This is a genomic window from Deinococcus rubellus (assembly GCF_025244745.1).
GTDB classification, from domain to species: domain Bacteria; phylum Deinococcota; class Deinococci; order Deinococcales; family Deinococcaceae; genus Deinococcus; species Deinococcus rubellus.
Genome location: NZ_CP104213.1, coordinates 2179448 through 2232856, shown reverse-complemented (window position 1 = coordinate 2232856; position 53409 = coordinate 2179448). Strand labels below are relative to the sequence as shown.

Sequence of the window (53409 nt, the reverse complement as noted above, 5' to 3'; positions counted from 1 at the left end):
GGCGGCCCTGCGCCTGGCGATCCGGCGCGTACGCGACTTTTACCGCCAGCAGCCCGCCCACGGCTGGATCGACTACGGCGCGGGCGGCGCACTTGGCCAGCTGGTGCGGCCCTTATCGCGGGTGGGCGTGTATGTGCCGGGCGGTCTCGCGCCGCTGATCAGCACCCTGATTCATACCGCCGTGCCCGCGCAGGTGGCGGGCGTGCCGGAGATCGTCGTGACCACCCCGCCCAACCGTGAGGGCCAGATTCACCCGGCCATTCTGGTGGCGGCCCGCGAACTCGGGATCGAGCAGGTGTTCCGGGTGGGCGGCGCGCAGGCCATTGCCGCGCTGGCCTACGGCACTGCCAGCATTCCCCGCGTGGACAAGGTGGCGGGACCGGGCAATTTGTTCGTGGTGATTGCCAAGCGGCTGGTGTTCGGTCAGGTCGGCATCGAGAGTCTGCCCGGCCCCACCGAGACGCTGGTCATTGCCGACGACACCGCTTCAGCCCGCTATGTGGCCGCCGACCTGCTGGCCCAGGCCGAGCATCTGGGGGCCGAGCCGGTGCTGATCAGCCCCAGCCGCGACCTGCTGATCCGGGTACAGGCCGAACTCGGCGGCCAGATCGAGGCACTGCCGGAACCCAATCGGAGCTGGGCACGCGACAGCATCGAGAGCCGCATGAAGATCGTGCTGGCTGCCGACCTCAGCGAAGCGCTCGACCTCGCCAACCTCTATGCGCCTGAGCACCTGTGCCTGCTGACCCGCGATCCCTGGAGCCTGCTCGGCAGTGTGCGGCGGGCGGGCGGGGTCTTCGTGGGCGAGGACAGCATGGAGGCGTTGGGCGACTATGTGGCCGGTCCCAGCCACGTCATGCCGACGGGCGGCACAGCCCGTTTCATGAGTCCGGTCAACGTGCGCGACTTCCAGAACATCATCAGCGTGGTGGGCGTCAATGCCGCCGAACTCGCCCGCATCGGCCCGGCGGCAGCGCTGCTGGCCCGCGCCGAGGGCCTGGAAGCCCACGCCCGCGCCATCGAGAGCCGCCTGATGGTTCCAGATGAGTGAGTGCCCCCGACTGTTCTTAAGCTGATCCTAAGAGAAACGGATCTTGCGCTCTCATGTCAGCGGTCACAATGATGAGATGGCTTGGCCGCCTCCCTCCCGCCGCGCTGGCCGGGGCGAAGCGGTTCGCCGATGGCCCCGACTCTCAGGACGTGCCCGCCAGCGCCCAGGGCGGTTTGCACCCCCAATTTCACCCCAGAGAACCACGAAGGAGACCAGATGCCTCAACCCCAAAGCGGTATTTCAAAACGCACCCTGCTGTTGCTCGGCGGCCTGACTGCCCTGCTGGCCAGCCCCTCAGCCCGTGCCAAACTGGGCGAGCTGGTGCAGGGCACCCTCGGCAGCGCCCAGGACCTCCTTGACGACACGGTGGCTCCTGCCGCCCAGCACGCCGCCCATGCGGTGGCAGTGCGTGCCGGTGAGCTGACCGAGGAGGCCCGCAAGGTCGCCGCCCAGGCCCAGGACCACCTGCCGGACCTGATCGACAGCGTACGTGAGCAGGCCGGTCAGCGCGGCCAGCAACTCCTCGACAGCACCGCCGATCTGCGCGGTGATCTGGCCGGGCGGGCTGTGGCTGCCGCCGCCGTGGCCGCCAAGACTGCCGCCAGCGTGCAGGGTTCTCTTTCGAGCACCGTTGCCAACACCGTTTCGAATGTGCAGGACACCGTCCAGGGCCGGCTCTCGGACGCCCAGCACGTGGCCGACAAGCGCCGTAAAGTGCTGGTGTCGGAGGCCAGAGACTTGCGCGGCGACCTTGCCAGGACCGTCAGCAAGAAAGCCAAACAGGGCAAGAAGATGCACAAGCAGGTCCAGCAGGAAGCGAAAGCTGGCTGGCTGGGCTTTCTGGAGAATGCTCAGGATCAGGCAGACGACGCCCGTGATGTGGCCCAGAAGAAGCTGGGGCATGCTGGAAAGGACGCCCGTAAACAGGTTCAGGAGGTCAAGAAGCAGGTGCAGAAAAACTGGCCCTCTTTTGCCGACGAGGCCCAGGACCGGGTGCAGTCGGTGAGCGCCGAGGCCCGCCGCAAAGCCCAGGCGCAGTTCGGCAGCCTGGACAAGCGCAGCCGCAAGCAGGTAAAGGGCTACGAGAAGAAAATTGCTCGCCTGGAACAGGAACTCGCACGCACCGCCCATAAGCAGCTCAGGAAAGCCGGGCTGGGCCGCAAGCGCGGCGTCGGTGGCCTGCTGCCGGTGGCTTTGATCGTCGGCGGCGGGGTGGTGCTGGCTCGCGTGCCCGCCGCCCGCCAGGGCATTCTCGATGCGGTGGGCGCAGTCAGCCCCGAGGCGGCCGAGTGGCTCCACGACGCGGGCCGCAGTGTTCGTAACGCTATCGGCACCGCCTGGCTGGAGCGCATGGAAGACGTCAACCACGCGCCTGCCCCGCAGGCCCCTTCGCCCAAGCCCAGTCAGGCCACGGGCAGCGCAGCGGGCGCTTCGGTGGCTCCTGACGCCCCCGCCGCCACGCCCGCACCCGTTGACCCGAATGCCAAGCAGGACGCCGACGTGAAGGCCGATGCCAAGGCCGACGTCAAGAAAAACTGAAGATTGATCGGTGAGACGGGCCATCCCGCCTGATCAGTGTGTAGGGGCCGAGACGTTCGGGAAACAGAAGTTTCCTGCGTGTTTCGGCCTTTTTCGTGACCTGTACCTCTTGAAGGCGGCTTGACTGCTCCTCCCTTTGCAATCAGGGCAACCGGAGCGCGGCTACATTCCTCATATTTGCGTGTACCATAGCCCTGTGCCGAGTGTTGCCGTGGTCATCCCCGCCTTCAATGAGGCTGACACCGTCGCTCAGGTGATTCGGGCAGCGCTGGAACTGACTCCCGACGTGGTGGTGGCCTCCGACGGCAGCACCGATCAGACAGTGGAGGCTGCCCGTACGGCGGGAGCGCGGGTCATCGAGCTGCCGCACAACGCGGGCAAGGGACCGGCCCTCAAAGCTGCCCTGCAAGCCACCCAGGCCGAGTATGTGATCATGCTCGACGCCGACCTGGTGGGCCTTACCCGCGCCCACCTCGACATTCTGCTGGGGCCGGTGCTGGCCGGGCAGCTGGGCATGAGCATCGGCATCTTCGACGGCGGCGGCCTGATCACCGATCTGGGCAACAAACTCACCCCGCACCTCAGCGGCCAGCGGGCCTGCCTGCGGGCCTGGCTGCTGACCGTGCCGCATCTGGGCGAGGAACGCTGGCCCGAACCGGCCATCACGGCGGCACTCAAGGAACAGCGCGTCAAGTGGGACTATGTCGAGTTGCCCAACCTCAAGCAGGTCATGAAGGAGAAAAAGCGCGGTTTCTGGAAGGGCGCGCGCCACCGCACCCGGATGTACATCGATCTGTTCGGCTTCAAGCGGCGCAAGAAGAAGGCTGAGAAGGGCGGCTGAGCGCCGCGCTCATTTCAGCAGGTCCACGACCTGTCCGCCCGCTGTCTGGTAGCGCACCACCCCCAGGCCCGGCACGAAATAGCTGTACTGGGTGGAGGTGCCGCCGCCGCTGCTGACGTCGCTGCGGATCAGCAGGGCGTTGAAGTTTCCGGCAGACAGACTGAGTGGCTCACTGCCCATCACCCGGCTGCTGAGCTTGAGGCTGCCGCTGGTGCTCTCCCAGCGCTGGCCCAGCGTCAGCGGCGAGGACGGGTACACCGTCAGCGGGGGGTGTACCACACGACCTGCTTGCCGATCCGGACGCCGCGCAGATACACGCCGCCGCCCCGGTATTCCAGCAGGTCCTCGGACACGGTGACGCCGCCGATCTGGTGCGCTGTCGGGATCACGCTGACGCCCTTGACGGTGGTGGGCTGGCCGATCTGCTGGATTTCGCCGCTGCTGTAGCGCCAGGTGGTCGAGGGCGCGTTGGGAAAGTAGTTGCCCGCTGCCCGCCCGCTGCTCAGGAGCAGCAGGGCCAGCAGCGCAGGGAGGACGGGGCCGCGTTTCATCACCGCAGTCTAACGGGGCTGTTCTGACTTGAGATGCACAAATCCGGCCCTGGGTTGGACCCGCTGCTACTCCTGATCGCGCCCGAGTTCGGCGCTTCGCAGCGTGGCGGCCACCACCGTGCTGATCAGCGCGCCGCGCACGCCGCTGCCCTCCAGCACTTCCAGGCCCGCGATGGTGGTGCCGCCGGGGCTGGACACCTCGTCCTTGAGCATGCCCGGATGCGCCCGCTCCAGCAGCAGCCCGCCGCTGGTGCTCATGACCCGTGCGGCCAGTTCGTGCGCCAGCGCGCGCGGCAGTCCCATCCGGACACCGCCGTCGGCCAGCGCCTCAGCCAGCACCGCCATATAGCCTGGGCCGGAGCCGGTGAGGCCGGTGAAGGCGTTGAACAGGTGCTCGGGCAGATCGTAGACCTGGCCCACCGCACCGAAAATCTCGTGGGCGTAGGGCGTGTCGCCGCAGCGCTGGGCTTCCTCGGGGCCGACGATGGCGGTCTGCGACTGCCCGATGGTGGCCCCCAGGTTGGGCATCACCCGCACCACCCGCTCGGTGCGCAGCCGCCGCGCCAGGGTGCCCACACTGACGCCCGCCATGGTGCTGATGTAGCCGGTATTCGGCTGGGCCAGCCACTCACTGGCTTCCGGAAACACGCGGGGCTGCAAGCTGATCAGTACCCGCTCGGCCCCGCCGAGGTCACCCACCGGCAGCACCGGAGTGCCGAGGCGCTCGGCGATCATGTCCAGCCGCGCCGTGTTGGTGTCCATGATGCCGATTTCGTCTGGGTGCAGCAGGCCGAGCCGCGTGATGCCTTCCAGAATTGCCAGCCCCAGTTTTCCCACGCCCACGATGGCCAGTTTCATGTCCGGCAGTATAGAGGCCGCATTCTCACGGGCGCTGGCCTTGCTAGCATGGTCAGCATGCTGGTGTATGTCTTGCCCGGAACTTTGGAAACCCGTGAAACCGATCTCGACGTTCTCTGGGAGGCGGGCGCGACGGGCCTGGAGGAGCGCGCTGGGCGGCTGCGCGCCTACTTCGACTCGCCCGCCGACCTCGCGCTGGACGGCGAATGGACCGACGAGCCCGACCAGGACTGGCAGGCCGACTGGAAAAAGGGCCTGACGCCCGTGACAGCGGGCCGCTTCACCATTGCCCCCTCGTGGCTGGCCGCCGAGGTGCCGCCCACGCAGATTCCGCTGCTGATCGACCCCGGCATGGCCTTCGGCACCGGGCACCACGCGACCACCCGACTGGCGGTCGAAGCCCTTGGGCAGCTCGATCTGGTGGGCCGCCGGGTGCTGGATGTCGGCAGCGGCAGCGGCGTGCTGGCCCTGGCGGCGGCCCTGGGCGGGGCGGCGCAGGTGCTGGGCCTCGACATCGACCCGGTGACGTTGCCCGCCGCCATCGAGAATGCCCAGCTCAACGGCCTGAAGGCGGTTCCCGGCATGCCCGCCCGTTTTGAGACGTCTGGCGGCAGCCTGAGCTTTGCGGTGGGCAGTCTCGACCCCGACGATCTTGGTCATGGCAGTGCTGACGAACCCGAATACGACGTGCTGGTCGCCAACCTGTTTGCCGAGTTGCATGATCTGCTGGCCGGGGCGTACCGGGCCGTGCTGCATCCGGATTCGCAGCTGATTCTGACCGGCATCTTGCAAGACCGCCTGCCGCTGGTGCGAGGGGCCCTGGCCCGCGAGGGCTTCACCCAGGTCAGCGAAACGCTCGATGGCGAGTGGGCACTGGTCACGGCCCGCTCAAGCTGATGGCCCGGCACGTTATGGCCTGGTTCTGATGGCCCGGCACCAGCACCGCGTCAGGGTGGAGGCGCTGGCCGCGCAGATGGCCCTGAGCGCTGCCGAAGTCAAACACCTTCAGGTCATGCGGGTGCGCCCCGGCGATACGGTGCAGGTCTTCGATGGCCGGGGCGCAGCGGGCGAGGCCGAGCTGACACATCTGGACCCCTTCGCGGCCACCCTCCGCCTGCTGAGCAGAACGGAAACCTCTTCCGAGTATCCCCAGCCGGTGACGCTGGCGATTGCGCTGCTCAAGGGCGACAAGCTCAGCGACGTGGTGCGGGCCGGAACCGAGCTGGGCGTGGCCCACTTCCAATTGCTCCAGACCCGTTACGCCGACGTGCCCGACATCGGTGACAACAAGCTCACGCGCCTGCGCCGGATCGCCGAGGAAGCCGCCAAGCAGTCGCAGCGCTCGGTGGTGCCGGAGATCGCGTCGCCCGTGCCGCTCGCGCAATTCCGCTCCGAGGGGCAGCTGTTCTATGCCCACCCCGGCAGCCCGGCCCGTTTGCTGGACCACCTGACCTGGCTTTCACCGCTGACCCTCATCAGCGGCCCCGAGGGCGGATTCTCGCCGGAAGATCTGGGATGGCTGGGCCATGCGGGGGCCGTGCCTGTTACGCTCGGCCCCCGCATTTTGCGCGCCGAGACCGCGCCGCTGGCCCTGCTCGGGGCGCTGGCGGCCAGCGGGGTGTGAGCGGCCCCCGGTTTGCTACCCTGAAGCTTATGGACAAGCCCGTACTCGCCCGCCTCAACCGAGTCATGCAACTGCGCGAGGAGGTCGAAACCCTGGCGTCTGGCGGCCCCTACGCGCCCGACGCCGACTGGCTCAGCTCCGGCACCCATCTGACCCTGGTGGTTGATGTGCCGGGCTGCTTGCCCGACAGTCTGACCCTGGAAGACGACGGCGAGGCGGTGACCCTCAGCGGTGAGCGCCGTGCCCTGCCAGACGATCAGGACGCCCTGCACCGCGAACGCCGCACCGGGCGCTTCGTGCGCCGCCTGCCGTTTCCGGTGCCAGTGATGACCCAGAGCGGGGAGGCCAGCCTGGTGGCTGGGGTGCTGAGTGTGCGCTTTGAAAAAGTGCACAAGACCATTGAGTCCCACCCAAAGAGCGGGCAGCTGGAAGAACCGGAAAGCTGAGCCGCTGGGTTGTTGTGCTGGGACAGGGCTGGACAGGTTGGCCGGTATGGGCGCGGTCATGCCCGGCCCTGCTGGATTGGCCGCTCCAGGTTGATATACTGATCCCCGAGCGCTGCGGCGACTGGCGCTAAACGTGGGGGTCACCACGGGGAAGCCGCAGCTTTTATAAGCTCTTTTCTGTGATCGCGCGCCTGGGTCGGATACGGCATTGTGGCCGGTCCACGTTCAACTCAGGAGTTGCAATGACACAGAACCAGAAGGCACCCACCAGAAAGCAGGCCCTCATTTCCGTCAGCGACAAGCGCGGCGTGGTGGATTTTGCCCGCCAGCTCAGCGATCAGGGCTGGCAGATCCTCTCGACGGGCGGCACCCTGAGCGCTCTGCAAGCGGCGGGCGTGCCTGCCACCAAAGTGGCCGATGTGACCGGCTTTCCCGAAATCTTGGATGGCCGCGTTAAGACCCTGCACCCCAAAATTCACGGCGGCATTCTGGCGCGGCGCGAGTCGGGGCACCTTGCCGAACTCGCCGAGCACGACATCCAGCCGATTGATCTGGTGTGCGTCAATCTGTACCCATTCCGTGAGACGGTGGCCTCGGGCGCGGACCTGGCCACCGCCGTCGAGAACATCGACATCGGCGGCCCGGCCATGCTGCGGGCCGCCGCCAAGAACTTCGCCGCCGTGCTGGTGCTGGTCGATCCTGCCGATTATCCGCTGGCCCTGCAAGCGGAAGTCTCGCAGGCCGAGCGCCAGCGTTTGGCGGCCAAAGCCTACTTGCATACCAGCAGCTACGACGCGGCGATCACGGCGTATCTGTCTGAACCGTCTGACACTTTTCCCGCCGAAGTCACGCTGCCGCTGACCCAAATCGCCTCGCTCCGCTACGGTGAGAATCCACACCAGCCTGCCACGGTCTACCGCCTGGGTACGCAGACCGGCCCGGCGCTGGACGCCGAGGTGCTGGCCGGAAAGGCCATGAGCTTCAATAATTATGCCGATACCGACGCGGCCTGGGCCCTGGCATGCGAGTTTGAGACACCCGTCTGCGTGGCCGTCAAGCATGCCAACCCCTGCGGCGTGGCGCTGGCCGGTACCCCGCGTGAAGCCTGGGAGCGCGCCCGCGACGCCGATACCCTGAGCGTGTTCGGCGGCGTGGTGGCCCTTAACCGCCCTATTGATTTGGAGACGGCCAAGAGTACGCGTGGCACCTTTCTGGAAGTGCTGATCGCTCCCGACATCGACGCCGACGCGCTGACCTGGCTGCGCGAGAAGAAGCCGGATCTGCGGGTGCTGCGGGCCGGAAAAACCCTGGCCCCGCGTGTGGAATACCGCCCGCTCGTCGGCGGCTTCCTGGCCCAGCTCCGCGACGACCGCACCTGGGACGAGCTGTGCCCCGAGGTTGTGACCAGCAGGCAACCCAGCGAAACCGAGTGGCAGGATCTTCAGTTTGCCTGGACGGTGGCCAAGCACGCCCGCAGCAACAATGTGGTGCTGGCGCGCGGCGGCGTCACGGTGGGCGTCGGGGCCGGGGCGGTCAGCCGTATCTGGGCCGCCGAGCGGGCGGTGCAGAACGCGGGCGACAAGGCGCGCGGCTCAGTGATGGCCTCGGAAGCCTTCTTCCCCTTCGACGACGTGGTGCGCCTGGTAGGCAGCGTGGGGGTGTGCGCCATCATCCAGCCGGGTGGGGCCAAGCGCGACCCCGAAGTGATTGCGGCGGCCAACGAACTCGGCCTCAGCATGGTCCTGACCGGCTCGCGGCATTTCAAGCACTGATGCAGCTTCTCGGCAAGCCGCTGGCGGCCAGGGTCACGGCGGAGGTCCGGCAGCGGCTCTCGGCGCTCGGCTTTGCGCCGCATCTGGTCAGCGTGGTGGCCTCGGGCGACCCGGCCACCCTGATCTACGTGGAGAGCAAGCGCCGTCAGGCCGAAAAACTCGGCGTGCGCCTGAGCGTGCGCGACCTCGGTGCTGAAGTGTCTCAGGATGAATTGCATGCCGCCCTGCACCAGCTCTCGGAAGACGAAAGCGTTCAGGGTATCGTCCTGGAACTCCCGCTGGCTCCGCACCTCGACCCGGATGCGGCGCTGCGGCAGATTGTTCACCCTAGGGATATTGAGGGGCTGACCCCGGCCAACCTGGCGCTCGTTTCGGCGGGCCGCGAGGCCGAGGCGCTGCTGCCGCCCACGCCGCGCAGCGTGCGCTTTTTGCTGCGTGAGGTGCTGCAACTCTCGGGGGCGCGAATTGCCATCGTCGGGCCGGGCCGCACGGTGGGCCGCCCACTGGCCTGGATGCTCAACAACCGTGGCGCGACGGTAACGCTGTGTAACGAGTTCACCCGCGATCTGGGCGCGGTGCTGGCCCCACAGGACGCGGTGGTGGTGGCGGTGGGCCGTGCCGGGCTGCTGAGGCCCGAGCATGTGCAGCCGCACCACGTCGTCATTGACGCGGGCATCAACGTCACGGCGTCCGGCGTGGTGGGCGACGCGGCTCCCCAGGTCGGCGAAGTCGTGCGCGCCTTCACGCCCGTGCCCGGCGGCGTCGGCCCGCTCACCAGCGCATTGATGTTTCAGAATCTGGTGCGGGCGGTGCGGCTGCAAAGAGGGGAGAAAGTGGAGTGAGGTAAAGGCCGTCTGTCAGAGGAGCGAATATCTCCTGGGCGGGCAATTCGTGCAGGAAACCCAGGTGTTTTTCCAATACTTCGTGACTCACCCCGGTGGACGGCGGGCATAATCGACGGATGTCCACCCCAACCAGGCGTTTCGGCAACGACCCTTCGAGCTTGCTGCTGGCGGCTCTCTTCGTTTCCGCCGGGACCATCCATTTTCTGCGGCCCCGCATCTTCGATTCCATCGTGCCGCCGTATGTGCCGATGTCGCCGCGTGCTGCCACCCTCATCAGCGGCGCGGCAGAGCTGGCAGGCGGACTGGGCCTGCTGCACCCTGCCACCCGCCCGGCGGCCCGCTGGGGCCTGATAGCGCTGCTGCTGGCGGTCTTTCCCGCCAATCTTCAGATGGCCCTTCAGGCCGAGAAGTTCGAGCCGATTCCCACCTGGGCGCTGTGGGTGCGGCTGCCGCTTCAGCCGCTGCTGGCGTACTGGGTGTGGCGGTCCGGGCGGCGGTGAATACCCCGGCCACTGCCGAAGCTGAGCTGCGCCGCTCACTGGACAATTATTTGGAGGGCGGCAGAACAGACGGCGTCCTGGGTGACCTCATCGCTCTGGAGTGGCCGGACCTCCAGCTCGACCTGCTGCCGGACCCGCCGACGCCGCCGCAACTCGGCGCGCTGGAACATCTGGGCTACCGGCCCACGCCGGACGCCCAGCAGTGGATTCATCCGGGCGGCTGGTGCTTGCGGCTGACTGACGTGGGCCAGCTGGATTCGCTGAACCTTCAGGCCCTGACAACTTACCTGTCGGATGATCCTGTAGCCCTTGAGCGCTATCTCGGCGTGTACCGGGCACTGGGCCGCGCCGAGGCCGACGCCCAGCTGTGGCCCGAAGCGCTGGCCGCCACCTTGCAGCGCCAGGGCTTCGGGGAGGTGAGGGCACTCGTAGATCTGTTCTCGGCGCTCCCCTTTTCCTGGATGGTGGCCAGCGGCTGGGCGCTGGAACTCCACCTCGGTCAGCGGACGCGCCTGCACCACGACCTCGACGTGGTGGTGCCGCCAGCCGCCCAGCCGTACCTCCACGCGCTCCTGTCGCCCGAGTGGCGTTTGGACGCCTGCGTGAACGGCACCTACCGGGCCTGGGACGGGCAAGCCTTCGACGGCGTTCAGGTCCATGCCCGCCGCCAGGGCTGGCCGATGCTGGACCTGATGTTCGGCGGCGTGGAGGACCGGGCCAGGCGCGTCTCGCCGCTGGGGTGGCCCTTCCTCACGCCGGAAGCGGTGCTGCTGTTCAAGGCGGGCCGCCCCGGCAGCGTGCCCAGAGGTAAAGACCTCAAGGACTTCCAGTGTGTGCTACCGGGCCTGGACCATGAAGCGCGGACCTGGCTCACAGACTCGCTCCGGCAAATTCACGGTGCTCATCCCTGGCTCGGTCCGCTGGGTTGACTGGGCTCATCTGATTGGGTTGATTTGACTGGAGCCGTCCTACGCCAGTACGTCCGCGCTGAGCAGCTCCGGCAGCAGCGCCCCGGTCATCGCGGCCACCGTGTCAGCCATGCTGATTTTCTTGGGGTTCAGCACGGCGGCGCGTTTGCCCTGGCGGTGAACGTGGGTGCGGTCAGTGATCTCGAAGACGTGCGGCATGTTGTGGCTGATCAGCATGACCGGCAAACCGCTGTCGCGCATCTTGCGGATCAGGTCGAGCACCGTGTTGCCCCCCCGCGCACGTCGCCGGAATGATTGCGTTGGAGTCGCTGGTCGTGGTCAGAATGGCTCGACCCGGCCGCTACCATGTATACAATGGTCGTGACCTGCCCGGTGTTGTCGCCCTATGGCTTGTTGGTGGCCAGCCCGCCCCTCCCTGGGTGCCCTGGGCCAGAGCAACGATGTCAGCAGTGGTCCAGCGCGGTGTAGCAGGTCTGCTAACGAGTACATCTCGGTATCTTCGGTATCTGAAGTGGGAGCACGCCCGGCGGGTGGTCAAGTCCCGCTCGGTCCTGCCCCGTAACCCGGCGCGGCGCTACACTCTGCCAGTGGCCTTTCGACTGCTCCAGAACCTCCGTCACCTGCCCGCCAAGGTCGGGCGGCTGTCGCGCAGCCTCCGGGCCAGTCAGGCACGGCCTGACGACGCCTGGGCGCTGGGTCTGCTGACGCCCGCCGAAGCGCGGCTCTACCTGGGCATGGACGCCCGTGACCGTGAACATGCCTGCCGGGTCACGCGGGGCCTGCTGGCCGCCCATCCGCAGGCCAGTCCGGCGCTGAGGGCCGCCGCTCTGCTGCACGACTGCGGCAAGTCGCTGCGGCCTTACCGGGTTCACGAGCGGGTGCTGGTGGGCCTGGTGCCGGGAAGGCTTTCGCGTGCCCTGCCGTTCGGGGCGCTGTACGTGCGCGGCGCTCACCCGGCCCTGGGCGCTGAGCTGGTACGGCGCATTGGTGGTCGGGCACGGGTGGCCGAGCTGGTCGAACGTCACCACACGCCGGGCGGCGACGCCGAGGCCGCGCTGCTGCACCGCTTCGACGACCTGGAATAGTTTTGCGGCCCCTCCCAATCTTTTCTTCATTTTCGGCCTCACTTTACCCGGCTTCCCGGCAGGCCCGTTAGGCTCAGCTCATGACCAATTCTGACGCCAGCCTCCCCGCTTCGGCGGCGGCCCGTACCGAAGCGCCGTTCGCCCGCGTCGTTATCGGCATTGACTTCTCTTCAAGTTCGGCGGGTGCGCTGGAGCTGGCACGGACCCGCTTTCCGGGGGCCGAGCGGCTGCTCATTCACGTGGTGGACGCCCGCGTCGCCGCCATGCCCGACATCTCCGGCGCGGGGCTGGTGCCGATGACCTCCTCGCCCGACCTGCTCAACACCCTCACGCAGGTCGACCGTTCGCGCCTCGATCAGCTCACTGAGGTGGGGGAGTCGCAGCAACTCGTGTCGGGTGACCCGGCGGCGGCGCTGGTCGAGGCGGCCCAGGCGTGGAACGCCGATCTGGTGGTGGTGGGCAGCCACAACCAGGGAGCCGTCGAGCATTTCTTCGTCGGGTCGGTGGCCGAGCAGGTGGTCAAGCGGGCGCAGGTGCCGGTGCTGGTGGTCAAACGGGGCCGTCAGCGCTGAAGGCGGGCAGCAGGGGGTTGACAACGCGCGCCGCTGCGGCTTACAGTAAGCGGCCCTGACAAACCGCCCGCAACGGCGGTGAGCAGCACCCAGGCGGCCCCATCGTCTAGCGGTCAGGATGGTACCCTCTCACGGTATAGACACGGGTTCGAGTCCCGTTGGGGTCACCACGACAAAAGCTCCCGCCACTTTCCCTGTGAAGGTGGCGGGGATTTTTTGATCTCGGCCGACTCGGGGCGCAGATTATCCGAGGCTTTGCCTCCCGGTGAGCCGCTATGCTGCAGCCATGAACCTGGCTTCCTACATTGACCATACCCTGCTCAAGGCCACCGCCACCCCGCAGGACATCCGGCAACTCTGCGCCGAGGCCCGCGAGTACCAGTTCAAGGCCGTCTGCGTCAACCCGCAGCATATCGGGTTGTGCGTCCAGGAACTCGCGGGCAGCGGCGTGCTGATCGCCACCGTCTGCGGCTTTCCGCTGGGGGCCATTACCAGCACCCAGAAGGCCGAGGAAGCCCGTCTGAGCGTGGCTGCCGGGGCCGACGAAATCGATATGGTCATCGCCATCGGCTCAGCCCTCGCGGGCGACTGGGCCTATGTGCAGGCCGATATCGCCGCCGTGCGGGAAGCCGCAGCCGGGAAAGTGCTGAAGGTGATCATTGAAACCTGTTATCTCAACGACGGGCAAAAGGAGCGAGCCAGCGAGGCCGCCGTGCAGGCCGGGGCCGACTTTGTCAAGACCAGCACCGGCTTCGGCACGGGCGGCGCAACGCTTGACGACGTGCGGCTGATGGCCCGCGTCATCGCTGGCCGGGCGCAGATCAAGGCGGCGGGCGGGGTTCGCAGCCGCCAGGATGCCGAGGCTATGATCGCGGCGGGTGCGGCGCGGCTGGGCACCTCCGGGGGCGTGGGGTTGGTATCGGGTGAAGTCAACCAGGCGGGGTACTGAGCTTGCCTGTTCCCAGCGCATCGGGGCTGGACGTGGTGCTGGCTTCGGGAAGTCCGCGCCGCCGCGAATTGCTGGAGGGGCTGGGCGTGGCGTTCCGGGTGGAGGTCGCCGACCTCGACGAACGCAGTGACCAGTTTCATCCGCTGGAGGTGGCGCGCGATCTGGCGCTGCAAAAGGGCCGGGCGGTGGCCAAGCGTTGTCCCGGCGCGGTGGTCATCGCCTCCGACACGGTGGTGGCCCTGGGTGATTTTCAACTTGCCAAACCCGCAGACCAGGCTGAGAACGCTGCCTTCATCTCGCAGCTCAGCGGCCAGACGCACCACGTGTACACCGGGGTGGCAGTCATCTCGCCGCGTGGGGAGGACAGTGAGGTGTCCGATACCCGCGTGGTCTTCCGTGCGCTGACGCCCGGCGAGGTGGAGTGGTACGCCCAGAGCGGCGAGGGTCTCGACAAGGCGGGCGGCTACGGCATTCAGGGCCTGGGATCGGCGCTGATCGAGCGCATCGAGGGCGAGTACAGCGGCGTGGTCGGCTTTCCGCTGAGCATCGTCATCCGGCTGCTGCGGCAGCACGGCGTTGTCGTCTGCGGCGAATAGCTCTCTGCCCGACTAAATCGCAAACAAAAAAACAGCGCCCCGCAGGACGCTGTTTTACTTGACCGCTACACTCAGACGCTGATGATCTGGCGGCCCGCGTAGTAGCCGCAGCTGGGGCAGACGTGGTGCTGCAATTTCTTGTTGTGGCAGTTGGGGCACGGGACCAGATTGGGCACCACCAGGGCGTGGTGGCTGCGGCGCATATCGCGCTTGCTCTTGCTGGTCTTCTTCTTGGGGACGGGGTGTTTGGCCATGATGTTTTCTCCTGAGTCTTTGCCTGCACGTGGGGCCAGACCACCCCGGCGGCGTTTCTTGGGTTTCTCGCCTGCGCTGGTCTGTGCCGTCTAAGGTCAGACTGATCGCAAAGCAACAGCAGGGAGTATAGCACGCGGCAGGGAACCGGGATACCGGATCAAAAAGTGGGTCAACTGCCAGTGAATCATGTAACGGCCATCTGACGCCGCATCACCTCTGCGAAACGAGTTAGGTCGGCTTCCTCGCCACTCAGCGCCGTCCGCCCATGTTCTTCGGCGGCCCCTTCTTGACTCCGGCGAAGCGGTTTTTCTCGGCGCGTCTGGCGATGCGGACCTGGGACGCCTGGGCCGCCGTGGGCTTCTGGCCAGGCTTGAGCGGGCGCGGCGGGGGCGGCCCGACCAGGGTGTCGAGCGTCATCAGTTTGAAAAAGGGAATGTAGACCACCGTGATCAGGAGCAGCGTGCCCCACCAGGTCCGCAGGTACGCGCCCAGTCCCACGGCGTAGAGCAGTGCCTGCAAAATCGTCACCACTGCCACGAACAGCAGGGTGCGGGCCAGAATCTTGAAGAGTTTATTGCGGGTAAAGCCGGGGTCAGGGTCGGCAGTGGTGAGCCAGGTCCAGGGATTCATAGGGGGTGCTCCTGTGGGGGGGCCGCGAGCTGGGTGGCGAAGGCGGTGAGTTCGGACCAGTCGCTGACTTCGGGGGCGAGTTCGAGCAGCAGGGTGGGTTTGCGGGCACTGGCCGCAAGGCGCGTCAGGGCGCTGAAGGTGGCCGCGTCGCGCGCCGGAGCCAGATAAAGCAGGCCGCGCACGGCTCCCTTGCCTTCCAGCAGATTCTGCGCGCCCCAGAGGTCGCGCTCGCCAGGTGGCAGCGGCTTGCCGAAGGGGGTGGTGGCCCGCTGGCCGCGCTCCTCGACCTGCTCTCGCGGCAACTGATCGGCCCAGACGGGATGCGTCGCCAGGTCGTCCAGTCTGGCCCGCAGCGGCCCCATCAGGAAGGCGTCGCGCAGCAGGCTGTCGGGACCGATGACGGCCACCGTCTGCTTGGACGGAGCGCTGAGCGGCGGCATGCTTTCCCTCGGGGGCTGGGCCAGCAGTTTGACCTTGCTCAGCGCCAGCCGCACCTGTCCGGCGTTGTGGGTGAGTTGCTGGCCGAGTTCGAGCGCCGCGCCGGGCAACCCGGGGCCGCCGTCCGGCACGGCCCGCAGGGTCGGCAGCCCACTGATGCGGCGCGGCAGCAACTCGGCCAGGTCGCTGGCCCAGGCGTCCTGAGATACCGCCCGCGTGCTCGGCAGTAGCACCAGATCGACATTGCCGAGTTCGAGCAGGCGGCCCAGCACCAGTTGCACCTGGACCGGCACGTCCGGCAGGCTCTGGCGGCCCAGTTCGTAGGCGTCTTCGGCGGGCAGGGCAGGCGTCACGACCTCGGCCCCCAGTTCGTTGAGAAATGTGTTCCAGTAGCGCATCTGGCGTGCGCCCAGAACGTCGAGCAAACCAACTTTCATGCTTCACAGTCTAGCGGCAAGCTGCCCCGCCTTGCCTGCGGGCCACCCAAAGCGGGACAATGCCGGAATGCCCCTGATCACAGTGCAAGGTTACGGCGAGATTCAGGCCCACGACAACGAACGGCTGGTGCTGGCCCTGGAGCGCGGCGGCGTGGACATTCTTCACCGCTGCGGCGGCGTGGCCCGCTGCACCACCTGCCGGGTCGAGTTCAGCGCTGGCGAGCCTTCCCGGATGACGCAGGCAGAGCACGACAAGCTCACGGAAAAGGGCCTGAGCGGCGTGCGGCTCTCATGCCAGATCGAATGCCAGCACGACATGTCTCTGACGCCCGTGCAGACGGTGGCGAACAGCGGACTGGAAGCGGGCAAGGCCCCGGCGGAGATGATCGAACCGACCCCGGTCTGGACCGAGGCGAGCTGAGGACCGCATCTTCATGCACTTTCCTTGCATGTTCATACGCTAGGCCGCTACACTGGCGACCTTATGCCGACTTCTCCCGCTGAGCTGCTGACGCCCGACACCCTGCCGTCCCCGGTGATGGCGGGGCGCGACTTTCTGTCCAATCTCGATATGATCAGCGGCGAGCTTCGCAGCGTGCTGGACACCGCTGCCTCGATGAAGCGCGGCGAGTGGCGCAATGTCAAGCCGCTCTCGGGCCTGTCGCTGGCATTGGTGTTCGAGAAGGCCAGCCTGCGGACCCGCACCACCTTCGACGTGGGGATGTATCAGCTCGGCGGCCACGCCATTACCTTATCCAATCAGGAAATCGGGCTGGGCCAGCGCGAGCGCGTCAGTGACGTGGCCCGCAACCTGGAGCGCTGGGTGGACGGCGTGATGGGCCGGGTCTATTTGCAGCAGACCCTGCATGAACTTGCGGACCATGCGAGTATTCCGGTGATCAACGGGCTCTCCGACATGCTCCATCCGGTGCAGCTGCTGGCCGACTACCAGACCATCGAGGAGGAACTCGGCACGGCCAGGGGCAAGCGGGTGGTGTACATCGGCGACGGCAACAACCTCGCCAACAGTCACATCCACATGGGCATCCTGACCGGCTCGGACGTGACCATCGTGACCCCGGTGGGCTACGAACCCAACGCGGGCGTGCTGATGGACGCCGTCAAGCAGGGCACCCAGATCACCCTGACCCACGATCTGAGCGCCATTGACGGCGCAGACGTGTTGTATACCGACGTCTGGATCTCGATGGGCCAGGAAGCCGAGGCCGACATCCGCCGCCGCGCCTTTCAGGGCTATCAGGTTACGCCGCAGATGCTCGACCGCCTGGCACCGCACGGCATTTTCTTGCACTGCCTCCCCGCCCACTACGGCGAGGAAACGGTGCCGGAAGCCACCGAGCACGCCAAGAGCCGGGTGTTCGATCAGGCCGAGAACCGCCTGCACGCGCAGAAGGCGCTGCTCTATCACCTGCTGGGCAGCGTGAAGCCGAGATGGTGAGGGGTGGTGAGGGCGTCAGCTGAGGTCATGGGGCAGGCCCGGATGGACAAGGCCAGAGGATCAGCCGCTCGCCGCGTTTTGCCGTCGGAGATCAGAGCCGCGCTGGACGTGCAGGGAGGTGCGATGTGAGCCGGATGATTGATGCCCTCCTGCCAACCCTCTACACTCCGCGTCTGACGGTCCGGCCCCTGACGCTGGCCGACGCGCCCGCGTTCACGGCGTACCACAACGACCCTGAACTCGCGCTGTACCAAAGCTGGGACATGCCGTACCCACTGGAGCAGGCCAAGGCACACGCCCGCGAGATGCAAGCGGCCCCATCACTGCGGGAGGACTGGAGCACCCTGATGCTGAGTGCTGACGGTCTCACGTTGGGCAACCTCAGTCTGCGCCTGACCGGGCACCGCACCGCCGAAATCGGATTCACCCTGGCCCGCGCCCACTGGGGCAAAGGGTACGCCGCCGAGGGGCTGAGCGCCCTGCTGGACTGGCTGTTCACGCAGGCTGACCTGCACCGCGTTCACGCCAGCCTCGACCCGCGCAATGCCCGCAGCGAGGCGCTGCTGAAGCGGGCCGGCCTGCGCTCCGAAGGGTGCAGCGTGCAGGCCTACTGGCACCGGGGCGAGTGGTCGGACGACGCCCACTACGCGCTGCTGCAAAGCGAATGGCAGGAGAAGCATGACACCTAAAATTTTTATCGATGGCGAGGCAGGTACCACTGGCCTGCAAATCCGCGCCCGCTTGCAGGGCCGAGACGACCTGGAACTGCTGAGCATCGCCCCCGAGCGCCGCAAAGATCCCCAGGCGCGCCGCGAGCTGCTCAACGCCGCCGACGTGGCCATCTTGTGCCTGCACGACGATCTGGCCCGCGAGGCGGTGGGCCTGATCGAGAATCCCCGGACGCGGGTGCTCGACGCCTCCAGCGCCCACCGGGTCACGGAAGGCTGGATCTACGGCTTTCCCGAACTCGTCGCTGCCCAGGCGCAGGCCATCCGGGATGCCCGATTCGTCAGCAATCCGGGCTGCTACGCCACCGGGGCCATCGCCTTACTGCGCCCGCTGACTGACGCTGGCTTGCTGACGCACGACGCACGGCTCAGCCTCCAGGGCTTTTCCGGCTACAGCGGCGGCGGGCGGGCACTGGTCGACGCACACGAACAGCCGGGGGCCGGGCCGCACCCGATGGCCGGGCCGTTCCGGAGTTACGGCCTCAACCTCAGCCACAAGCACCGCCCGGAAATGGCCGAGTACGGCGGCCTGAATGCCGAGCCGCTGTTCACGCCGCATGTGGGCGGCTGGCGGCAGGGCATGCTGGTGCAACTGCCGCTGCATCTGGGGGCGCTGGGTGTCACGGCGGACCAGCTGCGCGAGGCCCTGGCGCAGCATTATGCCGGGCAGCGCTTCGTCTCGGTGATGCCGGAAGCGGGCAACCCGCCCATCCTCGACCCCGAGGCACTCAACGACACCAACCGCCTCGAACTCTTCGTGTACGCCAACGATCAGGGTCAGGCGCTGCTGGTGTCGCGGCTCGACAATCTGGGCAAGGGAGCCAGCGGTGCGGCGGCGCAAAACCTGGACGTGATGCTGGGCCTGGACGGAACCGGGCGTGACTACACGGTGGTGGCTGGCGGGATACCCGGTTGACCGACCAAGCAGATGGGCTAGACTGCGCTCAGCTTCACAATTCAGCCCAGCAGTTCAGGAGGCCGACATGGCAGGCAAATTCGTAATCAAGCGCTCCGGCAAGGATCAGGACGGCTTCATGTTCAATTTGCACGCCAGCAACGGTCAGGTCGTGCTGACCAGCGAGCGCTACGAGGCCAAAGCCAGCGCCCTGAACGGCATCGAATCGGTCAAGACCAACGCGCCTGACCCGGCACGCTTCGAGTTGCGCCAGGGCAGCAAGGAGCCGTATTTCGTGCTAAAGGCGGGCAACGGGCAGGTTATCGGCATGGGCGAGCACTACTCGTCCGACAGCGCGGCGCGTGAGGGCATGGCGGCAGTGACGCGGGCCGCCGAGGGTGCGGCCACCGACGACCAGAGCTGAGGGCTGAGTTTCCCTACCTGACGCCGATCTGCTGGCCCAGCGCTGTCAGTGTGGCCGCCACCGCGTCCCAGATGAAGTGCTCCAGCTCATGGGCGGCCCGTTCACCGTCCAGCACCAGAAATCTCTCCGGCTCGGCAGCGGCGATATTCAGAAAGCCCTGGCGCACCCGGCGGTGAAAACTGAGGTCGGCGCGCTCCAGGCGGTCCGGCTGACCCCGCGCCGCTGCCCGCTGAAGGCCCAGCTCCGGATCGAGGTCGAGCAGCACCGTGATGTGGGGCCGCAGCCCTCCAGTGGCTTCCCAGGTCACCTCTCCGACGAAGCGGGGGTCGAGGCCGCGCCCCGCGCCCTGGTAGGCGGCGCTGCTGTCAGCGTAGCGGTCACAGATGACCACCTCGCCCGCCTGCAGGGCTGGGCGGATCACATCCCGCACCAGTTGGGCGCGGCTGGCGCTGTAGAGCAGAAACTCCGAGAGTGGATGAATCTCGAGGTCGTGGTCGAGCAGCACCGAGCGCACCTGCGCGCCCAGCGGGGTGCCGCCCGGCTCGCGGGTCAGCGTGTGGTTCACTCCCGCTGCTGTGAGCCGAGTTGCCAACCGCTCGATCTGGGTGGACTTGCCGGAGCCTTCCGGTCCCTCGAAGGTGATGAAAAGGCTCATACAAGCCTTTCGGTGCAGGCTGTGAGGAGCAGCAGGGGAACGGCTGGGGTTTCTGGGTGTGCCCACAGCGCTGGTCTGCCCAGTCGGCTCCCAGCGCTGTGTCCACTCACCACTCTTGTCACAGCCCCGTCGGGTGGTGCAGGAACTGCCAGGGAATGCCGAACTCGTCCTCGACGCGCGCGGCCAGTGCCCGCACGCCGAACACTTCGGTTTCATAGTGACCGGCGTAGATCACGTTCACGCCGTACTCGAAGCCGTCATGGAAGTGCTTGTGTTCGGGTTCGCCGGTCAGCACGGTATCCAGGCCCATGGCGGCGGCCTCGGGAATGCTGGACGCCCCGCCGCCGCTCAGGATGCCCAGACGATGCACCTGCGGGTTGCCGCCCCCGTGAACCAGGCAGATTTCGCCGGTCAGCTTCTGGACGCGGTCGGCAAAGTCTTGCAGGCTCTGGACGAATGGCAGCTCCCCAGCGAGGCCAATCTTGCCCCCGGCCCACTCGCCGAATGGCTCCAGGTTCTGCAAGGTCAGGGCGTTGGCGATCATGGCGTTGTTGCCGACTTCCGGGTGCGCATCGAGCGGGATGTGGGCGGCGTAGAGGTTGAGATTCGCGCTCAGGGCGATCTGAAGGCGGCGGGCGTGGGGCCCGGTGACGGCCAGCGGCTGGCCCCAGAACAGGCCGTGATGCACCAGCAGCAGATCGGCCCCACTGTCGGCAGCGTCTTGCAGGGTGCGGGCGCTGGTGTCCACGCTGGCGGCGATGCGGCGAATCGTCTCCGTTCCCTCGATCTGCAACCCGTTCAGGCTGGGGTCTTTGAAAGCGCTGATCTGGAGGTAGTCGTTGAGCCAGGCCACCAGCACGTCGCGGCTGATCTCGCGCGGCTGTGTGGTGGAATCCTGCGTGGTGGAGTCGGGGGTGGTGTGTTCGGGGAGGGTCATGCCGGGCATTCTAGAGCGGTGGGCGCACGCGCTTGGTCGCCCAGGGCGCTTTAAAGCATCGGTCATGAACGTTGCAAGACTTCCGTGACCGAGTGGAGCGAGTAAAAGACGCGGTAAAGCAGTTGAGAGCGGGCAGGTGACCCTGAGGGCGTCCGTTGTACCCAAGGCGATGGAATTGGCGGAGGGCTTTTCCACGCTGATGACTATGGACAACTGCGCTAGGGACGCTCGATGATTTCCAGCCGGTTGCCCCACGGATCGCTGAGAAAGGCCCGCCGCAGGGGAGAGAGCAGCGTGTCGGGTGTTGTGGGAACGCCGTGCTCGGCGGCCCGTGCCAGAAAGGCGTCGAGGTCGGTGCAGCGCAGCGCCGGATGGCCGATATCGAGCGGCGCGAACGGCTCGCAGACGGCGATATGCAGTTGCCGTCCGTCGGGCAGGCCGAACCAAAGGCCGCCGCGTTCGGTGACCACCGGCGGGTGCGCCAGTTCCGGGAGGCCCAAAAAGGTGCCGAAGAAGGCGCGGGCCTGCGGCTGATAGCCTTGCGGAGCCTGGATGGTCATGTGGTCGAAGCTGCTAAGCAGGGTCATGGCCTGAGCATAGACCGTGAAACGAAATCAGGCTTCAATGACTTCCAGCCGGTTGCCCCAGGGGTCTTGCAGAAACACCCGGCGCAGCGGAGCCAGTTCAAAATCGGCCTTCACCGAGACCTGGAACTTGGCCGCCCGCTGCACGAAGGCGTTCAGATCGCCGCAGCGCAGGGCCGGGTGGCCTTTTTGGCGCGGCACAAAGTCACCAGTAACGCCGATATGAAGCTGCCGACCATCCGGCAGGCTGAACCAGACGCCGCCGCGCGCGGCCAACACCGGGGGTTTGTCCAGCTCGGGGAGGTCCAGAAAATCGCCGAAGAAAGCTCGGGCGGCGACCTCACAGTCGGCTGGCGCTTCGATCTGGATGTGGTCGAGGCCGGTGATCAATGCCATGCCTTGAGCATAAGCGCTGAAAAACTGTTGTCTCTGGCAGAGGAACAGACCTTGGTTTACTCGCCCCTCAGCGCCGCCACGATCTGCTCGCCGTACGCCTCGATGCGCTTCTCGCCCAGACCCGGCAGACCGCGCAGCCCGTCCAGACTCTGCGGCTGCCGCTCGGCCAGCACGTCCAGGGTGGCATTCGGGAAAACCAGGAAAGCGCTGACGCCCTTGGCTTTGGCGAGCTGACGGCGCAACTCGCGCAAGCGTTCGGTCACGTCCGGGTCGGCGCGGCTCTCTGAACCGGCAAACAGACGGCCTTCTGGAAAGTCGGCGGATGGCTCGGCGGTTTGTAACTCTCGGGCGGGCTTGCGGCTGAGCAGATTCAGCAGGGCGCTGTTTTCCCGCGCGCCGCGCTCCTGCGACTCGGGCACCCCGTTTCTCAGTCCATCTGCCCTCAACACCTCCAGAAACGCCTCGCCGTACTGCGAGAGCTTGCGGGTGCCGACGCCGCTGATGGTCCCCAGCACCGCCAGCGAATCGGGCTTTCGCTCGGCCATCTCGCGCAGGGTGGCGTCGTGGAAGATGACGTAGGGCGGCACTTCCTGTTCGCGGGAAAGTTTGAGCCGCAGGGCACGCAACGCCTCGAACAGTCCTCCGGCGGCCCCAGCAGGCGCGGCGCTGCGTTCGCGGCGGCCTTTCTTGCTCGTCTGCGGCGTCAGCATATCCTCGCGCAGCCACAGGGTTTGTTCGCCTTTCAGTAAGGGCCGCGCCTTGGCCGAGGCGATCAGCGAGCCGTGCCCGGCGGCGTCGGTAGTCAGGTAGCCCAGGGCGACGAGTTGCCGCACGATGTTGCGCCAGCTCCGTTCCGGCACGTCCTTGCCCACGCCGAAGGTCGGCAACTGATGGTGCCCCAGCCCGCGCACCCGTTCGGTGGCGTTGCCCAGCAGCACATCGGTCAGGTGCGCTGCGCCGAAGCGGTTGCCGGTGCGGATCGCCGCCGAGAGTGCCATCTGCGCCTCTCTGGTGGCGTCGAAGGTGCGCGGCGGATTCAGGCAGGTGTCGCAGTTGCCGCACGGCTGAGGCAAGTCCTCACCGAAATACCCCAGCAGCACCTGGCGGCGGCACGAGGCGGTCTCGCAGTAGGCCAGCAGGGCGTCAAGCTTGGCGGCCTCCACCCGCTTGACGTTCTCCGGCGCTTCGCTCTGGGCCAGCATCCGGCGCACGTTTACCACGTCGGCCAGGCCGTAGGTCAGCCAGGCGGTGCTGGGCAGGCTGTCGCGCCCGGCCCGGCCAGTTTCCTGGTAGTAACCTTCCATGCTCTTGGGCAAATCCAGGTGGGCCACGAAGCGCACGTTGGGCTTGTCGATGCCCATGCCGAAGGCCACCGTCGCCACCACGATCACCCCTTCCTCGCGGATGAAACGCTCCTGGGCCGAGTCGCGCTCACGAACCGGGAGTCCGGCGTGGTAGGGGAGAGCCGTGAGGCCCTGAGCGGTCAGCCACTCGGCGGTGTCCTCCACACTTTTGCGCGACAGGCAGTAGACGATGCCCGCCTCGCCGGGGTGTTCGGCCCGGATGAAGTCGAGCAGTTCGGACTTGGGGCCCGCCTTGCCCGCGCCCTTTTGCTGAATGCGGTACTGGATGTTGGGCCGGTCAAAGCTGCTGACGAAGAGGTGGGCATCTTCCAACTCCAGCACCCGCACGATGTCGGCGCGGGTACGCTCATCGGCGGTGGCGGTCAGGGCCAGGCGGGGCACATCAGGAAAGCGCTGGGGCAGCACGCCGAGGCCCTGATACTCGGGTCGGAAATCGTGGCCCCACTGACTGACGCAGTGCGCCTCGTCCACGGCGAAGAGGGCGACCTTGCTGCGGTCCAGGAGGTCGAGCATGCGCGGCATCAGCAGGCGCTCCGGCGCGACGTAGAGCAGGTCCAACTCGCCTGCCATCAGCGCGGCTTCCACCTCGCGCACGCCGCCGGAACTCAGGGTGCTGTTGAGGAAGGCCGCCCGCACGCCGCTGACGCGCAGGGCATCCACCTGGTCTTTCATCAGCGCGATCAGCGGGCTGACGACCACGCCCACGCCGCTTCTCAGCAAGCTGGGAAGTTGGTAACACAGGCTCTTGCCGCCGCCGGTGGGCATCAGCACCAGCGCGCTCTCCCCCGCCGCTGCCGCCCGCACGATCTCGGCCTGCACGCCCCGGAACTGGTCGTAGCCCCAGACCGATTTGAGGACGGCGAGGGCCTGGGCGTCGGGGAGGCAGCGGCAATCATGGCCCGATGATAGCGCTTACGCTGGCAGCGTAATGGGAGTGGCCCGAAGGGGATTGCCTCACGGCACTCGGTTTCGCTCAAGTCAGCTGTGGGCGGCCTGAATCCGGATGAGCTGTCCCGCCGCTGCCTCCGCTGCCAGGTCGCGCTCGAACATCGGGTGACCCAGGCGGTGTCCCTGCCCCAGATCAGCGCCTAGCGCCACCGCCACCGCCAGATCGGCTCCAGTTTCCAGTCCCTCGGCCACCACCTGGACGCCGAGTTGGTGGGCGTAGCGAATCAGGGCGTCCACCAACTCGGCGCGGGGGTCGGCCAATGTGAGGCCCAGCAGCAGACTCTTGTCGAGTTTGACGAGGTCGGGGCGCAGCGACTCCAGGTAGATCAGGCTGCTGTGTCCGGCCCCCAGATCGTCGAGCGCCACCCGCATACCCTCGCGGCGGTAGCGGTCGAGCACCTTTTGCAGCACCTCCAGATCGGGAAACGCCTCGGTCTCGACCACCTCGAAAATCAGCCGCGCCGGGTCTATGCCGTTTTCCAGACCAGCCGCAAAGGTGCTGCCCAGGCACACCTCCGGATCGTAGACCACGCCCGGCATGAAGTTGATCAGCAGGTGGCCGCCACCTTCGGTCAGCGCCGCGCCCTGGTGAATGGCGAGCTGGCGGGCGAGGCGGTCAAACAGGTGCAGGCCGCCGTGCGCCAGGGCCGCCGAGAGCAGTTCGCCCGCACCGATCAGCCGCTCACCGAGTTGGGCACGGACCAGCGCTTCGTGGCCGAACACCGCGCCGCTGCCCAGGTCGAACACCGGCTGAAAAGCCATGTGCAGCGTACCGAGGGATTCGGGAAACCAGGCCGTCTCGCTGAGGGTCACCCGCAACGCCAGCGGCATGACGTCCCAGTAAGCGGGCTGCTGATCGATCAGCGGCATCACCTGCACCTGCGCCAGCTCGCCGGGCTTGAGTGCGTCGGCGAGGGCCGAGAGCTGAGCGGCGAGTTGACATGCCCCGCCGCTCAGCCGCCAGCCGGGACCACCAGTATACGGCTTGGCCCCCACGCACAGCCGGGCCAGCCGACGGGTCACGTGGCTGGACGAACTGAACACGATCATTTCCTCGGCTACCGGGCCAGTCTGGAGCCGCTGGCAATCGCAGGTAAACGGTTCCATGCTCTCACTGTAAAGGACTTCTGCCACAGAGTCACAACAAATTTGTATGAATGATGTTTATAAAAACTTAAGCTCGAAGAATCGCCAGATATGAAAGCCCATGAAGGAGGCCAGGCTCATGTGGGCCTGGCCTCCTTCATGGGAACGACTTGAAAACGTTTTAGACGAACGCGCTCAGCCCGGTGACGGCGCGGCCCACCACCAGGGTATTGATCTCGTTGGTGCCCTCGTAGCTGTAGATCGCCTCGGTGTCGGCGAAGTGCTTGGCGACACCGTTTTCGAGCAGAATGCCGTTGCCACCGAAGGTCTCGCGGGCAAAGGCCACCGTCTCGCGGCAGCGGGCCGCCGTGAACACCTTGGCGAGTGCGGCGTGTTCGTCTTTCATGATGCCGTGGTCGGCCATGTACGAGAGGCGCAGGCACAGGGTGAACATGCTGGTCACGTTGCCGAGCATGTGAACGAGGTGGTTCTGAATCAGCTGGAACTCGCCGATGCGCTTGCCGAACTGCTTTCGGTCCTGGGCGTACTTGACGGCCAGCTCGTAGGCTCCCATCGCGCAGCCCACCCCCTGCCAGGCCACGCCCGCGCGGGTCAGGCGAAGCACGTCGGCAGTGGTGCGCCAGCCCTTGACTTCCTGAAGGCGGTCACTGTCGGGCACGCGGCAGTCCGTCAGGGTAATCAGGCCGTTTTCCACGATGCGTAGGGCGATCTTGCCCTGAATCTTCTCGACCGCGTAGCCCGGCGTTCCGGCCCGCACGATAAAGCCGCGCACTTCACTGCTGTCCTCGTCGCGTGCCCAGATGACCGTGAAGTCTGAGAAGGTGGAGTTGCCGATCCACTTCTTCTGGCCGTTGAGCACCCAGGCGTCGCCGTCACGGCGGCAGGTGGTCCTCATCCCCTGGCTGACCTGCGAGCCGCCTTCCGGTTCAGTCAGGCCGAACGCGCCGATGGCCTTCAGGTCGAGCATCTTGGGGAGCCACTCGGCCTTTTGCTCCGCGCTGCCGCCGAGGGCCACGCTGGCAAAGGCCAACCCTGCGTGCACGCCGAAGAAGACGGCGGTGGAAACGTCTACCTTGCAGGCTTCCAGGGTGATCAGGCCTTCCATGACGGTGGCGTCGGCCTTGCGGGTGCCGTCCTCGTTCCAGACCTTTCTCAGCAGATCGAGCGGGCGCAGGGCGTCGATGATCTGGCGCGGAAATTCGTCGCGGTTCCAGTACTCGTTCATGATCGGGGCAACCTCGGCGTGCATAAACGCCTTGACCTGCCCGGCCACCTCGCGCTGCTCGTCTGTCAGCGTGTCCATCAGCCCGAAAAAGTCGCCGTCGGGTGCGGGCAGCTCGCGCGGCTTGCGCTCTTTGGTCTGGCCCACACCCAGCGCTTTGCTGAGCTGCTTGAGCTGCGACTCGTCCATATTGGCTGCCGCATTGAGCAGTCCGGCCAGATCCACCTTGCCTGCCAGCGCGCCGAGCTTGGTCAGGTCGAGCTGCGAGAGAAGCTGGGTCAGGTCGGCGCTGCCCGGCGGGGTGCGTTCTGCTGATTTGGTCATGTTTCCCATTGTGCCGCAGTTAGAATTTTTAGACTGAGTTCAGGAATACTGGCGGTGTTGAGCGATGCTTTATCTGCTTGCATTGTGCTGCTTTCCCTGCTTCCTTTCCCGGTGTTGACGTCCTCTGGCTTTACCATGAGGCCATGACTGCGCCGCGCCCCGTATCGCTGCTGCGCCCGACCGAGCCGCTCGCCAGCAAGCCCGCCGGGTATCTGGGGCTGGCGACCTACAGCAGTCTCTCGCGCTACTGGACTTATCTGAACGGCGCGGCCAGAAGCGGGCGCGAGATCAGCGTGGTGCGCGGCGAAAGCCAGGCCATCTGTCGCCGCCGCATCGCTGGCCACACGCTGGAAGGCGCGGGGCTGCTGCTCGATCAGGCGAAAGTGCTCATTGCCCTGGAAGACGGCCTCTCGCCGCATCCGGCCCTGCTCGCTCTGCTGGGTGGTGACGGCACCCCACTGCGCGAAACGCTCAACGCCGCTTACCTTCTGCGCCTGAATTTCGTGCTGGCCTTCACCCGGCAGCGCGACCTGATCGTGCGCCCGGAATTCAAGTTCATGCCGAAGGTGGGCGAGGCGGCCCCGCTGCCCCTGGACGTGACGCTGCCCGCGCGCCGAATGGGCCGTGACGAGGTGAGATTTCTGCTGGAGCGGGCCTGCGGGCTGTAGTGCCATACAAGCCAGGCAAAAGTTCAGCGCGTTGCAATTGGCACGCTATTCTGCTAAAGTCGTAATTAGCAATCCATATTCGTATCCAGATTGAAAGCCGTCCGCCGAGATTCGTCGGGCGTTGGCCCTTTCGTTTCTCAAGTTCTCACCGTAAGGAGCAGCCCCATGACCGACGTGATGACCGCCCCCACCCTCAGCCCGGCCAGCAGCGGCTACGCACCCGTCAACGGACTCCAGCTCTACTACGAGATTCACGGTGAGGCGCAGGGCGACACACCGCCGCTGATCCTCCTGCACGGCGGCTTCGGCACGACGGGGATGTTTGCCGGGGTGCTGCCCAGGCTGGCCCAGAATCGGCAGGTCATCGCCGTGGATTTGCAGGCACACGGACGCACCGCCGACATTGACCGCCCACTGAGCTTCGAAGCGCTGGCGGGCGACCTGGCCGCGCTGGCCGGGTATCTGAAGCTCGTGCAGGTGGACGTGATGGGCTACTCATTTGGTGGCGGCGCGGCGCTGCAAACGGCCATCTGTCACCCCGAAGTCGTGCGCAGGCTGGTGGTCGTGTCGTTCCCGGTCAACAGCGACGCCTGGTATCCCGAGGTGCGGGCAGGCATGGCCCAGATGGGACCGCAGGCTGCCGAGGGCATGAAGTCGTCTCCGATGTACGCCGCCTACGCCCAGGTCGCGCCCAGGGTTGAGGACTGGCCGGTGCTGGTGACCAAACTGGGCCAGATGATGGGCCTGGACTACGACTGGACCGCCCAGGCAGCGGCTCTCGAGATGCCGGTCTGCATCGTGGTGGGCGACGCCGATCTGTTCGGCCCCCAGCACGCCGCCGAATGGTTCGGCTTACTTGGCGGCGGCCAGAAAGATCCCGGCTGGGACGGGGCCGCGCTGCCCGCTACGCGCCTCGCCGTCCTGCCGGGCACGACCCATTACGACATCTTCGTGTCGCCGCTGCTGGCCGTTGTGGTCACGCCATTTCTGGACGCCTGAAGAAGGCACAGATGCCTAAAGCCTCCGAAGGAATTCGGCAGGGCTATGACACCAACATCAAAGCCAAAACGGGTGTCGGCATCGCCGATTGGCTGAAAGCGGAACACGGGTTGGGTCATGCGTGCGCCACACTGCTGACTCACGATGGGCTGCACCGCGAGGCCGAACACAGCATCCTGATTGCCTGACTCTGACCTACTTGTCCTGGGTGTTGTCAGTCCTGGCCGAGTTTCGGCGTGCCCGCCTGACCCTCGGGATCGGTGGTGGTCCCGCTGGGCGTCATACCGTCCTTGAGGCTGCCGTAGGTGACCGACTTTTCGGGAATGCTGCCCACTCCGGGAGCAGGTGCCGCTGTCTGCGGCGTGTCATGAGACTCGACCTGCGTTCCCTTATCCGAAGTGTCGTCCCAGTACTCATCGGATTTCTCTTCGGGAACGGTCTGGGGCGCAAAGTTCTCTTCCATCTGCGCTTCGACCTGACGGCCTTCGGCGTTGGCGTTCGGCTTTCCTTCTCCCATAGCTTTTATCCTCCTGTGACTGTTTGCATTCCTGGTTGTGGTTCTGCTGCTCAGCCTAACCCAGCCCTTCTCAGCGCACACTTCAGCGGCTTGAGTGTTGCTTCACGTCAGTCGCAGAACAGCGCTCCTTATCTGTCCCTTTGCTGGGAACATTTTTCAAGTCAAGGCCCACTGAGTGCAGAAGGGCCAGAGGCTTGAGTGTTACTTTGTCGGTAAACGGGTCTGGGTGCCCTGGGCCTCCCTTCCCATGCCCAGGCCGTATATCATGGCTCCATACGATTGTCCGTCGAGTACCGCTGAGTCGGGCAACTTCCGGCAGATGGCTGGAAGCAGGGGAGGCAGCAATGGCACAGAATTTATTCGGCGCACGCGACGTTTTGAGTGAGAACGCCAGCGGCAAGGTCTACTACTACCGACTCGACAAGCTCAAGGAGCGCGGCTTCAATGTCGACAAGCTGCCTTTCTCGGTCAAAGTGCTGCTCGAAAGCGTGCTGCGAGAAGCCAACGACTATGACGTGCGTCAAGAAGACGTGCTGAACGTCGCGGGTTGGAAGCCGGTCAACGAAGAAATTGAAATTCCCTTCAAGCCTGCCCGCGTGATTTTGCAGGACTTTACCGGCGTGCCTGCGGTGGTCGATTTGGCCGCCATGCGGACCGCGATGGTGGCCCTGGGCGGCGATCCCAAGAAGATCAACCCGCTGATTCCGGTGGACTTGGTGATTGACCACTCGGTGCAGGTCGACGAGTACGGCACCGATCTGGCCCTGCTGCACAACATGGCGCTGGAATTCGAGCGCAACAACGAGCGTTACGAGTTTCTGCGCTGGGGCCAGCAGGCCTTCGACAATTTTGGCGTGGTGCCGCCCGCTTCGGGCATTGTTCACCAGGTCAACCTTGAGTACCTCGCCAAGGGCGTGCACAGCCGCCCCGAAGACGACGGCATCGTGGTCTATCCGGATTCGCTGGTCGGCACCGATTCGCACACCACCATGATCAACGGCCTGGGCATCGTGGGCTGGGGGGTCGGCGGCATCGAGGCCGAAGCAGTGATGCTGGGCCAGCCGATTTATATGCTGATGCCGGAAGTGGTCGGCTTCAAGGTGACCGGCAAGCCCGCCGAGGGCGTCACTGCCACCGACACCGCCTTGACCGTCACCGAGATGCTGCGCAAGGCGGGCGTGGTCGGCAAGTTCGTGGAGTTCTACGGCGCGGGCCTGAGCAACATGACCCTGCCGGACCGCGCCACCATCGCCAACATGGCTCCCGAGTACGGCGCGACGATGGGCTTTTTCCCGGTGGACGACGAAGCGCTGCGCTACCTGCGCCGCACCGGACGCCTGCCCGACGAAGTCGAACTTGTCGAGAAGTACTGCAAGGCCCAGGGTCTGTTTCGCACCGACGAAACGCCCGACCCGGTGTTTACCAGCACCATCGAACTTGACCTCGGCACGGTGGTTCCGAGCCTCTCCGGCCCCAAGCGCCCGCAAGACCGGGTGGCCCTGACTGACATGCAGCCGGTCTTTGGCGAGGCGCTCCTGGCTCCCATCAAGCAGCGCGGCTTCGAGCTCCCCGCCGACACCCTGGGCGCGAAAGGCACCATCACCGGCACGGGTTATCAGATCGGGCACGGCTCGGTGGTGCTGGCGGCGATTACCAGTTGCACCAACACGTCCAACCCCAGTGTGCTGATCGCGGCGGGTCTGGTTGCCAAGAAGGCTGTGGAACTGGGCCTGGACAGCAAGCCCTGGGTCAAGACGTCGCTGGCCCCCGGGTCGCGCGTCGTGACCGAGTACCTGGAAGCGGCGGGCCTGCAAACCTACCTCGACCAGATCGGCTTCAACACCGTAGGTTACGGTTGCACCACCTGCATCGGCAACTCCGGCCCGCTGCCGGAAGCCACCGTGGACGCCATCAAGGAAGGCAATCTGGTGGCGGCCTCAGTGCTGTCGGGCAACCGCAACTTCGAGGGCCGCATCAACCCCGATATCCGTGCCAACTACCTCGCCTCGCCGCCGCTGGTGGTGGCCTATGCGCTGGCCGGAACGGTGGATATCGACCTCGCCAAAGGTGTGATCGGCACCAGCAAGGACGGCTATCCGGTCTACCTCAAGGACCTCTGGCCCAGCAACGCCGAGATTCAGGAAGTCATGGACGCGGCCATCAACGCCGAGATGTTCAAGAAGATTTATGACGGCATCGAACAGAGCAACGCCCAGTGGAACGCCATTCCGGTGTCGGGCGGCGACCTCTACAACTGGAACGAGGACAGCACCTACATCCAGAACCCGCCGTTCTTCGAGAATCTGGCCGACGGCGTGAAGGAAGTCAGCGATATTGCCAGCGCCCGCGTGCTGGTGAAGGTGTCGGACTCCGTGACCACCGACCACATCAGCCCCGCCGGGAGCTTCGGCGCGTCGTCGCCCGCTGGCAGGTACCTGATCGAGAACGGCGTGCCGCAGAAGGATTTCAACTCCTACGGCTCACGGCGCGGCAACGACCGCATCATGACGCGCGGTACCTTTGCCAACATCCGCCTCAAGAACCAGCTCGCGCCTGGCACGGAAGGCGGATTCACTACCAACTTCCTGAACGGCGAAGTGACCAGCATTTACGACGCCTCGGTGGCCTACAAGGCGGCGGGCGTGCCACTGGTGGTGCTGGCGGGCAAGGACTACGGCATGGGCAGCAGCCGCGACTGGGCCGCCAAGGGCACCTTCCTGCTGGGCGTCAAGGCCGTGATTGCCGAGAGCTTTGAGCGCATTCACCGCAGCAACCTCGTCGGCATGGGCGTGCTACCCCTGATGTACAAGAACGGCCAGACCGCCGACTCGCTGGGCATCACGGGTGAGGAGAGCTTCCACTTCCACCTGCCCGCGACCCTCAAGCCCCGCGAGGACGTGACCGTGACCGTCACCGATTTGAAGGGCCAGAGCCGTGACATTGTGGTGCAGTGCCGGATCGATACGCCCGTTGAAGTGGACTACTACAAAAACGGCGGCATCCTGCAAACCGTGCTGCGGAGCATCTTGAAGAAAGGCGAGACCGCGCAAGCGTAAGCGCTGAGGAGTGAGAAGGAGAAAGCCCCTGCCGAAGTGGTGGGGGCTTTCTATGTATGATAAATTTTTTTTGAAAAAAGTTGGAGAAAGCAAGATGCTATTTTCAGGAGAAAAATATGAAAAAAGATATTTTTGTGTCAGATGAGATCAGTATAGTTGATTTAATTGATGACAAAGCTCCTATCATCAGATGGGAAGAAAAGCAGAAAGAAATTATTACAAGTGTCGTCGATTATAATCTAGATACGCTTGATACATTGATAAGAAAGCAAACGATAGATCTGAAACCCAAATATCAGAGGCGATTTAGATGGGATGATCTAAGAAAATCTAAATTGGTAGAGTCTCTCTTGATGAATGTTCCTATTCCTCCTATATTTCTAAACGAAGATTCATACGGAAAATATAGCGTTATTCTCAGCAGCTGACACTTCGGTGAAAATGGCGTCTAGGACGCAAAACAGCAGCATGCAGGGCGGTATCTCGGTCTGTGACAATCCGAACGACCGCCCTGCTTCATGCTGACACGCTCACTGCTTATCTCAAACTCAAGCTCCCCCACCGTCGAATCGACGCGCTCCGCAGAGTGTCCGAAGTGCTGTTCGGCATCATTCAGGCCGAGTCCACCGTTCACCGAAAGATCGCCCTGAACATCCCACGTGCCGGTTCACCAGAATCCAAAACCCGAACTGTGGCACGGGTATTTCATGACGCTCAGCTCACTCCACAGGACGTCTTGGACGTCCTGCTCCCCTGACTCCCCGCAGGGAAACTCACGTTCGTGATGGACCGGACCAATTGGCATTACGGAAAGACGCCGCTCAACATCCTGGTCCTCGGTGTCGCGCTGGGTGGAGTCGTGCTCCCTCTGATGTGGAAGGTGCTCCCTCATCAGGGCAATAGCCATACCGGCGCACGGATCCTCCTGGTCTCAAAATTGCTCCAAGTGCTTCCTGCGAAGCGGTGGGCGGTGCTTATCGCCGATCGCGAGTTCATCGGAGAGGATTGGTGCAGTTTCTTGCGCTGGAAGAAACTGCGGATGTGCCTACGGATCAAGGAGAATACCCGCATCGACGACGAGTGAGCCCGCGATCAGTTCGCAGGACTGAAACCGGGTGAGGTGCGCTCCCTGTATGAGCGGACCTGGGTGTACGGCGGGTGGATGAACGTGGTCGCCACCCTCTCTCCTACGGGAGAGAGGGTGATTGTCATCTCGGATTTACCCGTCTGGAACGTACTTCAGACCTACCGGAAGCGTTGGGGGATCGAGTGTTCATTCTCCGCGATGAAGACGCGAGGTCTGAATCTGGAAGCGACCCATATGACCGCACCGGACCGGATTTCCAGGCTGTTCGGACTGCTGTGCATCGTCCTGGCCTGGACCTTACGGATTGGAGAAGATGAGCAGGCCGCTGACCCGCCGAAAAGAGATAACCGGGGACGACTCCCTAAAAGTCAAGTCAGGATCGGCCTGAGGGTGCTGAGCGACGCAATTCGTTGGGGGATGGATGCGTTCTGGACACATCTTTTACTGCTCAAAACGCCTTTCCTCCCTCCCAGTGCAGGAAAATCTTGAAGTGTCAGCTGCTGAGGGAAGGACGTCCAGCACGGCTTCCTGCCTCAAAATGAGGGTGTGTCAAAGGAAAATGACCGTGCTGGACAGCTTTATTCTGCCATGCTCACTGTCGGTTCCCGCAAGCAGCATCGGGACAACCTGCAAGTCGTCCTGAGCTGTTTTCTAGAGGCGTTAGGCCTCTCTCGTTTTCATGCGTCCACCGCCAAGTCGCCGGGGCCATCAGCCGGTTTCTCAACCACCAGCCCTGGAGCTTGCGAACCCTCCTGCGGGTGATGCGTCAGCACGCTTTGAGGACGTTTCAGGCGTACCTGGGTGGACGCCGGGGGCGTCCACCGCTCATCGAGATCATCGTGGATACCACCTCCGTCGCTAAAGAAGGCGTGTTTGCCGAACTGGACGGTTGGATTCACACCCTGAACGGCGTGCGTGGCCTCCACGTCGTGATGCTGTACGTCTGCTGTGGTGATCTCCGCTTGCCCTGGGGCCTGAAGATCTGGCGTGGTAAAGCCACGCCCTCCCCTTCAGATTTGGCTTTGCGACTGGTTCGACAACTCCCCCCGGAAGTGCGGTCACGGGCGAGACAGGTGCATCTGCTCGCGGACGCCGGGTTTTGCAGCGCCGCTTTCATGTCCGGCGTCCGGGCGTCGGGACTGGCGTTCACCGTGGGTGTCCGGGCGGATCGGCCGACCATGGACGGTCAGCCTCTGAAGGACATCACCGGGCAACAGCGCCGGGTCGAATTGAAGGGTCTCCCCGGCGTGCCTCTGTGGCTGTACTGGGTCTGGCTTCCCGCCAAGCAGGGTGAGCGGCAGGAACAGCGCTTTCTCGTGTCTTCCCGCTCAAGGACACCCAGAACAGCGAAACAAACCGGACGGCGGAGATGGAAAATCGAGGCCCTGTTCAAAACGCTGAAAAGTTGCTTTGCCTTTGGGAAGTTCGGTCAGAAAACCAAGCAGGGGGTCTTGCGATACCTGTGCCTGAGTTTGGCTTGCTTCTTGCTCTGCCACTTCGAGCACCTGGATCAAACCGGATCAGGCCAAGCGGGTTCCGCTTGGCCTGACTGGGGCGCGCTTGCTCGCCAGGTCCGCCAGAAGTTCGTCGGCTGGGTGCAGCTTTTCGAGCTGGAGAGGGCACAGCAACAAATTTTGGCCGTCTGGGACGAGAAGCAGCGCTGCGCCGCGTAAACTGAAAGATGTCAGTAAACCCAGCCTTCGGGCGTGCGGCGGTGAATGACGGAGACGCGGCTGCGGGCGTCCACCAGCAAGTAAGCCTGCAACGAATCGAGACTGAGGTAATGCTCAGCTTTGTAAGACTCGTCTATCTTGTGTGTTCCTTTGCTCAGTACCTCTACAATGAGGCAAGGCTGAGTCATATATAACGCATCTGGATTCAGCGGGGCGCGGTTGACTGCAATATCGGGATAATAATATTTTATACCCCTGCTCGTCTTAATTCTTACTTTCATATAACTCGGATAGACAAAGCAGCCTTTGGCTCGTGCCGATAGGTAGAGAGCGAAATGAATGTTGCTACAAATCAGATTATGGGCGTTCGTCGCTCCTGCCTGTGCATATACGAAACCGTCCACACACTCCCGCTTGACCGAACTGATCTCCTCAATGCGGAGGTAGTCTTCCTCGCTCAGCGTGCGGAAGGCTGGGTCAGGCATGGCTCCATGATAGGCCACCCGGTGCCTCAAGCCCGCCTTCAGTCCTGGCCTGCACACCAGGGCGGCGCGCACGTCGGCTTGACTTCCCGCAGGGCGGCTCGCAGACTGGTGGCAAGCATCAGGGCAGGGCAGGAGGACCGGTAATGACTGCGTCTCAAATGATGGATAGGCGTTTCCTTTCGCTCAGCCGCGTGCTGGCCTGGGCCGCCCTCAGCGCCCAGATCGTGTTTGTGCTGAGCTGGCTGCTGGCTGTGCTCTGGCAGGGGCCGCGATATAGCGTGCTGGCCCATTCCATCAGCGACATGTACGCCGTGACCGCGCCGCACGGGGCCGTACTGGTGGTGGTGCTGACCCTCTGCGGCGCGGCGGTGGTGCTGTTCGCAGCCTTCTCGCTGTGGCCTGCCCTCAAATCGGCGGGCTGGAGCGCGGCGCTCGGCTGCACCCTGCTGGTCCTCTCGATCTTCGGCCTGGGCGATCTGCTCAGCCCCTTCGAGCGCCTGGCCTGCCGCCTGGCCGATGCCGGATGCGGCGACGCCGCGCAGGTTGCCAATCTGGGCGGCACACTCGATTCGGCCCTCAGTACCGTTGGCGCAATGCTGTTTGTTGCCGCTGGCTTTTTTCTCGCCCCGGCCATGAAGAAGCTGCCGCAGTGGCGACAGTGGGCCAACGCTGTGCAGGGACTGACCATCGCCTTTCTGGTGTTTTTCGTGGCGACGGGGCTGCTCAATGCTTCGGGCTGGGGCGGCCTGTTTGAACGCCTGCTGGCGTTGGCGGGTGCGGTGGCCATTGCGCTGCTGGCTTACGGCGTGCTGCGGCAGCCGCACAGTGCGCTCTGAGCTTACTGTCGCAGACTGGTGAGCCCAACCTGGATTAGCAGACCGGACCACTCATCCCAGGTTCAGCAGTTCGCGCAGCTTGCCGAAGGCGGCGTCGGTGGCGACGATGTCCAGCACGTCGTTTTCTTCGAGCTTGAGGTCGGGGGTGGCACTCAGAATCGCCTCCCCGCGCTCCAGGCCGACGACCTGCGCTCCGGCGGGCAGACTCAGCACGTTGATTCTGGCTCCCAGCCATGAAGGCGGCGCAGCGACCCGGTAGAGCGCTTCCTCGCTGCTCTCCGGCGGCGCGGCGCTGAGGATGGTGGTGGTGGGCGTGATGAGCTGCATCTCGGCGGTGCGGCGGTCCTTGAGCTGTCCGTCCACGTAGCCGAACTGCCCACTGAGGGCGTGGGCCAGGCCCGAGGAGATGAGCGCGGCGGGCAAGAGGGCGTCACCACCCCAGGTCGCGGCCAGCAGGGTGGCGGCCAGCGGGATGTTGAGCGTCACCGTGAGGTACGCGCTCGCGCCCACCAGTGCGCACACCGCCGGGTCGAGCAGGGTGGGAAGAGTGGTGTTCAGCCCCACTCCGATCAGTGCTCCAGTGGCGATAGACGGCAGTACCCCGCCCCCGAAGCCCAGCCGCACGCCGAGCGCCAGCAGCACCCATTTCCAGCCGCCATAGCCCAGCGCTTCATTGCCCAGAAAGCCCGACAGCGAGAGTTGTGCCCAGCCTGCCCCGCCGCCCAGCACTGCCGGAGTCAGGTACAGCGCGGCGGCGGCCACCGCCAGCCCGAACAGCCCGGCCCAGACCAGGCGCGCCCCGCCGCTCAGCCACGCCGAGGGCCACAGGCGCGAGAGCCACACCCCCACCCAGGCCACCAGCGTCGTCGCCAGCGCGATCAGGCCGTAGAGTGGCAGTTGCAAAGCGCTGGGAGCCTGCAAGCTGGGCACGTCGAACAGCGGGGCCGCGCCGAAGGTCAGGCCGTAGACTGCGTAGGCGCTGACCGCCGCCAGCACGCAGGGCATCAGCACCTCGAACTCGAACTCGAAGCGCCTGTAGAGCACTTCGGCCATCAGCACGGCGGCGGCCAGTGGCGCGTGCAGCACCAGCCCCAGTGCGGCGGCCACGCTCGCCAGGGTCAGGGTTCGGTCCTCGGCCACGCTGAGGCGGCCAAAGCGGGCCAGCAGCCGGGCCGAGAAGCCGCCCAGCGCTGTGAAGCTGGCGTCGCGGCCCACCGGCAGGCCCACCCCGTAGCCGAGCAGATTGGCCCCCAGCAGCCGCAGCTGGGTACTCAGCCGGGTGCCGCCCCGGCGGTGGTAGGCGCTCACCGCTTCCGAGAGCGGGTCCGAGGGACTGTGGCGGGTCAGCCAGGCGGCCAGCACCGCCACCAGTGGCAGGGCCAGCAGACCGTAGGGCGCGGCGTCTCCGAAGGCCATCAGCAGGCCGCCCTCGCCGGGAGTACCGGGCGGGCTGTAGCCGACCATTCGCGCGCCCCAGTCGAGCACCAGCCCCAGCACCAGCCGCAGCAGCGTGCCCAGCACCCCCACCAGTCCGCCCGCCACCAGGCTGTAGAGCACCAGTCGCCCGGTCTCGATGCGGCTGCGAACGGTGCGGGTCAGCGGCGCAGCCAGTGGGCGGCCCCAGGCGCGGCCCAGGGACTGCCGGACGGGCCGCGCTGCTGCGGAATCGGGAGGAGACTTGGCAGGTCGGCTCGGCAGGCGAAGCGGGGAACGCGGGGACACGCCGCGCAGTCTAGCGCCTGGCTGTTTGGCGGTTGAGCAGGGAGCGCCCGCGTGGGCCGGGCCGCAGAAGGAGCGGGAATGAAAACGCCCGCACAGGTGGCGGGCAGAATCTGAAACTCAGAATTTGATCTACTGTGCCAACTGTCTACTGCCCCAACTGCCGGATGGCGTACTCGCCCATCAAGCGGGGAATGTTGACCCCGGTGGTGCTGACCGAGTTCTTGAATTCCATGGTGTGGTTGATCTCGATGACCAGCAGGCCCCGCGCTGGGTCTTCCACCAGATCAATCGCCACGATCTCGCCCTCGACCGCCTTGGCCGCCCGCAGGGCCAACTCGGTGATTTCCGGGGTCAGCTCGCACTTGCTGGCCTTCGCGCCGCGCGCCGTGTTGGTGATCCAGTGTTCACTGGTGCGGTAGATCGCTCCGATGCACTCGCCGCCCACCACGAAGGCGCGGATATCGCGCTCGGGCTTCTGAATGAGTTCCTGAACATAAAAGATCTGGTGTTGTGGGCCTCCCAGCACGTCCTTATGCTCGATCACGGCTTCGGCGGCGTCGCGGTCATTGAGCTTGCTGACCATCCGCCCCCAGCTGCCCACCGTGGGCTTCATGACCACCGGGTAGCCGATGCGCTCGATCAGTGCCAGGGCGCTCTCGGGCGTGAAGGCCACACCGGTTTTCGGCGTCGGCAACCCGGCCCGGCTCATGGCGGCGTTGGTCGCCAGCTTGTCGCCGCACAACTCGATCACGTGGCTGGGGTTGATGACCCGCACGCCCAAACCTTCGAGCGCCCGCGTCACGGCGTGGCCGCGCGACTGCGAGACGCAGCGTTCCAGCGCCACCTTCCACGGCACCTGATCGCCCGCGTTCTTGCCGTCGGGGAAGGTCACGCTCAGTTGCGGCGTGAACACCTTGTCGTAGGGCACGCCGAGGCCGTCGAGCGCTTCGAAGAGCATCTTCTCGTCGGGGCGCACGCGGTCATAAAGAACAGCAAGTTCGGCCATAGCTGTGCTGAGAAAACGAGGCCAGGGCGGCGGGTGGCTGCCCTGGCCTCAGTCCTCACTCTCCCCAGTCCTCGGCTTCTTGCGGAGCCGGGGCCAGGCGCGGGGGGTCGAGGCTGACGACTTCCAGCTCTGCGCCGGTGTCTTCGTCAATGACCAGTTCGCCGAGTTCGGGGTTGTCGAGTTCGATGATCGCGCCGCTCTCGGGGCTTTCGAATTTGATGGTTGCCATAGTTTCCTCCTGAACCCAGTGGGTCCCTTTGCGCTTGATAGGTTACAACGGCTTTTGCTTTTCAAACGGAATTGCCTAGACCGCAACCCGAAACGGGTAAGCTCAGGTTCCGAGTTGGTCTTCCGGCTGTTCCTCAAACGAAAGCTCCACCCCGGCCTGGCAGTGTGGGCAGCGCACCAGGCTGGTTTCCTGGCCGCTCCCGTCCTGCACGGTGGGAGCGGCGGCCAGCATCTCCTCGGTTACGTCGAATTCCTGGTGGCAGTTGGGACAGGTCGTCAGAATGCCCAGCAGTTCGACCTCGAAATCCTGGCCCTCGTTGCGGACCACTTCCATCTCGGCATTGCAGTTCTCGCAGACGATGGCGTCACCGACTTCGAGTTCGCTTCGGTCCTCGCCGGTGAGTTCCAGCACCTCCCCGCAAACGGGGCAGTCAATTTCCAGAATAGCCATAGGTTCAGTTTACCTTGCCCTCACGCCTGATCTGGAGTGGGCGGCTCGCCGGGAAAGCGCTGGTGCTTTTTGTAGAACGCCAGAATGCTGCCTTCCTTGAGCGCCTCGGTCAGAAAGGCGGGCGGCGGGGTCAGCTGAAAGGTGTCTGCGCTGCGTGTGAGTCTACCGGTCTCAATATCGAGCGTCACCTCGTCACCGTCGTTGAGAGAACCGAGCAGATCGGCCTCGAAGGCGGGAATGCCGAGGTTGAGCAGGTTGCGGTAATGGATGCGGGCGAAGCTCGGCGCGATGATGCCGCCCACCCCCAGTTTCTTGAGGGCCGCCGGGGCGTACTCGCGGCTGCTGCCCAGGCCCCAGTTGCGGCCTCCGATCAGCACGTCGCCGGGCCGCACCTCGGCGGCGAACTCTGGGCGGATGTAGTGAAAGGCGTAGGTCTGAAACAGGTCCTCACCGGCCATGAATGGAGCGAACTTGCCGGGCAGGATGTCGTCGGTGTTGACGCTGTCGCCGAATTTCCAGATACGGGGCATGCGGCCAGTCTGCCACGTCCGGCGGTATCAGGGCTTTTCCCAGTCGATGACGCGGCGGTGACGGGCAAAAAACAGAAACTGCGAGGCCAGCAGCAGGCTGTTGAGCAGTACGGCCGAAAGAATACGCTCCATCAGGCCGTAGAACTTGTCCAGCGGCGTGAAGTTGCCGTCCGGCGTGACCAGCACGAAAATCAGCAGGGTCGAAATCAGCACGACCAGGGTGGTGTTGAGCGCATATTTGTTGGTGTCGTAAAAGCCTTTCAGGGCGCTGCCGTGCCGCACCTGCACCCGCCCGCTGGTCAGATCGGCCCGCACGCCGCCGACGCTGATGGCCAGCGACACCCGTACGCCCGGCCCGAAATCGAAGGCCGACTCGCGCAGCATCGCTTCGGTGAGCTGTTCGGCGAGGCGCTGAACTTCAGTGAGATACGTGGCGAAGACCCGCACCGTCACGAACTGTCTGTCGTCCGTGAGATTGACCAGCGCAGGCAGGGCCAAGTCCGCCTGCGGCCAGCGGGCATAGACGAGCGCGCCGCGCCGCACCTGCGCCTGGTCTTCGGTCTTGACGAGCGCGACGGCCCGCTCCACATCTGCACCGGGTTCTGAGCCGGGCAGCCACCGCACCTGCCAGCCCCGGAAGACCCGCTCCCACAGCGCCGGGTCGTGCGGATTGTGGCCAGGCGTCAGCGGCACGGTGCAGATGGTGCGAAGCGAGGTGGGCGCGGGCACCGCTCAGCCCTGGGCGAAGGCCGCTGGCCCGCCCGGCGAGGTCACGAAGCGGAGATCTGCGCTGAAAGGGCCTGCGCCAGGCTGTTCAGAGGCGTGCGCCGGAATCGACCAGGCCCGACTGCACGAAAGGGCGCAGCAGTTCCAGGGTGGCGCGCGGCGAGAGATCGCTCTGGGCCACCAGATCGCCCAGCGGCAGCTTGCCCACCTGATTGAGGGTGCGAAACTGCGAGCGGGTCACCGGCTGCTGTTCGGACCAGCGCGGTGTGAAGGTCAGCGGGCGGTCCCAGTAGGGAAAGAAGCGCAGCAACTCGCGCCAGTCGTCGCTGCTGACGCTGAGATGCCTCAGCAGCGATGTGCGCCGCATCTCGACAGTGCGCTTGGGCGCAGGCTGCGCCGGGTCGAAGGTGAACTCGCCGCCGTTGACCGAGGCCAGCAGATCGAGGGCATCGTCGCCTTCACGGGTGAGCGCTTCGGCGTGAACGACCTCGCCGCCCTGCAACCACAGATCGCCGCCGCGCGGATGCGAGACGTGTACCCTACCGCTCGCCGCGCCGTTGGTCAGCATCTGGAGCACGTTCAGAAGTGGAAATTCAGTCAGGTCGCCCCGCAACATATATTGAGCAGTGTAGCGTGTCTGACCTTCTCTGTTGCCAGTACACGCCGGACCGGACCGGAGGTCATCCGGACGCGGATTGAATCGTTGTTAGAAAAGGATTCAATCTGACCGACAGGAGTAGAACTAAACGGAACCCGTTTCAGCGACATCTCGCCCGGGTGGGTGTTGGTCTGCTCGAACCCAAAAAAGGAGCGGACGCCGTGTCCACTCCTGAAAGTCAAATCGAAAGCTGTTACTCGATGCTGGCCCGCCATCTCCACTCGGAGGCGCGCTTCATCACGTGGGCCAGGCCGCCGGTGATGGCGAGCTTCTGGTTCCAGGGCAACTTCATCCAGCCGACGGCCATGATGCCGCCCAGGCTGACGAACTCGCCCAGGGTGCTGGGCACGTAGGCATGCAGCGGCTGACCGCGCACCATCCGCATCAGGTTGTCGCCGGTCAGGCGGCCCTGCTGCCCGGCGTGCTGGGCAGTGGTGGGCACCGGCTTGTCCTGCTGATTGAGCGCCAGGCTCATGTCGCCGACCACGAACACGTCGGGGTACTCGGGAATCCGCAGGTCGTTGTCCACCACGATGCGTCCGCCGGGGCCCTTCTTGATGTTCTGGGCCTTGACGATGTCGCGCGCCTGAATGCCGCCGGTCCAGATGATCTTGCCCGCGGCGATGACGCGCTGCTGGCCGTCGGCGGTCTGCACCGTGACGCTGTCGGCAGTGGCCTGCATCAAGCGGTTGCCGGTCAGAATCTCGATGCCGTAGTCACGCAGCACCTTCTCGGCCTTGACGCGCAGGGCAGCGTCGATGACCGGCAGGATGGCCGGGCCCGCTTCGACCAGGTAAATCTTGAACGGGGCGATGCCGCGCGCTTTGCTCAGCGACTCGTTGCGCTGCGCCAGCTCGGTGACGAGTTCTACGCCAGTCAGGCCTGCGCCGCCCACCACGATGTCGCGGTTGCCGCTGTAGCCCGCGTCGTAGGTGCGGTTGACGTAATCGAAGATCTGATCGGCGTCCTTGAGTTCCTTGAGTTCGGCGGCGTTCTCGGCCAGCCCCGGAATGCGGTAGAAGTTGGTCACCGATCCCAGGCCCACGATCAGGGTGTCGTAGTGGTAGGTGGGGCCGTCTTTGGTCTTGACCTCTTTGGTATCGAGGTTGACCTCGCTGATGACGGCCAGATCGAGCTTGACTCCGGTGCCGCGCAGCAGCGGCGCGAGCGGCACCGTCACCTTGGTGTTGTGGGCCGCCGCCTCATGCAGACGGGTCTCGAAGGTGTGGTAGGGGTTTTGTTCGACCAGAGTGACGTCGAGGTCAGGGTGGGGCTTGAGCTTGGTCGCCACCGCGAGGCCCGCGTAACCAGCGCCGAGAATGATGGTTTTCATGTCCTTTCTCCTGTGAACGAATTCACGAGCTTGACCCACCCCGCTTCGGTTTGTGGGTTTCGCTGCACGTCCTGCGGCCACGCTTGACCGTCAGGCAACAGTGTTCAGTGTACACCAATGGCCGGTCTGGACTGCGAGAAAAGGTGAACTTCACGGGTGACGCCATCCCGTCACTGCGGCGCGTGAGAGGGGCCAGTGCCACAGGCGCGCCTTCAGCAGATCCACAAAGATAAAGCCGGGCCGCACGGCCATGGAAGACGGTGCGGCCCGGCTGGATCAGGGCTGGTTGACAGGATTCAGTCGAGGACAACCAGGCGCACGTCCACGTTGCCCTGGGTCGCCACGCTGTAGGGACAGACGCTGTGGGCCGCCTTGACGACTTCCTCGGCGGTGGCACGGTCCATGCCGGGAATCCTGACGCGCAGTTCCACGTCGAGCTTGAAGGCCAGGCCGGACTTTTGCAGGCCCACCTCGGCGGTGACCTCGCTCTGGGCGGTGTCCACCTTCATGCGCCGCCCGACCACGCCCATCGCGCCCTGAAAGCAGGCCGCGTAGCCCGCCGCGAAGAGCTGCTCGGGGTTGGTGCCGCTGCCGCCCTCGCCGCCCATTTCTTTGGGCACACTCAGGTCGAGCTTCAGGTGGCCGTCGCTGCTGCTGATGTGTCCGGCCCGCCCGCCCTCGGCGGTGGCGGCGGCGGTGTAGATGTTGGCGGGGTTGGGGGCGGTCTGATCTGAAGTCGTCATGAGGTTCATCATGCCTCAAACTGGGCGGCCTGGGTTGCATCTGTTCCCGGATTGGCTCCGAGTGATGACTCCCCGCCCTAAAGGGCGAGGCTTCTCTGGTCAGCAAGCGCCGGAGATTGCACGCTCTCGCAGAAGGCAGCATCCCTGCCCCGATTCAGGATATTCAAAGCGGCATGGACATCGCGGTGCATGTCCAGTCCGCAGTTGGCACACAGGTAGGCATGGCCGATTTTAATTTTCTGGCGATGCCCACACTGGTGACAGTCCTGACTCGTATATTTCGGGTCAACCCCGAGAACTCTCCGACCAGCGTTCGCAGCTTTGAGGGAGAGGATGTTGATGAAGCTGGCCCAACCCGCGTCCAGTACACCTTTGGCGGTACGGGAACGGGCCAGCCCGATGATGTTGAGGTCTTCGTGAAACACGGTGTCGTGGCGATTCACCAGAGTGCGGGCCGTCTTGTGGTGGAAGTCCCGGCGACGATTGGCGACCCGGCGATGCTCAGCAGCGACCTGACGCTTCAGCGCCTTGTGGCGGCGGCTGCCCCGCTTCCTCTTGCTGGCGGCCCGCTGAAGCAGGCCAATTTTGCGCTCCGACTTCTTGAAGTGACGGGGAGCCGGAACGAACTCGCCGTCCGACGTGATGAGGAAGTTTGGATTCGTGCCGAGGTCAATCCCAATCACGTCACCCGTCGCGGGGAGGGGTGCAGCTTCGACCTCGCAGGCAAACACGATGAACCACTTGTCACCCTCCCGCTTGACGGTGGCCGTCTTGACCTGCCCTTCAAGCGGACGGTGGAACGTGCAGCGCACGTTCCCAATCTTGGAGAGGTCGACCTTCCCAGAATCTTCCAGGGGCATCGCCCCCGTCTTACCCGCTTGCGGGTAAGTAAAGGAGTCGTAGTGGTTGCGCCCTTTGAACCTCGGATACCCGGCAGTCTGTTTTGCCTTGACCCGCCGAAAGAATCCCTTGAAGGATTTGTCCAGCCGCTCTATGACGTCCTGCAACACCTGGGAGTGGATTCCCTTGTACTCCGGCAGGTCGGCCTTGATTTCAGTCAGGGCGCGTTTCTGTTCGTAGTAGCGGACCGAGACGCCGCTTTTCTTGTAGGCTCCCCTGCGTTCCTCAAGGGCCGCGTTGTACAACTGGCGGCACAGGTACAGCGTGGTATCCAACGCCTTCTCCTGCGTGACGTTCGGGAAAAGCCTATATTTCATGGCCTTAAACCCCATCGTCTTCCACCTGCCCTTTGCGCTGCCCTTCGATGTACCGCTGAATCACCTCGGCGGAGATGTTGCCCGCCGACCCGACGTAGTAGGCATTCGTCCACAGGTGGCCGCGCCGCTTCAGCTCGGGGAACTCCTGAAGGAGAAGCCGAGCTGAGACGCCCTTCAGAATCTTGGCGATGTCGGACGGTGCCCATTTCGGCGGGCAGGACACGAACACATGCACGTGGTCCGGCATGACCTCCATGCCCCGGATGAGCCAATCCCGTTCAGCGCAGGTAGCCGTGAAAATCTCCATCAGGCGGTCACGGGACGGGCCGAAGAACGAACGACGGCGGTACTTCGGCGTGAACACCAGATGGTAGTTCAAATTGAAGTGTGCATGTCGTGTTGAACGCTCTTCGGCCATATGCACATGGTAGCAGATAAACCACTAGATTTCTAGCCCGTGTGGTGCTTTAGCTTTGCGGCACCTGCGGTGCCGAGGGCTTATATCCCCGTCCTTCAGGGCGGGGATATAAGCCCTTTTCTCTAAACGGGATCGGCGACGCTCGGCTATGGCCGGGGTCGGAATCGTCGGTGGGTCGCCCATGCTGACCGCTGCTGTCTGGCTGCATTTTGTCGTCCGAAACGGGCGTCCAGGCGTCTGTCTGCCCGGTTTCTGGTGTGGGCTGCACCTTGAAACGCGGATCATCCCGGTTCTGGTCCGGCATGATGATCTCCTCGGAAGTCGCTGGCTTCACCATGTTCTATCCAGGCGGCGGCGTTGAGAGGGGAGTGAAGTCGCCCTGGCTTTTGCCAGAAGCATTTGGCCTGCCCTGACTTGTGGCCCCAGGCCCAGGGGCGGCCCTTCGCCTTTCTTGATTCGTCGACGTGTCCCTACAATGGGTGGGTGAGCATCGTCATCCTCGACTTCGGCAGCCAGTACACCCGCCTGATCGCCCGGCGCTTCCGTGAACTCGGCACCTACAGCGTCATTTTGCCCGGCAACGCGCCGCTGGAGCGTATTGAGCAGGAAAATCCGGTGGGCCTGGTGCTGTCGGGCGGCCCCAGCAGCGTTTACGACGAGAACGCGCCGCGCCCTGCCGATGGTGTGCTTGACCTCAGCATGCCGATTCTGGGTGTCTGTTACGGGATGCAGTTCCTCGCACATCAGGCGGGCGGCGAGGTCAGGCGGGCGGGCAAGCGCGAGTACGGCAAGGCCGATCTGACGCGCTACGGCGGGCAACTCTTTGAGGGCATTCAGGGCGAGTTCGTGGCCTGGATGAGTCACTCCGACAGTGTGACCCAGCTCCCGCAGGGCTACGAGGTGGTGGCCGAGACCGAAGACACGCCCGTCACCGCCATTGAAAACCCCGTGACCCGGCGCTACGGCGTTCAGTTTCACCCGGAAGTGGTTCACACGCCCAAAGGCGGCCAACTGCTCGCCAATTTCCTGACCATCTGCGGGGCGGCCCGCGACTGGACAGCGGCGCACATCGTCGAGGAACTGATAGACGAGGTGAAGGCGCAAGTCGGCGACGGGCGGGTGCTGCTCGCCATTTCCGGCGGGGTGGACAGCTCCACGCTGGGCCTGCTGCTGGCCCGCGCCATTGGCGACAGGCTGACGGCGGTGTTCATCGATCACGGCCTGCTGCGCCTCGGCGAGCGTGAGCAGGTCGAAGCGGCGCTGACGCCGCTGGGCGTGCATCTGGTCACGGTGGACGCCACTCAGGAGTTTCTGGGTGCTCTGACGGGTGTATCCGACCCCGAGCAGAAGCGCAAGATCATCGGACGCGAGTTCATCCGGGCCTTTGAGCGCGAGGCCCGCGAGTACGGCCCCTTTGATTTTCTGGCGCAGGGCACGCTTTATCCAGACGTGATCGAGTCGGCGGGTGGCCTGAGCAGCGACAAGTCTGGCGCGGCCAACATCAAGAGCCACCACAACGTCGGCGGCCTGCCGGACGATCTGGCCTTCAAGCTGGTGGAGCCGTTCCGCACCCTCTTCAAAGACGAGGTGCGCGAGATTGCCGCCCTGCTGGGCCTGCCCGACCCCGTGCGGATGCGTCACCCCTTTCCCGGCCCCGGCCTGGGCATCCGCATTCTGGGTGAGGTGACGCCCGAGAAGCTGGACATTCTCAAGCGGGTGGACGACATCTTCATTTCGGGCCTGCGCGAGTTCGGCCTCTACGACACCTGCTCACAGGCGCTGGCCGTGCTGACACCCATTCAGAGCGTCGGCGTGATGGGCGACGAGCGGACGTACAGCTACACGGTGGCGCTGCGGGCTGTCACTACAGGCGACTTCATGACTGCCGAATGGGCGCGGTTGCCGTATGACTTCCTCGGCACCATGAGCAGCCGCATCGTCAATCAGGTGCATGAGGTGAACCGGGTGGTCTACGACATCACCGGCAAGCCGCCTGCGACGATTGAGTGGGAGTGAACTAACAGCCAACCACTTGATTCAGTAGCTGGTGAGTGAAAAGTTGTCTACCTGTTAGTTTCAGAAAGCCCGTCCAGCACGGCGTTTTGCCGAAACCAACATACACGGATGCCTGAGTCTACGCCCGTTAGCTACTGAGCCACGCTATTTGGAGCAACTGGCTGAGGTTGGCCTGCTGAATGCCAGCGGCAGTGGTCACTTGTTCCTCATCCAGATAAAAAGCCAGTATGACCAGGCGGTCCGCGTCAGGAATGGGAGAGTGCTTGGCACCGTAAGCCTTGATCTCCACCCCGCTCATGAACACTTCCGTACACCTCCACTGCCGCTTTGACCCTGGCTTCCCCCCACTCCGGCGTGATAAAACGCTGCTATGGAAAGCGTTGTGGCACTCTTTAGCGAACCTGCCCAGGCCAAGACGGCATTGCAGAATCTGGCAGCGCGCGGCTTTGACCGTGACAATCTGGGTTTCAGTATCAATGACCCCGTGGCCGAGAATGATATCGCCCAGGACACCGGCATCTCGCCGGAGCAGGGTGCACCGGCAGGCGTCAGCGGTGTGCTGCGCGGCATGGGGCTGGGCATCATGGCGGGTCTGGCCATTGCCCTACCCGTCTGGGCGCTGATCTGGCTGATTCCTGAAACCCGCATCTACTCGATGGGCGGTCTCTACACCGCGCTGTTCGGTGTGCTGGGCGGCGGCGGCATGGGCGGCATCTTCGGGGCGCTGGCCGGAACCGATCACGGCGACTACGTCAAATTGCTGCGCCAGTTCGGCATTCCTGCTGCCGACGCTGAGGCCTACGACGCGGGCATCCGCTCTGGGCACGTGCTGGTGGTGGCCCGTAGCGAGCGCGGCAACAAGTCCGACGAGGCCCTGAGCATCCTCAAGCGCAGCGGCGCAGTCGATCTCTCGCAGGTGCGCGGCGGCGGCGCACTCGCCAGTCAGCGCGGCACCACCGACCAAACCGTCTGATAACTGAAGAGGGAAGAGTCGGGCCACCTGCCAGGCGCAGTGGCCCGCTTTTTTGTCATCTGTAAAGCCCTGATGAACGCTTCCCTTGAGCACCGCTGCCTGCCCTATGGGTGCGTATACTTCTGAACGAATGACAATGGATACGCCTGTAGCTGTGCCGGGAGGCTGGCGCACTTTCCTGACTCTGTGGGCGTCGCAGTCGCTCAGTTTGCTGGCCACCAACGTGGCCTGGTTTGCCATCACCATCTACTTCACCACGGTGGTCTACGCTGCCGACTCGCAGCGGGCGCAACTGGCGTTGATGGTCGGTGCACTGGGCCTGCTGACCTCGCTGCCGCAGATCGTCCTCGCGCCGTTTGCCGGGTCGTTCACAGACCGCTACAGCCGCCGCGCTATCATGCTGAGCTGCGACGCCCTGAGCGCCGTGGTGTCGCTGCTGATTACCCTGATGATCTGGAGCGGTTCGCTGAACGTGCCACTGCTGCTGCTCGGCGTCGTGCTGGGCCGGGTGGCGGCGGTATTTCACGAGAGCGCTTTCGAGGCCAGCTACGCCATGCTGCTGCCCGACCACCAGCTTGCCCGCGCCAGCGGCATGATGCAGACCACCTACAGTGCTGGGGCCATCGCTGCGCCCGCGCTGGCTGCGCTGATCATCGCCCTGCCGCAGCACCTCAGTGGCGGGCTGTGGAACCTGACCAACGGCACCGCCCTGGTGATGGCACTCGATACCCTGAGTTTCGTGGTGGCTGCATTGGTGCTGCTTATGCTGGTGATTCCCAGTCCCCAGGAGCGGCCCGAACCCGGCGCAAAAACTGACTTCTGGGCTGATTTCAAGCTGGGCTGGCACTATGTGGGCTGTCGCCGCCCGCTGCTGCTGCTGCTGCTCACCCTGACTGCCGTCAATTTCGCCACGGCGGGTGTCAATCTCTACGAGACCCTGCTGGCCCGCTTCACGCTCGACGCCGACATCGTGCAGCGCGGCATGAGTTTCGAGACAGGCTACGCCCTGATGACCACCGTCACCGGCGTCGGCACGCTGTTGGGCGGGCTGATTATCAGCACCTGGGGCGGCCTCAAGCGGCGGCGCATCTACGGCCTGCTGGGGCCCCTGCTCATTCAGGCGCTGGCCGTCATGGTGATGGGCCTATCGCGTTCTTTGCCGCTGACCTGCGCTGCGTTGCTGATCTTCGGTCTGGCCTTTCCGGTTGCCGGGGCGCACTCGGCGGCCATCTGGATGTCACAGGTGCCGCGCGAGTTTCAGGGCCGGGTGTTCAGCGTTCGGATGGTGGTGGGCAGATCGTCCATTCCCATCAGCATGGTGATGTTCAGCCTGCTCTCGGCCCGCTTTGCTCCAGGGCCGGTGGTGGCGGTGCTGGGCGCGGGGGCCGTCGTGGTCACGCTGTGGGCGCTGCTCAGCCCGCAGGTGCGCCGGGTGGAGGACAAGGCGCACCTCGATGAGCTGGCCGCGCGGGTAAGCTGATGGCGCAGCGGTCGGCGCTTGATTTGCTCGCCGTCGCCCCGTAAACTGCCTATGCCTGTATTGATTGGTAGGGGCGGTTAGCTCAGCGGTAGAGCTTTCGCTTTACACGCGACGGGTCGGGGGTTCGAATCCCTCACCGCCCACCACAAGAAAATACCCGCCCAGTGCGGGTTTTTTCGTTTCTGCTAGAGTTGAAAATAAGCTTAGAATGCCCATTCGGCGTAACCCGTGCGTAACCGCTTCTTTCAGCATGTCGCTCAGGTTCAGCGCCCAGGCTTCGCACTCACCGACGTACACCGTACGGTACTGGCGCAATGGAAAGGCCACTGACGAGTGACCGAGCTGCTTGCTGACTACCTCTACCGGAATGCCGCGCCGCAGACTCAGCGAAGCATAGGTGTGATGCAGGTCGTGAGCCGGCAGCGTCCGCACGCCTGCCGCCTCGCAGATCAGCAGCAGGACATGCTGCTGGGTCTGGCGCTCACGGTGCGCGGTCAGGAGCTGCATGGTTTTCGGGGAGAGATGCACAGTGCGCTTGTTGTTGGCGGTCTTGGGCCGAAGATGATCACGCGCCCATCATCATCGACCACCATCTCACTGACGCTGTGGGTGCTGGACTTCCAGTTGATGTCCTGCCAGCGCAGGCTGAAAAGTTCGCCGCATCGTATCCCGGTGCTGAGCGCGAAGACGAACCACTCGCCCCGGTGGTCGGCTTGCACTGATGCTAGCAATAGCGCAGCTTCCTCCGGCGTGAAGTTCGCCAACTCGCCTTCTTCGCGCCGCTTGGGTGGGTTGGGCCGGACCAGCTCGGCCACGTTGCGCGTGACGGGTTCCAACTGGAACGCCTCGCCGAGCGCGGTTAGCAGGAACTGGTGAAGCTGACACTGGCTGGACGCTCCGAGGCCGGAGGCGTTCAGGTGGTAGAACACCAAGAGTTCAGTGTCCCGGAAGAGAAGGTGGTCGCCGCAGCGCAGGCGCTTCCTGATAAGGCACGCGGTAAGCCTGCACGCGTCTACGGTTGCCGCCCATACATGCTGCTGACGATCAACGAGGCTGAGCCTCACGAATCGCTGGTCTTGGACATGCGACCATACCCTGGGCCAACGTGGTGGAAGACGAGCGGCATTATCAGGAGAAGACGAAAAGCAAATCGGAGTGAGCCAGAAGGAGAAAGCCCCAGCTTAAGTGCCGGGGCTTGTTGCTTGATAGCGTTTACCTCTTGGATTTCTTTGCGGCGGCTTTCGGTGCGGCCTTGCGCCCGGCACGGCTGCTGCCTAAGTGCTGGCCCTTCTCAAAGCTGGCCTGCATTTTCTGACGCGTTTCAGCGGCCAATGCCTTGAAATCCACCAGGCCTGCGCTGATGTTCTCGACACTGGTCTTGATCTTGCCGCCAGTGCGGTTCGCAGCGAGGCTCCGGTTCACCTCTTCAAACCAGGTGTCGAACTCAGGGCTGGCCTCAAAGATCATCTCGCGCACGTTGCGGCTGTACGTCTCGTCGCTGTTCCGGCGGCTGAACTCTTTGGGCAGCTGAAACCGCTCGGTATTCATATAGGCCGCTTCGAACTGTCCCTCTCTTACCGCCTCCTTGAAGGCTTTGACGAAGCTATCACTGCGCTGTGGATTGGCGAGTTTGGCGACCTGCTCACTGAGTTTCGTATAAGACATAAGAGAGAACATAGCAAGTAGACACTTCAGATCGCAAGTTCAAAAGACTGGCTTCAGGAAGCATAAATTTAAGAGATCGCTTCTGAGTTCAGCTTGACCCCATCTTACGAGGGGTTGGCCAGTTTGGGAGGAAGAATGCGTCACTTCCCTTGCGACGAACACGATCACGGGTACAGATCAAAACCCTTAGCGTCCAGAAGCTGTTCCAAGCGTTTTTTTGCTGCATGAATATCGTCCATGCGTGCAGCCTCGAAATAAAGTTTGATGGGCCGTCCTGACCGAACCTTTGCGGTTTCCCAGGTCACATCCGAAAGGCTTTCCTCGGCTCGAAGTTCCTTAAGTGCGGCGTTCACGGCTTTTTCTGGAATACCAGCGTGGATGGCCATATCGTCTTTGATCACACCCGAGCTTACCAGCGTGTGTAGGTCATCAAAGCGATCTGAACCCCGCTCTCCTCGAGCCTCTCTGGGTGTCAAGCCGGACGCGACTCTTGAAGCATGGCCTCTGATGCCGATCAAATCCTCTTGGACATTCGGGCGCAGGTCGTAGGCGGTGCAAATGTCAGGGTGCTTTCTGGCCTGGTTAGTCGCCCACAGCAGACCTCAAAGCCAGTGGGCAGGCCATCGAGGCCCAGAGCGAGACGCTCCTGGGCATGTGCTCGAACACCACCGACGCACTAAAGATTCTCGGCGGCGAGGCGGGCGATTACATCATTCAGAAGCCAGGCCTGAAAGACCTGCTGGCTCAGGTGAACGTCAACCTGGGGAAAGTCGAGGAAGCCTTTTCTCGACTTTGGCCGTTGAGAGGGGAGCAGCGTGCCAGGCATCCAACTCATCTACAGCGTCCCGCCTGAGCGCGGGCTTTTGTCTGCCATATCGCTACGACTATCGGCCACCCGACCCACATCCCAACCCCCAGGCCACGCGGGGGCTGGGATGTGCTGCGCTCGGATGCTCTTATGTAAGGAAATTCACGCTATACTGCGTTTAACGTTAAACTCTTCACCCTCTAGAGCACTGTATGCGGATCTTGATGTGATGCGGACGTAAGGAACTTCACGCCATATTGCGTCCAACGTTAGATTTTTCGCCCCTGGAGGATTCTATGCAGATCGTACCGAAGTTCATGCACCGCCTGGTGTCTTCCCGTCGCTCAGCGCCTCAGCCGCCAAAGCCAGAGCCGCAGGTGCCGCCGAAGCCAGAGCTACAAGTGCTGCCGGAGGCAGAGCCTAAGGTGCCACCGGAGGCAGACCATACGGTGGACTTCGATGATCTGCTCCGAGCGCTGGGCTGCGATCTTTAGCGCCTGACCGGGCACACAACTCACTTCAACCACAGGCCGCCTTCGGGCGGTTTTTTCATTGCTGCGCTTAGGTGTCAGGGGCGCGGCTTTACTTGATTCATGCCGGAGGCGCTTTGAAACCACTTATTCTGATTCCCATTGCAGCGCTGCTCGCGCCCGCCGTGATGCTCAACCAGTAGCCCGCACCCTGCGCCCTCATCCTCTTGCCCGATCAGGTGGGCGGTGTGGTTTACCACATGCGGCTGATCGTCTCTCCCAGCTGCCCGGCCATCACCGTGTTGCGTGTTCGCAAATCCAGCACCCTGAACGTTAAGAGCAAGGGTACGCCGTACCAGCCGATCAAGCTGCTCGCGGGCGCGTGGGAGATCGGCAAAACCCGCAATACCGTGCCCACCGCCGAACTGTGGACAAGCCTTACATGGCGCTGGGAGCAATTCGACCCGGAGCGCTACAGCAACGTCACGGGTGAGCTGGTGATCGTGGGCCATGGGTGACCCCGCCGTGGATTTGCAACAACTCAACGCCACACTTCAGACCCTTCAGAAAGCCGTGATGACTCCCCGCCCTAAAGGGCGAGGCTTCTCTGGTCAGCAAGCGCCGGAGATTGCACGCTCTCGCAGAAGGCAGCATCCCTGCCCCGATTCAGGATATTCAAAGCG

General features: G+C 64.5%; 63 protein-coding genes, 2 tRNA genes, 1 pseudogene and 1 riboswitch (2 of these 67 only partly in view). Of the genes and pseudogenes, 34 read left to right on the top strand and 32 right to left on the bottom strand.

From position 1 onward, the window contains the following. The 3 genes from hisD to N0D28_RS11490 form a co-directional block, all read left to right on the top strand. Positions 1-1051, top strand: partial view of a histidinol dehydrogenase gene (gene hisD, locus N0D28_RS11500; protein WP_260559657.1) — the 3' portion only. It extends 269 nt beyond the left edge of the window; the window shows 1051 of its 1320 coding nt (coding positions 270-1320); its start codon lies beyond the left edge, outside the window; it ends in the stop codon at positions 1049-1051. Between the two features lie 216 nt (positions 1052-1267). After that, positions 1268-2590, top strand: coding sequence for a hypothetical protein (locus tag N0D28_RS11495; protein ID WP_260559656.1), 1323 nt, complete (start codon positions 1268-1270; stop codon positions 2588-2590). A gap of 196 nt (positions 2591-2786) precedes the next feature. Beyond that, positions 2787-3431 carry a glycosyltransferase family 2 protein gene (locus N0D28_RS11490; protein ID WP_260559655.1) on the top strand — a complete coding sequence of 215 codons (645 nt, stop codon included), beginning with the start codon at positions 2787-2789 and terminating at the stop codon, positions 3429-3431. Between the two features lie 9 nt (positions 3432-3440). Here N0D28_RS11490 and N0D28_RS11485 read toward each other — a convergent pair whose 3' ends face one another. From N0D28_RS11485 to proC, 3 genes are all read right to left on the bottom strand, one after another. Further along, a complete protein-coding gene (locus tag N0D28_RS11485; RefSeq protein WP_260559654.1) occupies positions 3441-3710 on the bottom strand; it encodes a hypothetical protein in 270 nt (89 codons plus the stop codon). Next, a complete protein-coding gene (locus N0D28_RS11480) occupies positions 3692-3982 on the bottom strand; it encodes a hypothetical protein (protein ID WP_260559653.1) in 291 nt (96 codons plus the stop codon). The genes N0D28_RS11485 and N0D28_RS11480 overlap by 19 nt, the downstream gene beginning before the upstream one ends. Before the next feature lie 66 nt (positions 3983-4048). Further along, positions 4049-4840: a pyrroline-5-carboxylate reductase gene (proC, locus tag N0D28_RS11475; RefSeq protein WP_260559652.1), complete on the bottom strand. Its 792-nt coding sequence runs from the start codon at positions 4838-4840 to the stop codon at positions 4049-4051. A 57-nt stretch (positions 4841-4897) separates the two neighbouring features. On the opposite strand from proC, the gene N0D28_RS11470 reads away from it, so the two are divergent. The 7 genes from N0D28_RS11470 (at position 4898) to N0D28_RS11440 (ending at position 10956) form a co-directional block, all read left to right on the top strand. Then, positions 4898-5737: a 50S ribosomal protein L11 methyltransferase gene (locus tag N0D28_RS11470; protein WP_260559651.1), complete on the top strand. Its 840-nt coding sequence runs from the start codon at positions 4898-4900 to the stop codon at positions 5735-5737. A 28-nt stretch (positions 5738-5765) separates the two neighbouring features. Continuing rightward, a complete protein-coding gene (locus N0D28_RS11465) occupies positions 5766-6464 on the top strand; it encodes a 16S rRNA (uracil(1498)-N(3))-methyltransferase (protein WP_260559650.1) in 699 nt (232 codons plus the stop codon). A 29-nt stretch (positions 6465-6493) separates the two neighbouring features. Further along, complete coding sequence (locus N0D28_RS11460) at positions 6494-6910, top strand: Hsp20/alpha crystallin family protein (protein WP_260559649.1); 417 nt, start codon at positions 6494-6496, stop codon at positions 6908-6910. Between the two features lie 107 nt (positions 6911-7017). After that, positions 7018-7114, top strand: a riboswitch (ZMP/ZTP riboswitch). 38 nt (positions 7115-7152) lie between these two features. Next, complete coding sequence (purH, locus tag N0D28_RS11455) at positions 7153-8682, top strand: bifunctional phosphoribosylaminoimidazolecarboxamide formyltransferase/IMP cyclohydrolase (RefSeq protein WP_260559648.1); 1530 nt, start codon at positions 7153-7155, stop codon at positions 8680-8682. After that, positions 8682-9524 (top strand): bifunctional 5,10-methylenetetrahydrofolate dehydrogenase/5,10-methenyltetrahydrofolate cyclohydrolase, encoded by an 843-nt coding sequence (locus N0D28_RS11450; RefSeq protein WP_260559647.1) that lies wholly within the window; start codon positions 8682-8684, stop codon positions 9522-9524. The genes purH and N0D28_RS11450 overlap by 1 nt, the downstream gene beginning before the upstream one ends. A 119-nt stretch (positions 9525-9643) precedes the next feature. Then, positions 9644-10027: a DoxX family protein gene (locus N0D28_RS11445; RefSeq protein WP_260559646.1), complete on the top strand. Its 384-nt coding sequence runs from the start codon at positions 9644-9646 to the stop codon at positions 10025-10027. Beyond that, positions 10024-10956, top strand: coding sequence for a nucleotidyltransferase domain-containing protein (locus N0D28_RS11440; RefSeq protein ID WP_260559645.1), 933 nt, complete (start codon positions 10024-10026; stop codon positions 10954-10956). The genes N0D28_RS11445 and N0D28_RS11440 overlap by 4 nt, the downstream gene beginning before the upstream one ends. Positions 10957-10995: 39 nt before the next feature. Here the strand turns inward: N0D28_RS11440 and N0D28_RS11435 are convergent, their stop codons facing one another. Continuing rightward, complete coding sequence (locus N0D28_RS11435) at positions 10996-11217, bottom strand: P-loop NTPase family protein (RefSeq protein WP_260559644.1); 222 nt, start codon at positions 11215-11217, stop codon at positions 10996-10998. A gap of 326 nt (positions 11218-11543) precedes the next feature. On the opposite strand from N0D28_RS11435, the gene N0D28_RS11430 reads away from it, so the two are divergent. The 5 genes from N0D28_RS11430 to N0D28_RS11410 all read left to right on the top strand — a co-directional run bounded on the left by N0D28_RS11430 (position 11544) and on the right by N0D28_RS11410 (position 14158). Further along, positions 11544-12041, top strand: a complete 498-nt coding sequence (locus N0D28_RS11430) for an HD domain-containing protein (RefSeq protein ID WP_260559643.1) — start codon at positions 11544-11546, stop codon at positions 12039-12041. A gap of 80 nt (positions 12042-12121) precedes the next feature. Beyond that, positions 12122-12613: a universal stress protein gene (locus N0D28_RS11425; RefSeq protein WP_260559642.1), complete on the top strand. Its 492-nt coding sequence runs from the start codon at positions 12122-12124 to the stop codon at positions 12611-12613. A 95-nt stretch (positions 12614-12708) separates the two neighbouring features. Then, positions 12709-12783, top strand: a tRNA-Glu gene (locus tag N0D28_RS11420). A 116-nt stretch (positions 12784-12899) separates the two neighbouring features. Continuing rightward, positions 12900-13562: a deoxyribose-phosphate aldolase gene (gene deoC / locus N0D28_RS11415; protein ID WP_260559641.1), complete on the top strand. Its 663-nt coding sequence runs from the start codon at positions 12900-12902 to the stop codon at positions 13560-13562. 2 nt (positions 13563-13564) lie between these two features. Beyond that, positions 13565-14158: a Maf family nucleotide pyrophosphatase gene (locus N0D28_RS11410; RefSeq protein WP_260559640.1), complete on the top strand. Its 594-nt coding sequence runs from the start codon at positions 13565-13567 to the stop codon at positions 14156-14158. 71 nt (positions 14159-14229) lie between these two features. On the opposite strand, the gene rpmF is transcribed toward N0D28_RS11410, so the two are convergent. The 3 genes from rpmF to N0D28_RS11395 all read right to left on the bottom strand — a co-directional run bounded on the left by rpmF (position 14230) and on the right by N0D28_RS11395 (position 15918). Further along, the gene (rpmF, locus tag N0D28_RS11405; RefSeq protein ID WP_161882763.1) at positions 14230-14412 is read right to left on the bottom strand and encodes a 50S ribosomal protein L32; all 183 of its coding nucleotides are present in this window, start codon (positions 14410-14412) and stop codon (positions 14230-14232) included. A gap of 250 nt (positions 14413-14662) precedes the next feature. Continuing rightward, entirely contained in the window at positions 14663-15043 is a 381-nt protein-coding gene (locus N0D28_RS11400) for a hypothetical protein (protein WP_260559639.1), read from the bottom strand. Then, positions 15040-15918, bottom strand: coding sequence for a hypothetical protein (locus N0D28_RS11395; RefSeq protein ID WP_260559638.1), 879 nt, complete (start codon positions 15916-15918; stop codon positions 15040-15042). Before N0D28_RS11395 ends, N0D28_RS11400 begins: the two co-directional genes overlap by 4 nt. A gap of 67 nt (positions 15919-15985) precedes the next feature. On the opposite strand from N0D28_RS11395, the gene N0D28_RS11390 reads away from it, so the two are divergent. The 5 genes from N0D28_RS11390 (at position 15986) to N0D28_RS11370 (ending at position 19424) form a co-directional block, all read left to right on the top strand. Continuing rightward, positions 15986-16339, top strand: coding sequence for a 2Fe-2S iron-sulfur cluster-binding protein (locus N0D28_RS11390; protein WP_260559637.1), 354 nt, complete (start codon positions 15986-15988; stop codon positions 16337-16339). A gap of 63 nt (positions 16340-16402) precedes the next feature. Continuing rightward, on the top strand, positions 16403-17377 hold the full coding sequence (gene argF / locus N0D28_RS11385) for an ornithine carbamoyltransferase (protein WP_260559636.1): 975 nt from the start codon (positions 16403-16405) through the stop codon (positions 17375-17377). A gap of 134 nt (positions 17378-17511) precedes the next feature. Beyond that, positions 17512-18066 (top strand): GNAT family N-acetyltransferase, encoded by a 555-nt coding sequence (locus N0D28_RS11380; protein ID WP_260559635.1) that lies wholly within the window; start codon positions 17512-17514, stop codon positions 18064-18066. Continuing rightward, on the top strand, positions 18056-19021 hold the full coding sequence (argC, locus tag N0D28_RS11375; RefSeq protein WP_260559634.1) for an N-acetyl-gamma-glutamyl-phosphate reductase: 966 nt from the start codon (positions 18056-18058) through the stop codon (positions 19019-19021). Before N0D28_RS11380 ends, argC begins: the two co-directional genes overlap by 11 nt. A gap of 67 nt (positions 19022-19088) precedes the next feature. After that, positions 19089-19424 carry a YegP family protein gene (locus N0D28_RS11370; RefSeq protein ID WP_260559633.1) on the top strand — a complete coding sequence of 112 codons (336 nt, stop codon included), beginning with the start codon at positions 19089-19091 and terminating at the stop codon, positions 19422-19424. A gap of 13 nt (positions 19425-19437) precedes the next feature. Here the strand turns inward: N0D28_RS11370 and tmk are convergent, their stop codons facing one another. The 7 genes from tmk to N0D28_RS11335 all read right to left on the bottom strand — a co-directional run bounded on the left by tmk (position 19438) and on the right by N0D28_RS11335 (position 26961). Continuing rightward, entirely contained in the window at positions 19438-20079 is a 642-nt protein-coding gene (gene tmk, locus N0D28_RS11365) for a dTMP kinase (protein WP_260559632.1), read from the bottom strand. A 118-nt stretch (positions 20080-20197) separates the two neighbouring features. Then, positions 20198-21016: a Nif3-like dinuclear metal center hexameric protein gene (locus N0D28_RS11360; protein WP_260559631.1), complete on the bottom strand. Its 819-nt coding sequence runs from the start codon at positions 21014-21016 to the stop codon at positions 20198-20200. Between the two features lie 218 nt (positions 21017-21234). Continuing rightward, entirely contained in the window at positions 21235-21603 is a 369-nt protein-coding gene (locus tag N0D28_RS11355; protein ID WP_260559630.1) for a VOC family protein, read from the bottom strand. 27 nt (positions 21604-21630) lie between these two features. Beyond that, positions 21631-21996 (bottom strand): VOC family protein, encoded by a 366-nt coding sequence (locus tag N0D28_RS11350; RefSeq protein WP_260559629.1) that lies wholly within the window; start codon positions 21994-21996, stop codon positions 21631-21633. 56 nt (positions 21997-22052) lie between these two features. Next, positions 22053-24179, bottom strand: a complete 2127-nt coding sequence (recQ, locus tag N0D28_RS11345; protein ID WP_260559628.1) for a DNA helicase RecQ — start codon at positions 24177-24179, stop codon at positions 22053-22055. A gap of 159 nt (positions 24180-24338) precedes the next feature. Next, entirely contained in the window at positions 24339-25415 is a 1077-nt protein-coding gene (locus N0D28_RS11340; RefSeq protein WP_260559627.1) for an EAL domain-containing protein, read from the bottom strand. Positions 25416-25575: 160 nt separating this feature from the next. Beyond that, positions 25576-26961, bottom strand: coding sequence for an acyl-CoA dehydrogenase family protein (locus tag N0D28_RS11335; protein WP_260559626.1), 1386 nt, complete (start codon positions 26959-26961; stop codon positions 25576-25578). 143 nt (positions 26962-27104) lie between these two features. Here N0D28_RS11335 and N0D28_RS11330 point away from each other — a divergent pair, with 143 nt between their 5' ends. The 3 genes from N0D28_RS11330 to N0D28_RS11320 all read left to right on the top strand — a co-directional run bounded on the left by N0D28_RS11330 (position 27105) and on the right by N0D28_RS11320 (position 28816). Further along, a complete protein-coding gene (locus tag N0D28_RS11330; RefSeq protein ID WP_260559625.1) occupies positions 27105-27629 on the top strand; it encodes a hypothetical protein in 525 nt (174 codons plus the stop codon). A 165-nt stretch (positions 27630-27794) separates the two neighbouring features. Further along, the gene (locus tag N0D28_RS11325) at positions 27795-28628 is read left to right on the top strand and encodes an alpha/beta fold hydrolase (RefSeq protein ID WP_260559624.1); all 834 of its coding nucleotides are present in this window, start codon (positions 27795-27797) and stop codon (positions 28626-28628) included. 11 nt (positions 28629-28639) lie between these two features. Beyond that, the gene (locus N0D28_RS11320; protein WP_260559623.1) at positions 28640-28816 is read left to right on the top strand and encodes a DUF4287 domain-containing protein; all 177 of its coding nucleotides are present in this window, start codon (positions 28640-28642) and stop codon (positions 28814-28816) included. Between the two features lie 26 nt (positions 28817-28842). Here the strand turns inward: N0D28_RS11320 and N0D28_RS11315 are convergent, their stop codons facing one another. Beyond that, positions 28843-29145 (bottom strand): hypothetical protein, encoded by a 303-nt coding sequence (locus N0D28_RS11315; RefSeq protein WP_260559622.1) that lies wholly within the window; start codon positions 29143-29145, stop codon positions 28843-28845. Between the two features lie 344 nt (positions 29146-29489). On the opposite strand from N0D28_RS11315, the gene acnA reads away from it, so the two are divergent. From acnA to N0D28_RS11295, 4 genes and pseudogenes are all read left to right on the top strand, one after another. Continuing rightward, positions 29490-32201 carry an aconitate hydratase AcnA gene (acnA, locus tag N0D28_RS11310; protein ID WP_260559621.1) on the top strand — a complete coding sequence of 904 codons (2712 nt, stop codon included), beginning with the start codon at positions 29490-29492 and terminating at the stop codon, positions 32199-32201. Positions 32202-32317: 116 nt separating this feature from the next. Continuing rightward, positions 32318-32629 (top strand): DUF262 domain-containing protein, encoded by a 312-nt coding sequence (locus N0D28_RS11305; RefSeq protein ID WP_260559620.1) that lies wholly within the window; start codon positions 32318-32320, stop codon positions 32627-32629. A gap of 62 nt (positions 32630-32691) precedes the next feature. Then, positions 32692-33777: pseudogene (locus N0D28_RS11300) on the top strand (IS4 family transposase). 251 nt (positions 33778-34028) lie between these two features. After that, positions 34029-34961: a transposase gene (locus N0D28_RS11295; protein WP_260559619.1), complete on the top strand. Its 933-nt coding sequence runs from the start codon at positions 34029-34031 to the stop codon at positions 34959-34961. Between the two features lie 11 nt (positions 34962-34972). Here N0D28_RS11295 and N0D28_RS11290 read toward each other — a convergent pair whose 3' ends face one another. Continuing rightward, positions 34973-35446 carry a Uma2 family endonuclease gene (locus N0D28_RS11290; protein ID WP_260559618.1) on the bottom strand — a complete coding sequence of 158 codons (474 nt, stop codon included), beginning with the start codon at positions 35444-35446 and terminating at the stop codon, positions 34973-34975. 143 nt (positions 35447-35589) lie between these two features. Between N0D28_RS11290 and N0D28_RS11285 the strand changes: the two genes are divergently transcribed. Continuing rightward, positions 35590-36282 carry a DUF998 domain-containing protein gene (locus N0D28_RS11285; protein WP_260559617.1) on the top strand — a complete coding sequence of 231 codons (693 nt, stop codon included), beginning with the start codon at positions 35590-35592 and terminating at the stop codon, positions 36280-36282. Positions 36283-36333: 51 nt separating this feature from the next. On the opposite strand, the gene N0D28_RS11280 is transcribed toward N0D28_RS11285, so the two are convergent. From N0D28_RS11280 to N0D28_RS11225, 12 genes are all read right to left on the bottom strand, one after another. Continuing rightward, complete coding sequence (locus tag N0D28_RS11280) at positions 36334-38004, bottom strand: chloride channel protein (RefSeq protein ID WP_260559616.1); 1671 nt, start codon at positions 38002-38004, stop codon at positions 36334-36336. Between the two features lie 145 nt (positions 38005-38149). Next, positions 38150-39010 carry a lysine biosynthesis protein LysX gene (lysX, locus tag N0D28_RS11275; protein WP_260559615.1) on the bottom strand — a complete coding sequence of 287 codons (861 nt, stop codon included), beginning with the start codon at positions 39008-39010 and terminating at the stop codon, positions 38150-38152. Between the two features lie 55 nt (positions 39011-39065). Next, positions 39066-39239 carry a lysine biosynthesis protein LysW gene (lysW, locus tag N0D28_RS11270; RefSeq protein ID WP_260559614.1) on the bottom strand — a complete coding sequence of 58 codons (174 nt, stop codon included), beginning with the start codon at positions 39237-39239 and terminating at the stop codon, positions 39066-39068. A gap of 102 nt (positions 39240-39341) precedes the next feature. Then, complete coding sequence (locus N0D28_RS11265; protein WP_260559613.1) at positions 39342-39689, bottom strand: zinc ribbon domain-containing protein; 348 nt, start codon at positions 39687-39689, stop codon at positions 39342-39344. Positions 39690-39709: 20 nt separating this feature from the next. Beyond that, complete coding sequence (locus N0D28_RS11260; RefSeq protein ID WP_260559612.1) at positions 39710-40219, bottom strand: LeuD/DmdB family oxidoreductase small subunit; 510 nt, start codon at positions 40217-40219, stop codon at positions 39710-39712. Between the two features lie 27 nt (positions 40220-40246). Next, positions 40247-40948 (bottom strand): hypothetical protein, encoded by a 702-nt coding sequence (locus tag N0D28_RS11255; protein ID WP_260559611.1) that lies wholly within the window; start codon positions 40946-40948, stop codon positions 40247-40249. 85 nt (positions 40949-41033) lie between these two features. Further along, on the bottom strand, positions 41034-41561 hold the full coding sequence (locus N0D28_RS11250; RefSeq protein ID WP_260559610.1) for a DUF4388 domain-containing protein: 528 nt from the start codon (positions 41559-41561) through the stop codon (positions 41034-41036). Between the two features lie 235 nt (positions 41562-41796). Further along, positions 41797-42936, bottom strand: coding sequence for an NAD(P)/FAD-dependent oxidoreductase (locus N0D28_RS11245; RefSeq protein WP_260559609.1), 1140 nt, complete (start codon positions 42934-42936; stop codon positions 41797-41799). 296 nt (positions 42937-43232) lie between these two features. Continuing rightward, positions 43233-43679 (bottom strand): organic hydroperoxide resistance protein, encoded by a 447-nt coding sequence (locus N0D28_RS11240; RefSeq protein ID WP_260559608.1) that lies wholly within the window; start codon positions 43677-43679, stop codon positions 43233-43235. Positions 43680-43756: 77 nt separating this feature from the next. Further along, entirely contained in the window at positions 43757-44896 is a 1140-nt protein-coding gene (locus tag N0D28_RS11235) for an RNA-guided endonuclease InsQ/TnpB family protein (RefSeq protein ID WP_260559607.1), read from the bottom strand. Positions 44897-44900: 4 nt separating this feature from the next. After that, on the bottom strand, positions 44901-45320 hold the full coding sequence (tnpA, locus tag N0D28_RS11230; protein ID WP_446681959.1) for an IS200/IS605 family transposase: 420 nt from the start codon (positions 45318-45320) through the stop codon (positions 44901-44903). Between the two features lie 43 nt (positions 45321-45363). Continuing rightward, positions 45364-45651 (bottom strand): hypothetical protein, encoded by a 288-nt coding sequence (locus N0D28_RS11225; protein ID WP_260559606.1) that lies wholly within the window; start codon positions 45649-45651, stop codon positions 45364-45366. 146 nt (positions 45652-45797) lie between these two features. Here N0D28_RS11225 and guaA point away from each other — a divergent pair, with 146 nt between their 5' ends. The 4 genes from guaA (at position 45798) to N0D28_RS11205 (ending at position 49929) form a co-directional block, all read left to right on the top strand. Beyond that, positions 45798-47330, top strand: a complete 1533-nt coding sequence (gene guaA / locus N0D28_RS11220) for a glutamine-hydrolyzing GMP synthase (RefSeq protein WP_260559605.1) — start codon at positions 45798-45800, stop codon at positions 47328-47330. 370 nt (positions 47331-47700) lie between these two features. Further along, positions 47701-48303 carry a hypothetical protein gene (locus tag N0D28_RS11215; protein ID WP_260559604.1) on the top strand — a complete coding sequence of 201 codons (603 nt, stop codon included), beginning with the start codon at positions 47701-47703 and terminating at the stop codon, positions 48301-48303. Between the two features lie 130 nt (positions 48304-48433). Beyond that, the gene (locus tag N0D28_RS11210; RefSeq protein ID WP_260559603.1) at positions 48434-49783 is read left to right on the top strand and encodes an MFS transporter; all 1350 of its coding nucleotides are present in this window, start codon (positions 48434-48436) and stop codon (positions 49781-49783) included. 71 nt (positions 49784-49854) lie between these two features. Continuing rightward, a tRNA-Val gene (locus N0D28_RS11205) sits at positions 49855-49929 on the top strand. Between the two features lie 348 nt (positions 49930-50277). On the opposite strand, the gene N0D28_RS11200 is transcribed toward N0D28_RS11205, so the two are convergent. The 3 genes from N0D28_RS11200 to N0D28_RS11190 form a co-directional block, all read right to left on the bottom strand. After that, a complete protein-coding gene (locus tag N0D28_RS11200) occupies positions 50278-50715 on the bottom strand; it encodes a site-specific integrase (protein WP_260559602.1) in 438 nt (145 codons plus the stop codon). Positions 50716-50995: 280 nt separating this feature from the next. Beyond that, the gene (locus N0D28_RS11195; protein WP_260559601.1) at positions 50996-51448 is read right to left on the bottom strand and encodes a hypothetical protein; all 453 of its coding nucleotides are present in this window, start codon (positions 51446-51448) and stop codon (positions 50996-50998) included. A 164-nt stretch (positions 51449-51612) separates the two neighbouring features. Next, positions 51613-51849 (bottom strand): hypothetical protein, encoded by a 237-nt coding sequence (locus tag N0D28_RS11190; RefSeq protein WP_260559600.1) that lies wholly within the window; start codon positions 51847-51849, stop codon positions 51613-51615. Positions 51850-52100: 251 nt separating this feature from the next. Between N0D28_RS11190 and N0D28_RS11185 the strand changes: the two genes are divergently transcribed. Both N0D28_RS11185 and N0D28_RS11180 read left to right on the top strand, forming a co-directional pair. Then, complete coding sequence (locus tag N0D28_RS11185) at positions 52101-52301, top strand: hypothetical protein (RefSeq protein WP_260559599.1); 201 nt, start codon at positions 52101-52103, stop codon at positions 52299-52301. A 652-nt stretch (positions 52302-52953) separates the two neighbouring features. After that, positions 52954-53244 (top strand): hypothetical protein, encoded by a 291-nt coding sequence (locus tag N0D28_RS11180; protein ID WP_260559598.1) that lies wholly within the window; start codon positions 52954-52956, stop codon positions 53242-53244. Positions 53245-53315: 71 nt separating this feature from the next. Here the strand turns inward: N0D28_RS11180 and N0D28_RS11175 are convergent, their stop codons facing one another. Then, positions 53316-53409 carry the 3' end of an RNA-guided endonuclease InsQ/TnpB family protein gene (locus tag N0D28_RS11175; RefSeq protein ID WP_260559597.1) on the bottom strand. Its footprint extends 1046 nt past the window's final position, so 94 of the gene's 1140 nt are visible here — the last part of the coding sequence; the start codon falls outside the window, past its right edge — the gene reads right to left on this strand; the stop codon is at positions 53316-53318.

Excerpts from the sequence above, each read along its gene's own strand:
- N0D28_RS11495 (WP_260559656.1), top strand. The coding sequence starts at position 1,268 with ATGCCTCAACCCCAAAGCGGTATTTCAAAACGCACCCTGCTGTTGCTC.
- N0D28_RS11480 (WP_260559653.1), bottom strand. The coding sequence starts at position 3,982 with ATGAAACGCGGCCCCGTCCTCCCTGCGCTGCTGGCCCTGCTGCTCCTG.
- proC (WP_260559652.1), bottom strand. The coding sequence starts at position 4,840 with ATGAAACTGGCCATCGTGGGCGTGGGAAAACTGGGGCTGGCAATTCTG.
- N0D28_RS11470 (WP_260559651.1), top strand. The coding sequence starts at position 4,898 with ATGCTGGTGTATGTCTTGCCCGGAACTTTGGAAACCCGTGAAACCGAT.
- N0D28_RS11465 (WP_260559650.1), top strand. The coding sequence starts at position 5,766 with ATGGCCCGGCACCAGCACCGCGTCAGGGTGGAGGCGCTGGCCGCGCAG.
- N0D28_RS11460 (WP_260559649.1), top strand. The coding sequence starts at position 6,494 with ATGGACAAGCCCGTACTCGCCCGCCTCAACCGAGTCATGCAACTGCGC.
- purH (WP_260559648.1), top strand. The coding sequence starts at position 7,153 with ATGACACAGAACCAGAAGGCACCCACCAGAAAGCAGGCCCTCATTTCC.
- N0D28_RS11450 (WP_260559647.1), top strand. The coding sequence starts at position 8,682 with ATGCAGCTTCTCGGCAAGCCGCTGGCGGCCAGGGTCACGGCGGAGGTC.
- N0D28_RS11445 (WP_260559646.1), top strand. The coding sequence starts at position 9,644 with ATGTCCACCCCAACCAGGCGTTTCGGCAACGACCCTTCGAGCTTGCTG.
- N0D28_RS11425 (WP_260559642.1), top strand. The coding sequence starts at position 12,122 with ATGACCAATTCTGACGCCAGCCTCCCCGCTTCGGCGGCGGCCCGTACC.
- deoC (WP_260559641.1), top strand. The coding sequence starts at position 12,900 with ATGAACCTGGCTTCCTACATTGACCATACCCTGCTCAAGGCCACCGCC.
- rpmF (WP_161882763.1), bottom strand. The coding sequence starts at position 14,412 with ATGGCCAAACACCCCGTCCCCAAGAAGAAGACCAGCAAGAGCAAGCGC.
- N0D28_RS11400 (WP_260559639.1), bottom strand. The coding sequence starts at position 15,043 with ATGAATCCCTGGACCTGGCTCACCACTGCCGACCCTGACCCCGGCTTT.
- N0D28_RS11395 (WP_260559638.1), bottom strand. The coding sequence starts at position 15,918 with ATGAAAGTTGGTTTGCTCGACGTTCTGGGCGCACGCCAGATGCGCTAC.
- N0D28_RS11390 (WP_260559637.1), top strand. The coding sequence starts at position 15,986 with ATGCCCCTGATCACAGTGCAAGGTTACGGCGAGATTCAGGCCCACGAC.
- argF (WP_260559636.1), top strand. The coding sequence starts at position 16,403 with ATGCCGACTTCTCCCGCTGAGCTGCTGACGCCCGACACCCTGCCGTCC.
- N0D28_RS11380 (WP_260559635.1), top strand. The coding sequence starts at position 17,512 with ATGATTGATGCCCTCCTGCCAACCCTCTACACTCCGCGTCTGACGGTC.
- argC (WP_260559634.1), top strand. The coding sequence starts at position 18,056 with ATGACACCTAAAATTTTTATCGATGGCGAGGCAGGTACCACTGGCCTG.
- N0D28_RS11370 (WP_260559633.1), top strand. The coding sequence starts at position 19,089 with ATGGCAGGCAAATTCGTAATCAAGCGCTCCGGCAAGGATCAGGACGGC.
- tmk (WP_260559632.1), bottom strand. The coding sequence starts at position 20,079 with ATGAGCCTTTTCATCACCTTCGAGGGACCGGAAGGCTCCGGCAAGTCC.
- N0D28_RS11360 (WP_260559631.1), bottom strand. The coding sequence starts at position 21,016 with ATGACCCTCCCCGAACACACCACCCCCGACTCCACCACGCAGGATTCC.
- N0D28_RS11355 (WP_260559630.1), bottom strand. The coding sequence starts at position 21,603 with ATGACCCTGCTTAGCAGCTTCGACCACATGACCATCCAGGCTCCGCAA.
- N0D28_RS11350 (WP_260559629.1), bottom strand. The coding sequence starts at position 21,996 with ATGGCATTGATCACCGGCCTCGACCACATCCAGATCGAAGCGCCAGCC.
- N0D28_RS11340 (WP_260559627.1), bottom strand. The coding sequence starts at position 25,415 with ATGGAACCGTTTACCTGCGATTGCCAGCGGCTCCAGACTGGCCCGGTA.
- N0D28_RS11335 (WP_260559626.1), bottom strand. The coding sequence starts at position 26,961 with ATGACCAAATCAGCAGAACGCACCCCGCCGGGCAGCGCCGACCTGACC.
- N0D28_RS11330 (WP_260559625.1), top strand. The coding sequence starts at position 27,105 with ATGACTGCGCCGCGCCCCGTATCGCTGCTGCGCCCGACCGAGCCGCTC.
- N0D28_RS11325 (WP_260559624.1), top strand. The coding sequence starts at position 27,795 with ATGACCGACGTGATGACCGCCCCCACCCTCAGCCCGGCCAGCAGCGGC.
- N0D28_RS11320 (WP_260559623.1), top strand. The coding sequence starts at position 28,640 with ATGCCTAAAGCCTCCGAAGGAATTCGGCAGGGCTATGACACCAACATC.
- N0D28_RS11315 (WP_260559622.1), bottom strand. The coding sequence starts at position 29,145 with ATGGGAGAAGGAAAGCCGAACGCCAACGCCGAAGGCCGTCAGGTCGAA.
- acnA (WP_260559621.1), top strand. The coding sequence starts at position 29,490 with ATGGCACAGAATTTATTCGGCGCACGCGACGTTTTGAGTGAGAACGCC.
- N0D28_RS11305 (WP_260559620.1), top strand. The coding sequence starts at position 32,318 with ATGAAAAAAGATATTTTTGTGTCAGATGAGATCAGTATAGTTGATTTA.
- N0D28_RS11290 (WP_260559618.1), bottom strand. The coding sequence starts at position 35,446 with ATGCCTGACCCAGCCTTCCGCACGCTGAGCGAGGAAGACTACCTCCGC.
- N0D28_RS11285 (WP_260559617.1), top strand. The coding sequence starts at position 35,590 with ATGACTGCGTCTCAAATGATGGATAGGCGTTTCCTTTCGCTCAGCCGC.
- lysX (WP_260559615.1), bottom strand. The coding sequence starts at position 39,010 with ATGGCCGAACTTGCTGTTCTTTATGACCGCGTGCGCCCCGACGAGAAG.
- lysW (WP_260559614.1), bottom strand. The coding sequence starts at position 39,239 with ATGGCAACCATCAAATTCGAAAGCCCCGAGAGCGGCGCGATCATCGAA.
- N0D28_RS11265 (WP_260559613.1), bottom strand. The coding sequence starts at position 39,689 with ATGGCTATTCTGGAAATTGACTGCCCCGTTTGCGGGGAGGTGCTGGAA.
- N0D28_RS11260 (WP_260559612.1), bottom strand. The coding sequence starts at position 40,219 with ATGCCCCGTATCTGGAAATTCGGCGACAGCGTCAACACCGACGACATC.
- N0D28_RS11250 (WP_260559610.1), bottom strand. The coding sequence starts at position 41,561 with ATGTTGCGGGGCGACCTGACTGAATTTCCACTTCTGAACGTGCTCCAG.
- N0D28_RS11245 (WP_260559609.1), bottom strand. The coding sequence starts at position 42,936 with ATGAAAACCATCATTCTCGGCGCTGGTTACGCGGGCCTCGCGGTGGCG.
- N0D28_RS11240 (WP_260559608.1), bottom strand. The coding sequence starts at position 43,679 with ATGACGACTTCAGATCAGACCGCCCCCAACCCCGCCAACATCTACACC.
- N0D28_RS11235 (WP_260559607.1), bottom strand. The coding sequence starts at position 44,896 with ATGAAATATAGGCTTTTCCCGAACGTCACGCAGGAGAAGGCGTTGGAT.
- N0D28_RS11225 (WP_260559606.1), bottom strand. The coding sequence starts at position 45,651 with ATGGTGAAGCCAGCGACTTCCGAGGAGATCATCATGCCGGACCAGAAC.
- N0D28_RS11215 (WP_260559604.1), top strand. The coding sequence starts at position 47,701 with ATGGAAAGCGTTGTGGCACTCTTTAGCGAACCTGCCCAGGCCAAGACG.
- N0D28_RS11210 (WP_260559603.1), top strand. The coding sequence starts at position 48,434 with ATGACAATGGATACGCCTGTAGCTGTGCCGGGAGGCTGGCGCACTTTC.
- N0D28_RS11195 (WP_260559601.1), bottom strand. The coding sequence starts at position 51,448 with ATGTCTTATACGAAACTCAGTGAGCAGGTCGCCAAACTCGCCAATCCA.
- N0D28_RS11185 (WP_260559599.1), top strand. The coding sequence starts at position 52,101 with ATGTGCTCGAACACCACCGACGCACTAAAGATTCTCGGCGGCGAGGCG.